Raw genomic sequence first — 55,532 nt, forward strand, 5'->3', positions numbered from 1 at the left:
CACATCGACTCGCACCACACGATCGAGGACACCGCCCTCGCCCTCGGCGCCGCCTTCAAGCAGGCCCTCGGCGACAAGGTGGGCATCTACCGCTTCGGCAACTGCACGGTCCCGCTGGACGAGTCCCTCGCCCAGGTCACCGTCGACCTCTCCGGCCGCCCGTACCTCGTGCACACCGAGCCCGAGAAGATGGCGCCGATGATCGGCGAGTACGACACCACCATGACCCGGCACATCCTGGAGTCCTTCGTGGCCCAGGCACAGATCGCGCTGCACGTGCACGTGCCCTACGGGCGCAACGCGCACCACATCGTGGAGTGCCAGTTCAAGGCGCTCGCCCGGGCCCTGCGTTACGCGTCCGAGCGCGACCCGCGCGCGGCCGGCATCCTCCCCTCCACGAAGGGCGCCCTGTGAACGGCATCTCGACCCTGCTGATCGTCGTCGGCCTCTTCCTCGCCGGCGGGATCTACTCCTTCGTCAAGCAGAAGATGCCCAAGGGTCTGATCGTCCTGCTGTCCATCGGCGCCGCGATGTGTCTGGCGGCCGGTGTGGTGAGGCTGGAGGTGTGGAATTGAGCGCCCCGCGGAAGAAGGTCGTCGTCTTCGACTACGGATTCGGCAACGTCCGGTCCGCCGAGCGTGCCCTCGCCCGCGCCGGGGCCGACGTGGAGATCACGCGTGACTACGACAAGGCCCTGAACGCCGACGGCCTGCTGGTGCCCGGCGTCGGCGCCTTCGCCTCCTGCATGACGGGCCTGCGCGAGGCGCGCGGCGACTGGATCGTCGACCGTCGGCTGTCCGGCGGCCGCCCGGTCATGGGCATCTGCGTCGGCATGCAGATCCTCTTCGCGCGCGGTATCGAGCACGGCGTGGAGAGCGAGGGCCTCGACGAGTGGCCCGGCTCGGTCGAGCCGCTCCAGGCCGAGATCGTGCCCCACATGGGCTGGAACACCGTCGAGGCGGCGCCCGGTTCGCAGCTGTTCGCAGGCCTGGACGCGGACGCCCGCTTCTACTTCGTGCACTCCTACGCCGTCCACGACTGGTCGCTGGAAACGCACAACCCCGCGATGACGGCCCCCAAGGTCACCTGGTCCACGCACGGCAAGCCGTTCGTCGCGGCCGTCGAGAACGGCGCCCTGTGGGCCACGCAGTTCCACCCCGAGAAGTCCGGCGACGCCGGAGCCCAGCTCCTCACCAACTGGATCGGAACACTGTGAGCAAGCTCGAACTCCTCCCCGCCGTCGACGTCCGCGACGGCCAGGCCGTCCGTCTGGTGCACGGCGAGTCCGGCACGGAGACCTCCTACGGCTCCCCGCTGGAAGCCGCCCTCGCCTGGCAGCGCTCCGGCGCCGAGTGGCTGCACCTGGTCGACCTGGACGCCGCGTTCGGCACGGGGAACAACCGCGAGCTGATCGCCGAGGTCGCCCGGGCCATGGACATCAAGGTGGAGCTGTCCGGCGGCATCCGCGACGACGACACCCTCGCCGCCGCCCTCGCCACCGGCTGCAAGCGCGTCAACCTCGGCACGGCCGCCCTGGAGACCCCGGAGTGGGTCGCCAAGGTCATCGCCGAGCACGGCGACAAGATCGCGGTGGGTCTCGACGTCCGCGGCACGACCCTGCGCGGCCGCGGCTGGACCCGCGACGGCGGCGACCTCTACGAGACGCTGGAGCGCCTCGACAAGGAGGGCTGCGCGCGGTACGTCGTCACCGACATCGCCAAGGACGGCACCCTCCAGGGCCCCAACCTGGAACTGCTGCGCAACGTGTGCGCCGCCACCGACCGCCCGGTCGTGGCCTCCGGCGGGGTCTCCTCGCTCGACGACCTGCGGGCCATCGCCGACCTCGTCCCGATCGGTGTCGAGGGGGCCATCGTCGGGAAGGCGCTGTACGCGAAGGCGTTCACCCTGGAAGAGGCCTTGGAGGCTGTGTCGTCATGACCGTGCGGCGTGTGCAGAGCGGAAGTCCCTGGGAAGAGTCCTTCGGTTTTGCACGCGCCGTCGCCGCGGGCGACCGCGTGCTGGTCGCGGGCACGACCGCGTTCAAGGGCGACGTGCTCTACGGGGAGGGCGACCCGTACGAGCAGGCCAAGGTCGCCTTCACCACCGCCCTGGAGGCGATCGCCGAGTTCGGGCTCACACCCGAGTCCGTGATCCGCACCCGGGTGTGCCTGGCACACGCCCGGGACGTCGACGCCGTGGGCCGGGCGCACAAGGAGATGTTCGACGCCGTACGCCCGGTCACGACCCTGCTGATCGTGCAGGGCTTCATGGACTCCCGGGTCCTGGTGTCGGTGGAAGTGGAAGCATTCAGAGGGACACCCTCACAGGAACACTAAGAGGAGCAGGATTCATGACCCTGGCGGTCCGAGTCATCCCCTGCCTGGACGTGGACAACGGCCGGGTCGTCAAGGGCGTCAACTTCCAGAACCTGCGCGACGCGGGCGACCCCGTCGAGATGGCCAAGGTGTACGACGCCGAGGGCGCCGACGAGCTGACGTTCCTGGACATCACCGCCTCGTCGGGCAACCGCGAGACCACGTACGACGTCGTGCGCCGCACGGCCGAGCAGGTGTTCATCCCCCTCACGGTCGGCGGCGGTGTCCGCACCGCCGAGGACGTGGACAAGCTGCTGCGGGCCGGCGCGGACAAGGTCGGCGTCAACACGGCCGCCATCGCCCGCCCGGAGCTGATCCGCGAGATCGCAGAGCGCTTCGGCCGCCAGGTCCTGGTCCTGTCGGTGGACGCCCGCCGCACCGAGTCGGGCTCCTTCGAGGTGACCACCCACGGCGGCCGTCGAGGCACCGGCATCGACGCCGTGGAGTGGGCGCACCGGGCCGCGGAACTCGGCGCGGGCGAGATCCTGCTCAACTCGATGGACGCGGACGGCACCAAGGACGGCTACGACCTGGAGATGATCCGGGCCGTCCGGGGGCACGTCACGGTCCCGGTCATCGCCTCGGGCGGCGCGGGCAGGCTGACCGACTTCCCCCCGGCCGTCGAGGCGGGCGCGGACGCGGTCCTGGCCGCGTCGGTGTTCCACTTCGGCGACCTGCGCATCGGCCAGGTCAAGGAGACGCTGCGGGAGGCGGGGCACGCGGTGCGGTGACGTCCCCGTCTGCTGAGAACCCCGGCCGCGCCTGCGGCCGGGGCCTTGTCAGATCCCGAGCTGCTTAGTCTCGTGCAGCTTCGCGATCGCGTTCTCGTCCCCGTCCAGGCCGACCTTGGCCGCGCTCTGGCGGCCGTAGCAGAACAGGACCAGTTCGGACGGCTCGCCGGTCACCGTGACCACCGGGGTGCCACGGTGGGCGACCGCCGTCTGACCGTCGGGGCGGCGCAGGACCAGGCCCGTCGGCACGCCGCGGCCCATCAGGCGGGCCGTGCGCTCCAGGCGGGACCACAGGGCGTCCTGGAAGACCGGGTCCAGGTCGCGGGGCGACCAGTCGGGCTGGGCGCGGCGGACGTCCTCGGTGTGGACGTAGAACTCGATGATGTTCGACGCCTCGTCGACCGGCTTGAGGGAGAAGGGCGAGAAGCGCGGCGGGCCGGTACGGATCAGCTGGATCAGCTCGTCGTACGGCTTGGCGGTGTACTCCGCCATCACCTTGTCCAGACGCGGCGCGAGCTGCTTGATCAGTATCCCGCCCGCGGCGTCCGGGCGGCGCTCGCGCACCACGACGTGCGCGGCGAGATCCCGGGTCGTCCAGCCCTCGCACAGGGTGGGCGCGTCCGGGCCCGCGGTCTCCAACAGGTCGGCGAGGAGAAGTCGTTCACGCTTGGCATGGGTCGACATGCGGTCCAGCCTACGGCCGACCCCCCGATCAGCCCAGCAGACGTGCCGTTCCCCGCCGGCAGGCGTTCCGCCCAGTGGACACTCCACCTGGCCTGTCAGTGGCGCGCGGCACAATGGTCGACATGACCAGTACGCCCGCCCGTCGCCCGGCCACCGCCCCGCACGGAGGCGCTTCGCGCCACGGTGCTCCCTCCAGTGGCCTCGCCCCGGAGATCGCCGCGCGCCTCAAGCGCAGTGCCGACGGCCTTCTGCCCGCCATCGCCCAGCAGTACGACACCGGCGAGGTGCTCATGCTCGGCTGGATGGACGACGAGGCGCTGCATCGCACCCTGACCACCGGCCGGTGCACCTACTGGTCGCGCAGCCGCCGGGAGTACTGGGTCAAGGGCGACACCTCCGGCCACTTCCAGTGGGTGAAGTCCGTCGCCCTGGACTGCGACGCGGACACCGTGCTCGTCAAGGTCGACCAGGTCGGTGCCGCCTGTCACACCGGCGCCCGCACCTGCTTCGACGAGGACGTGCTCCTCGAGGACGGCGGCTCCGCCCGCCCCGCCCCGGATCAGTAAGGTCAGCGGCCATGGACCTCGAGACCTTCCGCCAGCTCGCCACCGACCGGCGGGTCATCCCCCTCACCCGCAAACTCCTCGCCGACGGCGACACCCCGGTCGCGCTCTACCGCAAGCTCGCCGCCGAGCGCCCCGGCACCTTCCTCCTGGAGTCCGCGGAGAACGGCCGCTCCTGGTCCCGGTACTCCTTCGTGGGGGTGCGGTCGGCGGCCACGCTGACCGCACGCGACGGGCAGGCCCACTGGCTCGGCGCCCCGCCCGCCGGGGTTCCCACGGACGGCGACCCCCTCGCCGCCCTGCGCGCCACCATCGAGGCCCTGCACACCCCCCACCAGGACGGCATGCCGCCCTTCACCGGCGGCATGGTCGGCTACCTCGGCTACGACATCGTCCGCCGCCTGGAGAAGATCGGCCCCGGCGAGCGCGACGACCTGAAGCTGCCCGAGCTGACCATGCTCCTCACCAGCGACCTGGCCGTCATGGACCACTGGGAGGGCTCGGTCCTGCTGATCGCCAACGCGATCAACCACAACGACCTGGAGACGGGCGTCGAGGAGGCCCATGCCGACGCCGTGGCCCGCCTCGACGCCATGGAGGCCGATCTCTCCCGCCCGGTCGCCCAGCCCCCGGCCGCGCTCCCGCCCTCCGAGCTCCCCGAGTACACCGCGCTGTGGGGCGGCCCCGACTTCCAGGTGGCCGTCGAGGACATCAAGGAGCGCATCCGGGCGGGTGAGGCCTTCCAGGTGGTCCCCTCCCAGCGCTTCGAGACGCCGTGCACGGCGAGCGCGCTGGACGTCTACCGGGTGCTGCGGGCCACCAACCCGTCCCCCTACATGTACCTGTTCCGATTCGACGGCTTCGACGTCGTCGGCTCGTCCCCCGAGGCCTTGGTCAAGGTCGAGGACGGCCGGGCCATGGTCCACCCCATCGCCGGCACCCGCTGGCGCGGCGCCACCCCGCAGGAGGACCAGGCCCTCGCCGAGGAACTGCTCGCCGACCCCAAGGAACGCGCCGAGCACCTCATGCTCGTCGACCTCGGCCGCAACGACCTGGGGCGGGTCTGCGAGCCCGGCTCGGTCGAGGTCGTCGACTTCATGTCCGTCGAGCGGTACTCGCACGTGATGCACATCGTCTCGACGGTGACGGGCCGCGTCGCCCGGGGCCGCACCGCCTTCGACGTCCTCACCGCCTGCTTCCCGGCCGGCACCCTCTCCGGCGCCCCCAAGCCGCGCGCCATGCAGATCATCGACGAACTCGAACCGTCCCGGCGTGGCCTGTACGGCGGCTGCGTCGGCTACCTCGACTTCGCCGGCGACTCCGACACCGCCATCGCCATCCGCACGGCCCTCCTGCGCGACGGCACCGCGTACGTGCAGGCCGGGGCGGGCATCGTCGCCGACTCCGACCCGGTCGCCGAGGACACCGAGTGCCGCAACAAGGCGGCCGCGGTCCTGCGGGCCGTGCACACCGCGAACCGGCTCGGAAAGGCCTGAGATGAACCCCGGGTGACGGTTCGCCCGGGGTTCAGGCGATAGTGGGGTGCGTGACTGCTGTACCGCACCCCCGTTCCGAAGCCCCCGGATCCGCCCGGGCCGGCCGCCTGAGCCTCGCCGTCGCGCTGCTGAGCGGCGCGCTCGGCGCGGCCGTGGCGCTGCTCGCCACCCGGCAGCAATGGTCGCAGGGCACCGCGACGGTGGCCGGTGGCGCCTTCCCCCTGACCGCCAAGGGCAGCGACGTCACGGGTGTTCCCGCGGCGCTCGCCATAGTGGGCCTCGCGGCGCTCGTCGCCGTCTTCGCCGTCCGCCGCGCCGGCCGCTACGTCGTCGCCGGGCTGCTGGCGCTCTCCGGCGCCGGCATCGTCGTCGCGGCCCTGCTCGGCGCCTCCGACAGCTCCGCGCTCGACGAGCGGGCCGCCCAGGCCTCCGGCGACACCTCGGCCTCCGTCGACGCCCTCGGCCACACCGCGTGGCCGTACGTCGCGGTCGTCGGCGGCGTGCTGATCCTCCTGGCCGGACTGCTCGCCCTGCGCTACGGACGGCTGTGGCCCGCCATGTCCGGCCGCTACGAGCGCGGCACGCCCCAGCCGCGCCGCAAGGTCCCCGCCGTCGACCCCGACCGGCCCGAGGACCTGTGGAAGGCACTCGACCGTGGCGAGGACCCGACCGGGGCCTGAGCCCACACGGGGGACGGGAGGCACCCCCGCTCACCCCGCGGGCGCGCGTGCGCGACAATGGCCCCGAGCGTCCTGCTCAGACACGCACACAGCAACGAGGAGCAAGCAATGGCGGGCAGCAGCCACGGTCACACCCCGGCCGCCTGGACCGGTGTCATCATCGCCTTCATCGGTTTCTGCGTCGCGGGCGCGTTCATGGTGATGGACCAGCCGCTGGGCTTCTGGGCGGGCATGGTGGTCGTGCTGCTCGGCGGTGTCGTCGGCGGCATCATGCGGATGATGGGCCTGGGCCAGCCCAAGGAGGCCCAGCAGCCGCACCGCACCACGGGCGACCGCGAGCCGGCCGGCGCCGGGAGCTGACCCCCGCGGCACGATCCGCGGAGCACGTCCTCACGGAGGGGCGGCCGGCACACGGGTGCCGGAACCGCCCCTCACGCGTGTGCGGGGCACAATGCATACCGTGAACGCCGAGAGCCGAGGGGTGACGTCCAGCGTCCCGGGCCGGCTGGCCGTCCCCGCCGGGGTGCTCGCGGCCGTCGCCGTCGCCTTCGCCTACGTGGGCGCCGTGGACCCGAACGAACCCGGCCACTACCCCGCATGCCCGCTGCTGCGCTACACCGGCCTCTACTGCCCCGGCTGCGGCGGACTGCGCAGCGCGCACGCCTTCGTCCACGGGGACGTCCTGGCGGCGCTGCACGCCAACGCGCTCGCGACCGTCGGCTATCTGGCCTTCGCCGCGCTGTGGACCGTATGGGTGGTGCACGCGGCCCGGGGCCGCCCGCTGCGGATCGACCCCCGCCCCGGGCTGGTGTGGAGCCTCGGGGCGTTGCTGCTGGTCTTCACCGTTGTCCGGAACCTGCCCTTGGGTGGCTGGCTCCATCCTTGATCAACGGGCGAATGTCCAGGTAGTGGGACCGGCGTCAACCGGATGTGAGGCCTACGCCCGGCTGCGGATACCATCGCAGTGACCATCGGTTTTCGATCGGTCGCTGGAACTGTCAAGAGTCTGGAAGGGGGCCGCTCGCGTGAGTGTGCTCGACGAGATCATCGACGGAGTCCGTGCCGACCTCGCGGAGCGGCAGGCGCGCGTCAGCCTCGACGAGCTCAAGGAGCGCGCGGCGAAGGCTCCCGCGGCCAAGGACGGCGCGGCCGCACTGCGCGGCGACGGTGTCAAGGTCATCTGCGAGGTCAAGCGCTCCAGCCCGTCCAAGGGCGCGCTGGCCGCGATCGCCGACCCGGCCGGACTCGCCGCCGACTACGAGGCGGGCGGCGCGGCCGTCATCTCCGTCCTCACCGAGGAGCGCCGCTTCGGCGGTTCGCTCGCCGACCTCGAGGCGGTCCGCGCCCGGGTGGACATCCCCGTACTGCGCAAGGACTTCGTCGTCACGTCGTACCAGCTGTGGGAGGCCCGCGCCTACGGCGCCGACGTCGTGCTGCTGATCGTCGCCGCCCTGGACCAGCCCGCCCTGGAGTCCCTCATCGAGCGCGCCGAGTCCATCGGGCTCACACCGCTCGTCGAGGTCCACGACGAGGACGAGGTCGAGCGGGCGGTCGACGCCGGCGCCCGGGTGATCGGCGTCAACGCGCGCAACCTCAAGACCCTCGAGGTCGACCGCGGCACCTTCGAGCGGGTGGCGCCGGAGATCCCCGACCACATCATCAAGATCGCCGAGTCCGGCGTCCGCGGCCCGCACGACCTCATCGCCTACGCCAACGCCGGGGCCGACGCGGTCCTGGTCGGCGAGTCCCTCGTGACCGGCAAGGACCCGAGGACGGCGGTCTCGGACCTGGTGGCGGCCGGCGAGCACCCCGCGCTCCGGCACGGCCGGAGCTGATCACCCGCTAAGCTTGGCCCGATGACTTTCACCATGACGACCGTGGACCGGTACGCCCGCCTCGCGCGCGGCTGCCGCCCCCGCGGCTGCCGTGCCCCGGCCCGCCGGGTCCACGGCCGCCGTGTCCGGTACGTCATCGGTGACGAACCCGGACAGGTCAACGGCATGCGATGGCAGCGCGCCCCTCAGGGGCGCGGGGAACTGCGCGGGTAACCACACTCGGCCCGCGGCCAACGGACCATCCCCGCCCCCACGGCGATCAGTGCATCTCACACACACTCACCGTGAAGGTTTCCGCATGCCCAGCCAATTCTTCATCCCCGACCCCGAGGGGCACACGCCAAACCGCGAAGGCTACTTCGGGACATTCGGCGGCAAGTTCATCCCCGAGGCCCTCGTCGCAGCCGTCGACGAGGTGGCCGTCGAATACGACAAGGCCAAGCACGACCCGGAGTTCGCCAGGGAACTCGACGATCTCCTGGTCAACTACACCGGCCGCCCTTCCGCGCTCACGGAGGTACCCCGCTTCGCCGAGCACGCCGGAGGTGCCCGGGTCTTCCTCAAGCGCGAGGACCTGAACCACACCGGCTCCCACAAGATCAACAACGTCCTCGGCCAGGCCCTGCTCACCAAGCGCATGGGCAAGACCCGGGTCATCGCCGAGACCGGCGCCGGCCAGCACGGCGTGGCCACGGCCACCGCCTGTGCGCTCTTCGGTCTCGAATGCACGATCTACATGGGCGAGATCGACACCCGGCGCCAGGCCCTCAACGTCGCCCGCATGCGCATGCTCGGCGCCGAGGTCATCGCCGTGAAGTCCGGCAGCCGCACACTGAAGGACGCCATCAACGAGGCTTTCCGCGACTGGGTCGCCAACGTCGAGCACACGCACTACCTCTTCGGCACCGTCGCCGGACCGCACCCCTTCCCGGCGATGGTCCGCGACTTCCACCGGGTCATCGGCGTCGAGACCCGCCGCCAGCTCCTGGAACGCGCCGGGCGCCTCCCCGACGCGGCCGTCGCCTGCGTCGGGGGAGGCTCCAACGCCATCGGCCTCTTCCACGCCTTCATCCCGGACACCGGCGTACGCCTCATCGGCTGCGAACCGGCCGGGCACGGCGTCGAGACCGGCGAACACGCCGCGACCCTCACCGCCGGCGAGCCCGGCATCCTGCACGGCTCCCGCTCCTACGTCCTCCAGGACGACGAGGGCCAGATCACCGAGCCGTACTCGATCTCGGCCGGTCTGGACTACCCGGGCATCGGCCCGGAGCACTCGTACCTGAAGGACTCCGGCCGCGGCGAGTACCGCGCGGTCACCGACGACGCGGCGATGCAGGCCCTGCGCCTGCTGTCGCGCACCGAGGGCATCATCCCGGCCATCGAGAGCGCCCACGCGCTGGCCGGCGCCCTGGAGGTCGGCAAGGAGCTGGGCAAGGACGGGCTGATCGTGGTCAACCTCTCCGGCCGCGGTGACAAGGACATGGACACCGCCGCCCGCTACTTCGGCCTGTACGACACCGACGCCGAGGTCGCCGAGGACGCCTCCGGCACCGCAGAGATCGAGGGGGACGCCAAGTGAGCGGGAACATCCGGCTGTTGGGCGACACCCTCGCCGCGGCCAAGTCCGAGGGGCGCGCCGCGCTCATCGCCTACCTCCCGGCCGGGTTCCCGACCGTGGACGGCGGCATCGACGCGATCAAGGCCGTCATCGACGGCGGCGCCGACGTCGTCGAGGTGGGCCTGCCGCACAGCGACCCCGTCCTCGACGGCCCCGTCATCCAGACCGCCGACGACATCGCCCTGCGGGGCGGCGTGAAGATCGCCGACGTGATGCGCACGGTCCGCGAGGCCCACCGGGCCACCGGCAAGCCGATCCTCGTCATGACGTACTGGAACCCCATCGACCGCTACGGCGTCGAGCGGTTCACCGCCGAGCTCGCCGAGTCGGGCGGCGCCGGGTGCATCCTGCCCGACCTGCCCGTACAGGAGTCGGAGCTGTGGAGGGAGCACGCGGAGAAGCACGGTCTCGCCACCGTCTTCGTCGTGGCGCCCAGCAGCAAGGACGAACGGCTCGCCCAGATCACCGCGGCCGGCAGCGGATTCGTCTACGCCGCCTCCCTCATGGGCGTCACCGGCACCCGCGCCACCGTCAGCTCGCAGGCCCAGAACCTGGTGGAACGCACCCGGGCCACGGGAACGGACCTGCCGGTCTGCGTCGGGCTCGGCGTCTCCACGCCCGCCCAGGCCGCCGAGGTCGCGGGCTTCGCCGACGGCGTGATCGTCGGCTCCGCCTTCGTCAAGGCGATGCTGGACGCCCCGGACGACGAGGCCGGTGTCGAGGCCGTGCGCGCACTCGCGGGCGACCTCGCGAAGGGCGTGCGCGGACAGGCGTAGGAAAGCCGGAAGTCATACAGGTCCCTCGTACGGGTGGACCTGGGACCGGGGAGGCGCGGTGCGCCTCCCCGGTTCGTTTCCGGGGTGTGAGCGAGAAGAACCGTGAGGGAAAGCGCACCGCCCGGGAGAAGCTGGCGGTCGAGCGCGAGAAGCAGAAGTCCGCGGACAAGCGCCGGCGCACGCTGATCGTGGGCGGGGCCGTCGTCGCCGTCCTGGGACTCGCGGCGGTGATCGGCGTCATCGCGGCCAACGCCGGGAAGAACGACGACAGCGAGGCCTCCGGCCCGGTCGTGGCCCCCTCGGGAGCCCAGGGCAAGGACAGCCTCGCCATCCCGGTCGGCAAGGACAGCGCCAAGTCCACGCTCACGGTGTGGGAGGACTTCCGCTGTCCGGCCTGCAAATCCTTCGAGACGGCCTACCGTCCGGTGATCCACGAGCTGACGAACGCGGGACAGCTGAGGACCGAGTACCACCTGGTCACCCTCATCGACGGCAACATGCGCGGCACCGGCTCCCGCAACGCGGCCAATGCCGCGGCCTGCGCCCAGGACGCCGGGAAGTTCCCCGCGTACCACGACGTGCTCTTCGACAACCAGCCGTCGGAGGTCGACGACGCCTACGCGGACAACGCCAAGCTGATCGAGCTGGCCGGCAAGGTCGACGGCCTGGACACGCCCGCCTTCCGCACCTGCGTCGAGAAGGGCACACACAACGGCTGGGTCGCCAAGTCCCACCAGGCCTTCGACAAGGGCGGCTTCTCGGGCACGCCGACCGTGCTGTTCGACGGCAAGAACATCTACCAGGACCGGACGATGACCCCGGCCAAGCTGAAGCAGATGGTGCAGGAGGCGAACAAGGGGTAAGGGCTGTTCTCACGCCCCCGTTATGGACCCGTAGCCGGGCTGCCCACCGCGACCCCTGCGCGGCACGGTAGCGTCGACCTTGCCATGGAACTTGCCTTCATTCCCAGCCCGTCGCGCGGGGTGCTGTACGTCGGCCCCATTCCGCTGCGCGGCTACGCGTTCTGCATCATCATCGGCGTCTTCGTTGCCGTCTGGCTCGGCAACAAACGCTGGATCGCCCGGGGCGGGCGGGCCGGCACGGTGGCCGACATCGCTGTCTGGGCCGTGCCCTTCGGTCTGGTCGGCGGCCGCCTCTACCACGTGATCACGGACTACGAGCTGTACTTCAGCGAGGGCCGTGACTGGGTGGACGCCTTCAAGATCTGGGAGGGCGGCCTCGGCATCTGGGGCGCGATCGCGCTCGGCGCGCTGGGCGCGTGGATCGGCTGCCGCCGCCGCGGCATCCCGCTGCCCGCCTACGCCGACGCCGTCGCGCCGGGCATCGCCTTCGCCCAGGCGATCGGCCGCTGGGGCAACTGGTTCAACCAGGAGCTGTACGGCAAGCCCACCGACCTGCCGTGGGCCCTGGAGATCACCTCCTCCTCGGACGGCCGGGTGCCGGGCACATACCACCCGACGTTCCTGTACGAGTCGCTGTGGTGCATCGGCGTGGCGTTCCTGGTCATCTGGGCGGACCGCCGCTTCCGCCTCGGACACGGCCGGGCGTTCGCGCTGTACGTCGCCGCGTACTGCACCGGCCGGGCGTGGATCGAGTACATGCGGGTCGACGACGCCCACCACATCCTGGGCCTCCGGCTGAACGTCTGGACCGCGATCTTCGTGTTCCTGCTCGCGGTGACGTACCTCGTGGTGTCGTCGAAGAAGCGGCCCGGGCGGGAGGACGTCGTGGAGCCCGGAGCTTCGGCTTCCGGCGATGACGCCAACGGCGGCGGGACGTCCGAGGAGACGGTCAAGGACGACGAGGCCGCCGGCAGGGACGACCAGGTCGCGGACGAAGCCCAGGCGGACGCGGACCGGAACGAGGCCGGGTCGGGTAAGAAGACCTGACGGCCCGTCCTGTGTGACGGTTCGAGAGCGCCCGGGGAGGTCCCCGGGCGCTCTCGGCGTGTCAGCGGCGGCCGGCCAGGGACAGGGTCCGCCGGGCCGCCGTCACCACCGCCGCGTCGATGAAGCGGCCGTCCGGGAGGGCCAGCGCGCCCCGCTCCGCGGCGGCCGCCCTCAGCACCGTCTCCGCCCGCTCGATCTCCGCCTCCGTGGGCAGATAGGCGCGTTCGATCACCGGGAGCTGACGGGGGTGGATCGCGGCGCGCCCGAGGAAACCCAGGGCGCGGCCGTGGGCGCAGGAGGCGGCCAGCCCGTCCAGGTCGCGGATGTCCGGGTGGACGGACTGGGACGGTGGAGGCAGCCCTGCGGCCCGGGCTGCGACGACCACCCGGGAGCGGGGCCAGTCGAGACCCGTGTCGTCGCGTACGCCGAGGTCGGCCCGCAGGTCGGCCTCACCGAGCACGATGCCGCGCAGGTTCGGGTGCGCGCCGGCGATGGCGTACGCCTGTTCCACGGCGAGGGCCGTCTCCAGCAGGGCGTACAGGTCGGCGCGTGCGGCTCGGCGTGCGGCGTGGGTGACCTCGGCCGGTGAGGTGATCTTTGGGAGGCGGAGGCCGGAGAGCCCGGGTGCCGGGGCCAGGGCCGCGAGGTCCTGCTCGCCCCAGGGGCTGTCCGGCGTGTTGACGCGGACGTGGACCGGCACGGCCGGCGGGTTGCCGAGGAGCTCCGCGGTCGCGGCGCGGGCGTAGGCCTTGCGGTCGGGGGCGACCGCGTCCTCCAAGTCGATGACGACGACGTCGGCGCCGCAGGTGAGGGCCTTCGCCACCACGGCGGGACGGTCGCCCGGGGCGTACAGCCAGGTGAGCGGGAACGCCGTCACAGGGCGCCCTCCGCGCGCAGCGCGGTGATGTCGGCCGGCGTCAGACCCAGTTCGGTGAGGACCTCGTCGGTGTCCGCGCCGTGCGGGCGGCCGGCCCAGCGGATCGCGCCGGGTGTGGCGGAGAGCCGGAAGAGGACGTTCTGCATGCGCAGCGGCCCGAGTTCGGGGTCGTCGACGGTGGTGATGGTGTCCAGGGCCTGGTATTGAGGGTCCGCCATCACGTCCTGGACGTCCTGGACCGGGGCCACCGCCGCCTCCGCCTTCTCGAAGGCGGCCATGACGTCGGTGCGGGTGCGTGCGGCGATCCAGCCGCCGACCGCCTCGTCGAGGACATCGGCGTTCCGGGCGCGGTCGGCGCCCGAGGCGAACCAGGGCTCGTCGATCAGTTCCGGGCGGCCGACCAGGTGCATCACGCGTTCCGCGACCGACTGGGCGGAGGTGGAGACGGCGACCCAGGTGCCGTCCGCCGTCCGGTAGACGCCACGCGGGGCGTTGTTGGGGGAGCGGTTGCCGGTGCGGGGCTGGACGTGGCCGAGCTGGTCGTACCAGAGGGGCTGGGGGCCCAGCGCGGCCAGGATCGGTTCGATCAGGGCCAGGTCGACGACCTGGCCCTCGCCGGTGCGCTCGCGGGCGGCGAGCGCCGTCATGACGGCGTACGCCGTCGTCAGACCCGCGATGGAGTCGGCCAGGCCGAAGGGCGGGAGGGTGGGGGGCGCGTCCGGTTCGCCGGTGATCGCGGCGAAGCCGCTCATCGCCTCGGCGAGGGTGCCGAAGCCGGGGCGATGCGCGTAGGGGCCGAACTGGCCGAAGCCGGTGACGCGGGCCAGGACCAGCCGGGGGTTGACGGCCGACAGCTCCGGCCAGCCGAGGTCCCACTTCTCCAGGGTGCCGGGGCGGAAGTTCTCGATGACCACGTCGGCGGCCTCGGCCAGGCGCAGGAGTGTGGTGCGGCCGCCGGGCCTGGACAGGTCGAGCGTCATGGTGCGCTTGTTGCGGCCGAGCATCTTCCACCACAGGCCCACGCCGTCCTTCGACGGGCCGTGGCCACGGGAGGGGTCCGGCTTCCTCGGGTGCTCGATCTTGACGACCTCGGCGCCGAAGTCGCCGAGCAGGGTGGCGGCCATCGGGCCGGCGAAGAGGGTGGCCAGGTCGAGGACGCGCAGGCCGGTGAGGGGCGCGGTCGTGGGCGCGGTCATGGGCGGAGGCTCTCCCGGTGCGTGAGGTGGGCGAGGGTGTCGAAGCCGATGCCGTTGAGGTCGCCGACGGACGTCGACAGCCGGTTCTTCAGGGGCGCCGTCCAGTGGTCGGGGAGCGCCCCGGGGTGCCCGGCCAGCAGCCCGGCGATGCCGCCGGCCGTCGCGCCGCCTGAGTCGGTGTCCCAGCCGCCGCTCACGGCACGGCAGACGGAGTCGGCGAAGTCGCCGTTGCCGTGGGTGAGGGCGGCGGCGATCAGGGCGGTGTTCGGGACGGCGTGCACCCAGTGGTAGGTGTCGGCGTGGCGGGCGTGGAGTGCGTCGACGACCGTGTCGAAGTCCTCGTGCTCGTACGCCAGCCGGACGGCCTCGCGGACGGCGCGGGCCAGGCGGGAGCGTGGCGGGACGACGGTGAGGCCGGTCCGCAGGCAGGTGTGGACGTCGTGTGCGCCGGTGGCCGCCGCTGCGATGCAGGCCGCCGCGAACATGGCCGCGTAGACGCCGTTGGCGGTGTGGGTCAAGGTGGCGTCCCGGTGGGCCTGTTCGGCGGCTGCGGCCGGGTCGCCGGGGTTGGTCCAGCCGTGGACGTCGGCGCGGATCAGGGCGCCGATCCACTCCCGGAACGGGTTGCGGTGGCGGGCGGTGTGCGGGGGTTCGAGGCCGTCGAGCAGGTTGCGGTAGGCGATGCGCTCGGCGGTGAAGGTGCGGCCGGCGGGGAGTTCGTCGAGCCAGGTCCGGGCCACGTCCGTGGTGGTGAAGGCCCTGCCGTGGCGTTGGAGGAGGACGAGGTTGAGGAGGGGATAGTCGAGGTCGTCGTCCTCGGGCATGCCGTCGATGTTCTCGGCGAGGGAGGTGGTCGCCGAGCGGCGGTTCCAGGGGTACTGCCTCAGGAGCTCCTCGGGGACGCCCCGGGCGGTGAAGTAGCCGGTGAGGGGCCAGTTTCCGGCGGCCCGGGCAAGTCGGCGGATGGCGTCGAGGGGGAGCTTCTCGACGGGTTTGCCCAGGAGGCAGCCGGCGGCGCGGCCGAGCCAGGCGGCTTCGAGATGCTGCGGGGTCGTGGCCCGGGGGCCCAGGGGGTCGGGCCACTCGGGGCAGGCGGCCTTGATCCTTTCCAGGTCGGTCGGTTCGTCGTCCGCCAACGCGCTCGGCAGATCGGCCAGTTCGTCCAGGAGGTCCTTCGCCAGCCGGCGCAGGTAGCGGGAGGCCGGGGTGGGGGACGCGCCCGCGGCGGCCGGAGCCTGAGGGCCGCCTGCCGCTCGCCAGCGGGCCGCGACGTGCTTCGGCTCGCGTCCGTCCTGGGCCGCCTGGCGGAGTTCGTGGCCGATCAGGTCCTCCGGCTGGACCCAGGTCAGTCGGAGCATTCCAGGCCTCCGAGGGACGCGAAGGCCTGCTCGTGGGCGCGGCGGCGGGCCACGTCACGGGTGAAGATCTCGCGGGTCACGGCGGTGAGGGTGGCCGCCGGTTCCCACAGGTCCAGGCGGCTCGCCTCCGCGACCGTCTTGGCCCAGTCCTCCGGAACCGGTGAGCCCAGGGCGCCTGCCAGGGCGCCGGCCATCGTGGCGATGGAGTCGCAGTCGCGGCCGTAGTTCACCGCACCGAGGACCGCGTGGCGGTAGTCACCGCGCGCCACGAGCAACAGGCCCAGCGCGACCGGGAGTTCCTCGATCGAATGGAGACGGGACGGCCGGCGGGCGCCGAGCGAGGGGGCGCGGTAGTCCGGGCCCACCGTGTCGTAGGGGGCCACCGCCTCGCGCAGCGGTCGCAGTGCCGATTCGAAGTCGGTGTGGCGGGACGCCTCCTCGCAGACCCGCTCGATCGCGGTCCGGGTGCCGTCCTTCGCGAGGGAGAGGCAGGCCGCAACGACCGAGTCCGGGGTCGCGCCGGGGGTGCACGCCGCCGCCACCGCGGCGGCCAGGACGCCCGCCGCCTCACGGCCGTACGACGACTGGTGTGCGCCGGCGATGTCCAGGGCCTCGGCGTACGCCGCCCTCGGGCCGGCCGCGTTGACCAGGCCGACCGGGGCCATGTACATCGCCGCGCCGCAGTTGACGATGTTGCCGGTGCCGGCCTCGCGCGGGTCGGCGTGGCCGTAGTGGATCCGCGTCACCAGCCACTTCTCCGCCAGGAAGATCCGCTGGAGGGGCAGGGCCCTCGTCTCCAGCTCCGGGATCCAGCGCGGCTCGGTCATCAGGTCCGGGACCAGGTGGTCGGCGATCGCGTAGGCGTCGAGGTGGTCGCGGACCCGGGCGTAGACGCGGACCAGGGCGTGCGTCATCAAGGTGTCGTCGGTGACGTGGCCGTCGCCCTTGTGGTACGGGGCGAGGGGGCGGGCCGTGCGCCAGTCGTCGCCGTGCCAGGGGCCGACGATGCCGTGGACGCGGCCGCCGTGGCGCTGAAGGATCTGCTCGGGCGAGTAGCCCTCGACGGGGCCGCCGAGCGCGTCGCCGACCGCTGCTCCGACCAGCGCTCCGGTGATCCGCTCGTCCAGGGTGGCGTTTTGGTGTGGTTTGGGCTTCATGGCCGCATCATCCACCCGGGTGGGCCGGTTGGACGGCTTCCAGGAGTTCGGCGAGTTCCACGAGGTCCGTGCCGGTGAGGCGGGGGAGGGCGCAGCCGGAGAGGGTGCGGCAGGTGTCCCGCCAGGTGGCGGGGATCGACGCGCCGCCGCCCAGGGCACCGGTGAGGGCGCCCGCGAGGGCCGGGGCGGAGTCCGCGACGCGGGACAGGCAGGCCGCCGCGGGGACCGCCTCCGCGATGCGGCCGCGGGCGGCGGTGGCCAGGGCGAGGGCGACCGGGACGGTTTCGGCGGCGGCGATGCCGTAGCTGTAGACGTGGTCGACGATCTGGTGCTCCAGGGGCGGGACCAGGGCGAAGGCGCCGTCCGCGTCGGCGGCGAGCGTCACGGCGTGCCGGGCGTTGCGGCCGATCTCCGTCTCCTCGGGGAGTTCGGCCAGGGCCGCCGTGACGCAGGCGTCGACGTCCGCGCCGGCCAGTGCGAGGGCGAGCGCCGCCGCCATGGCGCGGGCGCCGTGGACGCCGTCGCCGTCCTGGGTGTAGCGGGCGTCGAACTCGGCGAGGTCGGCGGCGGAGCGGGGGTCACCGGGGTGGGCCACGGCCAGGACGCAGGCGCGTACGCAGGCGGCGTCGTCGAAGTAGTGCGGGTTGTCGTGGCCGGTGGCGGGCGGGCGCAGGCCCGTGGCGAGGTTGCCCAGGCCGGCGCGGACGGAGATGCGGGCGCGCAGGGGGAGGACGGCGGACTCGATCTCGGGGGCGCGGTCCGCTGCCGCGGCGACCTCGCTCGCGAGGGCGTTCCAGGTGAGGTCGATGGCGGCGCGGGTGCGGCGTTCGCGGCTGAGGTCGTTCAGGACGGTGTCGTCGCCGGCGCGCAGGAGGGCTTCCGCGGCGAAGGCCGCCCATTCCGCGTCGTCGGAGGGGCCGAGGCGGAGGGGCTCCGGAGGCTGGTTCAGGGCGATCGGGACGGGAAGGGTGGTGGTGGCGTTCTGTTCGGCGAAGGTGTCCAGTTCGCGGGTGAGGCGGCGGGTCCAGTCGGGCATGCGGGCGGCTCTGTGGCGGGCGGCGGGCCAGCCCGCGGCGTCACCGGCGGCCAGTCCGAGCAGGAGGCCTTCGGCTCTTCTCTTGGCCTCGGCTTCGCCTTCGGCTCTCTTGTCTCCCACCCGGGCACCATCAGTAACCGTCATCCCAAGGGGCCGGGTCTCCCGTGGGACGGTTTCGCCGTCGGCGACTTCCGCTTCGTACGTCGTCATGGGAGAACCTCCGCCGAGGTCAGCAGGTCCGCCACGTCCAGGACGTGGTAGCCCGCCATCGCCGGGAGGCATCTGCCGTGGACCGGGCCGATGGGGGTCGTCCAGGCCTGCGGGATCGCCGACACGCCCTGTGTCGCACCCGCCAGGGCCCCTGCCACCGCCGCCGTGGTGTCGGCGTCGCGGCCCATGTTCACCGCGGTCAGGACGGACTGCTCGAAGTCGCCGTCCGCCGCCGCGTACGCGCCGAAGGCCAGGGCGACCGCCTCGGGGGCCAGATCGGTCCAGGGGTAGCCGCCGATGACGACCGCGGAGCGGACCGCGCGTTCGCCGCGGTGGGCGACCGTCACCGCGCGGCGCAGGCTGCGGGCCGTCCAGGAGTCGTCGGGGACGACCGCGAGGGCCGCGGCCACGACCGCGGTCGACGGGGCGCCGGCCATCGCCGCCGCGACACCCGCCGCCACCGCCTGGCCGCCGTAGATGCCCTCGCCGTCATGGCTCACCGAGCCGTCGATCGCGACCAGCCGGGCCGCCTCCGCCGGGCGGCCGGCGGCGAACACCCCGAAGGGGGCCGCTCGCATGGCCAGACCGTCGCTCCAGGCGTGCCGGTGCTGGGCGGAGATCGGGGCGGCCAGGCCCCGGCGCAGGTTCTCCAGGGTGCCGCGTTCGCTGAAGCCGGCGCCCCGGAAGGGGCCCTCGTCGCGGTCGGCGATCCACTCGTGCCAGGCCGCCTCCACGTGGGCCGGCGTGAGCGCGGAGCCGTGCCGGGCCAGGAGGAGACCGGAGAAGATCGCGTACTCGGTGTCGTCGGTGCCCACCGGCTTCTCGACGACGTACCCGGTGATCCGGCCCCACCGGGCCCGGATCTCGGAGGGCTTCATGTTCTCGGCCGGGGCCCCGAGCGCGTCACCGACGGCCAGGCCCAGCAGAGCTCCGCGCGCCCGCGCGCGGAGCCCGGCGGCGTCCCCGGGCGCCGGGACGGAGGGGATGCAGGCGATCGGTGCCATACGGCATGTGTCCCACTGCGGTGACCGAGCCGAGCCTCATGAGCCTCAGCATCACCCGGTCGACATCTGCGCGCAGTGATGATCAAGTGAGCGCTCGACGGTAAAACCGCAGGTTAGCGCAGCCTTTCCTTGCTGGCGAGGGTGGAATTCAGGGCGTAGTTTGTGGGTTGTAAAACTCTGGAATCTGTCCAAAGAGCGGGGAGTGGGGATCTTCCATGGCCATCATCGACACCGAGGCGACGCTGCACGAGGCGCACCGGGACAATCACACCCACCGGGATGTGAACGGCGGCTGGCTGCGCCCCGCGGTGTTCGGAGCGATGGACGGCCTCGTCTCCAACCTCGCGCTGATGACGGGTGTCGCCGGCGGGTCGGCCGGTCAGCACACCGTCGTCCTCAGCGGACTCGCGGGCCTGGCCGCCGGTGCCTTCTCGATGGCCGCCGGCGAGTACACCTCCGTCGCCTCGCAGCGCGAGCTCGTCGAGGCCGAGCTGGACGTGGAGCGGCGGCAGCTGCGCAAGCATCCCAAGGACGAGGAAGCCGAGCTCGCGGCGCTCTACGAGTCGAGGGGCGTCGAGCCGCGGCTGGCTCGCGAGGTGGCCCGGCAGCTGTCGAAGGACCCCGAGCGGGCCCTGGAGATCCACGCCCGCGAGGAGCTGGGCATCGACCCCGGCGATCTGCCCTCGCCCACCGTGGCCGCGGTGTCGAGCTTCGGATCCTTCGCGCTGGGTGCGCTGATTCCCGTACTGCCCTACCTGCTGGGAGCGAGCAGCATGTGGCCGGCCGTGCTGCTGGCGCTGCTCGGGCTCTTCCTGTGCGGCGCGGTGGTGGCCAGGGTGACGGCACGCACCTGGTGGTACAGCGGGCTGCGGCAACTGCTCCTGGGAGGCGCGGCGGCCGGTGTGACGTACGCCCTGGGCACTTTGTTCGGAACGGCCGTAGGATAGCGCGGCTCGGATCTATGCGAGGGGCCGCATAAGTAGCCGTTACTCATGGGTTTCGGATGTGTGGCCACCGGGCATGAGCCGTAAGCGCTGCGGGCAACGACGCTCGCCGCGCGCCCCCAGCGGGCGGGTGAAGACGCCTGCCCCGCTCCCCGGGCCGACGGAAACCGATCTGACCCGGTCGTTCCGTGCGGCCCCTCCATGGCTTCCACTGCTGGTTCGGTACCCCCGCCGCGAACCCCGCAGTGTCCGCATGCTGGAACGGATTATCCCGCTTCCCGAGAACCGCTCCATCATGTAACCTGCACGAAATTTTGCGATCACGCGAGGGCCAACGTCGTCCCTCGGCACTTGCATATGCCAGATGACGACGACGGGAGAGCCGATGCGTACGCCGCGCCAGCCGTCCCAGCACTCCGCGAATGGCCAGAACTGGTCCTTCATGGATGCTCGCCCTGCTGCGCAGGGTATGTACGACCCCCGCAACGAGCACGACGCCTGTGGCGTCGGCTTCGTCGCCACCCTTACCGGCGAGGCGTCCCACACCCTGGTCGAGCAGGCCCTGACCGTCCTGCGCAACCTCGAACACCGCGGCGCCACCGGCTCGGAGCCCGACTCCGGAGACGGCGCCGGCATCCTGTCGCAGGTCCCGGACGCCTTCTTCCGCGACGTGGCCGGATTCGAACTGCCCGAGGCCGGTGCCTACGCCGTCGGTATCGCCTTCCTGCCGGAGGACTCCACCGCCGACGCCGTCTCGCAGATCGAGACAATCGCCTCCGACGAGAACCTCACCGTCCTCGGCTGGCGCGAGGTGCCGGTCGCACCCCAGCTGCTGGGTGCCACCGCCCGGTCGACCATGCCGGTCTTCCGCCAGATCTTCGTCAGCGACGCCGCCGCTTCGCCCGCCACGGGCATCGACCTCGACCGCAGGGCCTTCGTGCTGCGCAAGCGGGCCGAGCGCGAGGCCGGCGTGTACTTCCCGTCGCTGTCCGCGCGAACCATCGTCTACAAGGGCATGCTGACCACCGGCCAGCTCGAGCCCTTCTTCCCGGACCTGTCCGACCGCCGCTTCGCCTCCGCGATCGCGCTCGTGCACTCCCGCTTCTCGACGAACACCTTCCCGTCGTGGCCGCTGGCCCACCCGTACCGCTTCGTCGCGCACAACGGTGAGATCAACACCGTCAAGGGCAACCGCAACTGGATGGTCGCCCGCGAGTCGCAGCTCGTCTCGGACCTGTTCGGGTCCGACAAGGCCATCGAGCGGATCTTCCCGGTCTGCACGCCGGACGCCTCCGACTCCGCCTCCTTCGACGAGGTCCTCGAACTCCTGCACCTGGGCGGCCGTTCCCTGCCGCACTCCGTGCTGATGATGATCCCGGAGGCGTGGGAGAACCACGACTCCATGGACCCGGCCCGGCGCGCCTTCTACCAGTTCCACTCCACGATGATGGAGCCCTGGGACGGCCCGGCCTGCGTCACCTTCACCGACGGCACCCAGGTCGGCGCGGTCCTCGACCGCAACGGCCTGCGCCCCGGCCGCTACTGGGTCACCGACGACGGCCTCGTCGTCCTCGGCTCCGAGGTCGGCGTCCTCGACATCGACCCGGCCAAGGTCGTCCGCAAGGGCCGCCTCCAGCCCGGCCGCATGTTCCTCGTGGACACCGCCGAGCACCGCATCATCGAGGACGACGAGATCAAGGCCGAGCTCGCCGCCGAGAACCCCTACGCGGAGTGGGTCGAGGCCGGCGAGATCGAGCTGTCCGACCTGCCCGAGCGCGAGCACATCGTGCACACGCACGCCTCGGTCACCCGCCGCCAGCAGACCTTCGGCTACACCGAGGAGGAGCTGCGCGTCATCCTCGCGCCGATGGCCAAGGCCGGCGCCGAGCCGATCGGCTCGATGGGCACCGACTCGCCGATCGCCGCGCTGTCGGACCGCCCGCGTCTGCTCTTCGACTACTTCACCCAGCTGTTCGCGCAGGTCACCAACCCGCCGCTGGACGCCATCCGCGAGGAACTGGTCACCTCCCTGCGCTCCTCGCTGGGCCCCCAGGGCAACCTGCTGGAGCCGTCGGCCGCGTCCTGCCGCAGCGTCCTGCTGCCCTTCCCGGTGATCGACAACGACGAGCTGGCCAAGCTCATCCACATCAACGCCGACGGCGACATGCCCGGCTTCAAGGCCGCGACCCTGTCCGGCCTGTACCGGGTGCACGGCGGCGGTGACGCGCTGGCCGCGCGCATCGACGAGATCTGCGCCGAGGCCGACGCCGCCATCGACAACGGCGCCCGCCTGATCGTCCTGTCGGACCGCCACTCCGACGCCGAGCACGCGCCGATCCCGTCGCTGCTGCTCACCGCGGCCGTCCACCACCACCTCATCCGCACCAAGCAGCGCACCCAGGTGGGCCTGCTGGTCGAGGCCGGTGACGTCCGCGAGGTCCACCACGTCGCCCTGCTCATCGGCTACGGCGCCGCGGCCGTCAACCCGTACCTGGCGATGGAGTCCGTCGAGGACCTGGTCCGCGCCGGCACCTTCCTGCCCGGCATCGAGCCCGAGCAGGCCATCCGCAACCTCATCTACGCCCTCGGCAAGGGCGTGCTGAAGGTCATGTCCAAGATGGGCATCTCGACCGTCGCCTCCTACCGCGGCGCCCAGGTCTTCGAGGCCGTGGGCCTCCACGAGACCTTCGTCGCGAAGTACTTCAACGGCACGGCCACCAAGATCGGCGGCGTCGGCATCGACGTCGTCGCCAAGGAGGTCGCCGCCCGCCACGCCAAGGCCTACCCGGCCTCCGGCATCGCCCCCGCCCACCGGGCGCTGGACATAGGCGGCGAGTACCAGTGGCGCCGCGAGGGCGAGCCGCACCTGTTCGACCCGGAGACGGTCTTCCGCCTCCAGCACTCCACGCGCTCCGGCCGCTACGACATCTTCAAGAAGTACACCGAGCGTGTGAACGAGCAGTCCGAGCGGCTGATGACGCTGCGCGGCCTGTTCGGCTTCAAGTCGGACCGGCAGCCGATCTCCATCGACGAGGTCGAGCCGGTCTCCGAGATCGTCAAGCGGTTCTCGACGGGCGCCATGTCGTACGGCTCCATCTCCCAGGAGGCGCACGAGACGCTCGCCATCGCCATGAACCAGCTGGGCGGCAAGTCCAACACCGGTGAGGGCGGCGAGGACCCGGAGCGCCTGTACGACCCGGCCCGTCGGTCGTCCATCAAGCAGGTCGCCTCCGGCCGCTTCGGTGTGACCTCGGAGTACCTGGTCAACTCCGACGACATCCAAATCAAGATGGCCCAGGGCGCCAAGCCCGGCGAGGGCGGCCAGCTGCCCGGCCACAAGGTCTACCCGTGGGTCGCCAAGACCCGTCACTCGACGCCGGGCGTCGGCCTCATCTCGCCGCCCCCGCACCACGACATCTACTCCATCGAGGACCTGGCCCAGCTGATCCACGACCTGAAGAACGCGAACCCGCAGGCGCGGATTCACGTGAAGCTGGTCTCCGAGGTCGGTGTCGGCACGGTCGCCGCGGGTGTCTCCAAGGCGCACGCGGACGTCGTGCTCATCTCCGGCCACGACGGCGGCACCGGCGCCTCGCCGCTCACCTCGCTCAAGCACGCCGGCGGTCCCTGGGAGCTCGGTCTCGCCGAGACCCAGCAGACGCTGCTGCTCAACGGCCTGCGCGACCGCATCGTCGTGCAGACCGACGGCCAGCTGAAGACCGGCCGTGACGTGGTCATCGCCGCGCTGCTCGGCGCCGAGGAGTTCGGTTTCGCGACCGCGCCGCTCGTCGTCTCCGGCTGCGTCATGATGCGCGTCTGCCACCTGGACACCTGCCCGGTCGGCATCGCCACGCAGAACCCGGTCCTGCGCGAGCGGTACGCCGGCAAGGCCGAGTACGTCGTGAACTTCTTCCAGTACATCGCCCAGGAGGTCCGCGAGATCCTCGCCGAGCTGGGCTTCCGCTCCATCGAGGAGGCCGTCGGCCACGCCGAGACCCTCGACGTCACGCGGGCCGTCGACCACTGGAAGGCGCAGGGCCTGGACCTGGCACCGCTGTTCCACGTGCCCGAGCTGCCCGAGGGCGCGGTGCGCCACCAGGTCATCGCGCAGGACCACGGCCTGGAGAAGGCGCTCGACAACCAGCTCATCAAGCTGGCCGCCGACGCCCTGGCCGCGTCCGGCGCCACCGAGGCCCAGCCGGTCCGCGCCCAGGTGCAGATCCGCAACATCAACCGCACGGTCGGCACCATGCTCGGCCACGAGGTGACGAAGAAGTTCGGTGGCGCGGGCCTGCCCGACGACACCATCGACATCACCTTCACCGGCTCCGCCGGCCAGTCCTTCGGCGCCTTCGTGCCGCGCGGTGTCACGCTGCGCCTGGAGGGCGACGCCAACGACTACGTCGGCAAGGGCCTGTCCGGCGGCCGGATCGTCGTCCGCCCCGACCGCGCGGCCGACCACCTCGCCGAGTACAGCGTCATCGCCGGCAACACCATCGGCTACGGCGCCACCGGCGGCGAGATGTTCCTGCGCGGCAAGGTCGGCGAGCGCTTCTGCGTCCGCAACTCCGGCGCGACGGTCGTCTCCGAGGGCGTGGGCGACCACGGCTGCGAGTACATGACCGGCGGTCACGCGGTGGTCCTCGGCGAGACGGGCCGCAACTTCGCGGCCGGCATGTCCGGCGGCATCGCCTACGTGATCGACCTGGACCGCGACAACGTCAACGTCGGCAACCTCGACGCCGTCCAGGCGCTGGACGACACCGACAAGCAGTGGCTGCACGACGTGGTCCGCCGCCACCAGGAGGAGACGGGCTCCACCGTCGCCGAGAAGCTGCTGGCCGAGTGGGACACGAACGTCGAGCGCTTCAGCAAGATCATCCCCAGCACGTACAAGGCAGTGCTCGCCGCCAAGGACGCCGCCGAGCGAGCCGGTCTCTCCGAGACCGAGACCCACGAGAAGATGATGGAGGCGGCGATCAATGGCTGACCCGAAGGGCTTCCTCAACCACGGGCGCGAGCTCGCCAAGTCCCGCCCCGTCGAAGAGCGCGTCAAGGACTGGAACGAGGTCTACGTCCCCGGCTCCCTGCTGCCGATCATCAGCAAGCAGGCCAGCCGCTGCATGGACTGCGGCATCCCGTTCTGCCACAACGGCTGTCCGCTCGGGAACCTCATCCCCGAGTGGAACGACTACGCCTACCGCGAGGACTGGGCGGCCGCGCAGGAGCGCCTGCACGCCACCAACAACTTCCCGGAGTTCACGGGCCGCCTGTGCCCCGCTCCGTGCGAGTCGGCGTGCGTGCTCGGCATCAACCAGCCGCCGGTCACCATCAAGAACGTCGAGGTCTCGATCATCGACAAGGCGTGGGAGACCGGGGACGTCGCCCCGCAGATCCCCGAGCGCCTGTCCGGCAAGACGGTCGCGGTCATCGGCTCGGGCCCGGCCGGTCTCGCCGCCGCCCAGCAGCTGACCCGCGCCGGCCACACCGTCGCCGTCTACGAGCGCGCGGACCGCATCGGAGGTCTCCTCCGCTACGGCATCCCCGAGTTCAAGATGGAGAAGCGGCACATCAACCGCCGCATCGAGCAGATGCGCGCGGAGGGCACCCGCTTCCGCACGGGCATCGAGATCGGCCGCGACCTGAAGGCCACGGACCTGAAGAAGCGCTACGACGCGGTCGTCCTGGCCGTCGGCGCCACCGCGGCCCGCGACCTGCCGGTGCCGGGCCGTGAGCTCAAGGGCGTCTACCAGGCCATGGAGTACCTGCCGCTGGCCAACAAGGTCCAGGAGGGCGACTTCGTGGCGCCGCCCATCACGGCCGAGGGCAAGCACGTCGTGGTCATCGGCGGCGGCGACACCGGCGCGGACTGCGTGGGCACGGCGCACCGCCAGGGCGCGGCCTCCGTCACGCAGCTGGAGATCATGCCCCGCCCGGGCGACGAGCGGCACCCGACCAACCAGCCGTGGCCGACCTTCCCCATGCTGTACAAGGTCACCTCGGCCCACGAGGAGGGCGGCGAGCGGGTCTACTCGGTCTCCACGACCCACTTCGAGGGCGACGAGGACGGCAACGTCCAGTGGCTGCACCTCACCGAGGTGGAGTTCATCGACGGCAAGCTGACCCCGAAGCCGGGCACGGAGCGCAAGATCCCCGCCCAGCTGGTCACCCTCGCCATGGGCTTCACCGGTACCGACCGCGAGAACGGCCTGGTCGAGCAGTTCGGCCTGGAGCTCGACGAGCGCGGCAACATCGCCCGCGACGCCGACTTCCAGACCAACGTGCCGGGCGTGTTCGTCGCCGGTGACGCCGGCCGCGGCCAGTCGCTCATCGTCTGGGCGATCGCGGAGGGCCGCTCGGCGGCACGCGGCGTGGACCGTGCCCTCACGGGCACGAGCGAGCTGCCGGCGCCGATCCGCCCGACGGACCGGGCGCTGATGGTCTGACAGCGGCCCAAGAGACGTCCCGTACAAAGGCGTACGGGCGGGAATCTGGGGGGATCCCCCCCCAGACCCCCCGAGACGGCGCCTGCCCCCTTGTCCCCGACCGGACGAACGGGCAGGCGCCGCCGTTTTCCCTGCCGGGCACGACACCCCGTACGGGTCCTGATCACGGCACCTTGTACGTGTCCCCGTAGACGGCCCACTCCAGCGGTGTCTCGAGACGCAGGTTGCCCTCGTTCAGGAAACGGCGCTGGGCGGTGTCGATGCGGCTGGTGTCCGCGGCCGGGCGCCCGGTGGCCATCGCGGTGCGGCGGATGTCGAGGAAGACGTCCAGGTACGCCTTCTCACTGCCGCCCTCGGCCGGTGTGTCCGCCACGCGCAGCGCGCGTTCGCGCAGGCCGTAGAAACCCTCGGGGCCGGCGTCGGGGCCGTGGAAGACCAGAGCGTCGAAGTACACGAACTGGCCGAGCGTGCCCAGGCCGTCCAGCTTGGCGAGGCGGACCGCCGGGCCGAAGGAGACACGGTCACGGTGCTCGTCCTGGGCCCGGCGGAAGGCCGGGAGTTTCGCCTCCGCCTTCCAGGCCGCGGTGAAGCCGGGGTCCAGGCCCTCGTGGGAGTCCGTGCCGTCGACCTCGCGCAGAGCCGGCAGGTAGCGGGCGAGGCCGTTGTCCGGGTGGGCTTCGGTGTAGCGCTCGACAAGGGCGAGCAGGTCGTGGGTGCCGGTGCAGAAGCCGGCGATCCCGGCGGTGTAGCCCCGCCCGTCCTCCAGGTCCTCGATGGAGCCGTAGAGGGCGCGCCAGTTCAGCGTCGACTGCTGGGCGCTCGCCACGATCCGCTGCGCCAGTTCCTTCTTCTTCGGGGCGGCCAGGCCCGCGGGCAGCCCGGCGATCACCTCGTCGTCCGCCGCACGCTCCTTCTCGGCCCGGTCCTTGGCCTCTTCCCGGGCCGCCTGGGCGGCAGACACGGAGGGTTTCGCCGTGGGCTCGGCGGAGTCCGCGGGTACGAGGAAGTAGGCCAATGCCGTGGCGGCCACGGGAACGGCGAAGAAGAACGCCACACCGGCACGCTTCACTGGGATCACCCTGCCTGTCAGCTCCGTCACTTTCTCCGCCGTCCCGGCCGCCTGGAGCACCAGCGGCCCGACTACGCCCCCGCCCGCACCGGCGCGCGGCGCCGGTTCAGGGGCGCGTAAGCGTACGCCGCCGTCACGGCGGGTCCACCGGCGGGTCGCCGAGGCATACTTTCGGCATCCCACGTCCGGTGATTCAGGGGGACACGCATGGCCGCGATCAGTCAGCGCACGTTCGAGGAGACCGCTCCCGCACTGGTCGACCTCTACAAGAGCGCCGGGGTGTCCCTCGCGAAGCACGGCCTGGACGGGCTGCGGGCCGCGGTCTACCTCGTGGTCGACTACTCGGGCTCGATGAAGCCGTACTACCGCGACGGCAGTGTGCAGGCGCTGGCCGACCGGGTGCTCGGGCTGTCGGCGCATCTGGACGACGACGGCAGCGTGCCGGTCATGTTCTTCTCCACCGACGTCGACGCCGTCACCGACATCGCGCTCGCCGATCACCGGGGAAGGATCGAGCGGATCGTCGCCGGGCTCGGGCACATGGGGAAGACCAGCTACCACCTGGCGATGGACGCCGTCATCGACCACTACCTTGACAGCGGGTCGGCCGAGCCCGCCCTCGTGGTGTTCCAGACCGACGGCGGGCCCATCAACAAGCTCGCCGCGGAGCGGTACCTCTGCAAGGCGGCCAGGCTGCCGCTGTTCTGGCAGTTCATCGGCTTCGGCGACCCGGGCGGCAAGCAATTCGACTTCCTGCGCAGGCTGGACGAGCTGGCCGTGCCGGGCAAGCGGATCGTCGACAACGCCGGGTTCTTCCACGCGGGGGCGGATCCGCGGAAGGTGGCGGACACCGAGCTGTACGACCGGCTGGTGGGCGAGTTCCCGAAGTGGCTGGTGGCGGCGCGGGCGCAGGGGATCGTGAGGGACTCCGGCAGCCGCTGAGCCCTGCTCGTCCCCTTGGCCCAACCGTCCCCACGCCCCGTTTGCACGGCCGCGACGCCGTGCCACGCTGGGAAGGATCCGACGGGGAGGCGACGACGTATGGGCGACGACGGCGCACGACGGGTGTACGGGACGGATTCCGCCCGCAGGGGATCTCCCGCAGGCAGGGGCGAGAAGCTCGCCGACTGGGCGGACGGGCGGCTCGGGCTGTTCGCCCTGGCCAGGGCGAACATGCGCAAGGTCTTCCCGGACCACTGGTCCTTCATGCTGGGCGAGGTCACCCTCTACAGCTTCGTCGTGCTGATCCTCACCGGCGTCTACCTCACCCTGTTCTTCGAGCCGAGCATGCAGGAGGTCGTCTACAACGGCTCCTACACGGAGCTCAACGGCGTGCTCATGAGCAGGGCGTTCGAGTCCACGCTGGACATCAGTTTCGATGTGCGCGGCGGGCTGCTGATCCGGCAGATCCACCACTGGGCGGCGCTGGTCTTCATCACCGGCATGCTGGTGCACATGATGCGGGTGTTCTTCACGGGCGCCTTCCGCAAGCCGCGCGAGCTGAACTGGCTCTTCGGCTGGACCCTGCTGATGCTCGGCATCATCACGGGACTGACCGGCTACTCCCTCCCCGACGACCTGCTGTCCGGCACCGGCATCCGCTTCGCCCAGGGCGCGATCCTGTCCATCCCGATCGTCGGGACGTACCTGTCGTTCTTCCTGTTCGGCGGGGAGTTCCCGGGCGAGGACATCATCTCGCGGCTGTACCCCGTCCACATCCTGCTGCTGCCCGGGATCATGCTGGGTCTGGTGACCGCCCATCTGATCCTGGTCTTCTACCACAAGCACACCCAGTTCCCGGGCCCCGGCCGCCAGGAGCGGTCGGTCGTCGGGATGCCCTTCCTGCCGGTCTACCTGGCCAAGGCGGGCGGCTTCTTCTTCCTCGTCTTCGGCGTGCTGACCGTGATGGGCGCGATCGCCCAGATCAACCCCGTGTGGGCCTTCGGCCCCTACCGGCCCGACCTGGTCACCACCGGCGCCCAGCCCGACTGGTACCTCGGCTTCTCCGAAGGCCTCATCCGGGTCATGCCGGGGTGGGAGATCAACCTCTGGGGGCACACCCTCGTCCTCGGCGTGTTCATCCCGTTCTCGCTCTTCCCGCTGATCCTGCTCGCCCTCGGCGTCTACCCCTTCATCGAGGCGTGGATCACAGGCGACAAACGAGAGCACCACATCCTGGACCGGCCGCGCAACGCGCCCGTACGCACCGGTCTCGGCGTGGCCTGGCTGACCCTGTACGCGGTGCTGCTGATCGGCGGTGGCAACGACATCGTCGCCACCCATCTGCATCTGTCCATCAACGCGATCACCTGGTTCGTGCGGATCGGCGTCTTCGTGCTGCCGGTGGCCGCCTTCGTCGTCACGAAGAAGATCTGCATGGGCCTACAGCGCCGCGACCGCGCCAAGGTGCTGCACGGGCGGGAGACCGGCACCGTCAAGCGGCTCCCGACCGGCGAGTACATCGAGGTCCACGAGCCCCTCACCCAGGCCGAAATGTTCACACTCACCCAGCACGAGCAGAACCCGCCCTTCGAGGCCGGGCGCGAGGTCGACGCGCGGGGCGTCCGCCGCCGGGTGAAGCGGTCCGAGCGGCTGCGCGCCCGGCTCGCGAAGGCCATGTTCGGGCCCGACGCGCGCATCGAGAAACCGACGGCGCAGGAGTACCGGGAGATCACCAGCGGCGATCACCGGCACTGACGACCAGGGCCCGGCACGTCTCGGGGTCGCCCCAGGCCGTGCGCAGGGCCCGGGCCTTGGTCAGCCACAGCCCCAGGCCGTACTCCTCGGTGTAGCCGATCGCCCCGTGCAGGTGAAGCGCGGTGCGGGCGGTGGCGTACGCCGCCTCGCACGCGGCCGCCTTGGCGGCGGCGACCTCGGCCGGACGCATGCTCAGCGCGGCGCCGAAGAGCAGGGGACGCGCGAATTCCAGGGCCGTCTTCGCGTCGGCCAGCCGGTGCTTGACGGCCTGGAACGAGCCGACGGGCACGCCGAACTGGGTGCGCTGCTTGACGTATCCGACGGTTCTGTCGAGGAGTGCGAGGCCCACGCCGAGGGCTTGGGCGGCGGTGGCGAGGCGGGCCCAGGTGAGGGCCTGCTGCACGGGCAGACCGAGGAGATCCCCGCCGGGGGTGAGGGGGGTGAGGCGGCGTGCCGGGTCGAGGGAGGGGTGGACGGGGCCGTGGCCGGGGGAGAGGCGGATGCCGTCAGGGGCGCAGGCGAGCCGCAGGGCCGCCGCGTCGCCGTCCAGGGCGTACGCGCCCTCGGGGGCCACCGTCGCCATCGTCTGGCCGGACGCGAGGGCCGGCAGCAGTCGCTCGGCGACACCCGGGTCGGCTCCCGTGAGGAGCACCGCCGCCGTGACCGTCTCGACCAGCGGGCCGGGTACCGCGTGGCGGCCCAGTTCGACGAACGCCACGGCCAGTTCGACGGGGCGCGGTCCCAGGCCCTCGTGTGCCTCCGGCACCGCCAGCGCGAACACGCCCGCCCGGGCCGCACGGGACCACAGCGCCCGCCCGCTCGCGTGGTCGCCCCGGCTCCAGTCCCGGATCACCGCCGGTGTGTCCGCCGCCGTGAGCAGGGCGTCCAGCGACGCCGCGAAGGCACGATGCTCGGGATCGAGGAGGAAGCGCATCACAGCCGCCCCTCCGGCGAAGCGCCCGGCATCAGCGGCGTCCCTTCGGCAGGCCGAGCAGGCGCTCGGCGATGATGTCGCGCTGGATCTCGTTCGTGCCCGCGTACAGGGGCCCGGCGAGGGCGAAGACGTACCGCTCAGCCCAGTCGGTGTCCGCTCTCTCGCCCTCGGGACCGAGCAGGTCGAGGGCCGTCTCGTGCAGCGCGATGTCCAGTTCGGACCAGAAGACCTTGTTGAGGCTCGACTCGGGGCCGACGGCCTCGCCCTCCAGGAAGCGGGAGGCGGCCGCGTACGTGAAGAGCTGGTAGGCGCGGGCACCGGTCAGGGCGTCGGCCACCCGGCCCCGCATCGACACCGGGCTGCCCTGCTCCCGCCACAGCTCCTCCAGCCGACGCGCGGCGGCCAGGAAGCGGCCGGGGGAGCGGAGCATCAGCCCGCGTTCGTTGCCGGCCGTCGCCATCGCGATGGGCCAGCCCTGGCCCGGGGCACCGATCACGTCCTCGTCGGGCACGAAGACCTCGTCGAGGAACAGCTCCGCGAAGGCGGGTTTGCCGTCGAGGCGGCCGATCGGGCGGACCGTGACACCGGGGGCGCGCAGGCCGAACATCAGGTACGTCAGGCCCTGGTGGCGCTTGGCGGTGTCCGGGTCGCTGCGGAACAGGCCGAAGGCGCGGTCGGCGAACGCGGCCCGCGAGGACCAGGTCTTCTGGCCGGTCAGCAGCCATCCGCCGGCCGTGCGCACGGCCTTCGCCCGCAGGGACGCCAGGTCCGACCCGGCCTCGGGCTCCGACCAGGCCTGCGCCCAGACCACCTCGCCGCGGGCCATCGGGGGCAGGACCCGGGCCCGCTGCTCCTCGGTGCCGTGGTCGAGGAGGGTCGGGGCGAGCAACTGGATGCCGTTCTGGCCGACGCGGCCCGGGGCGCCCGCCGCCCAGTACTCCTCCTCGAACAGCAGCCACCGCACCAGCCCCGCGTCCCGCCCGCCGTAGCGCGACGGCCAGTTGACGACCGACCAGCGGTCCGCGGCCAGCTCCGCCTCCCAGGCGCGGTGCGCGGCGAAGCCCTCCTCGGTCTCCAGGGAGGGCAGCGGAACGCGCGGGACGTGCGTGCGCAGCCACTCCCGCGCCTCGGCGCGGAACCGCTCGTCCGCCGGGGAGAACACCAGGTCCACGACCGCTCCCTCCTTCCCTAACAAGTGTTTGGTAGGTTAGCGTGAGCCCATGACAGACGTCGAGAGTCCGTCGTACGTGCCGGGCCACGGCCTGCTGAAGGGGCGGACCGCCGTCGTCACGGCGGCGGCCGGCGCGGGGATCGGCGCGGCCACCGCGCGGCGCTTCCTCGAGGAGGGCGCGCGCGTGCTGATCAGCGACGCGCACGCACGACGGCTCAAGGAGCACGAGGCGCGGCTGGCCGGTGAGTTCGGCGCCACGTCGATCACCGCCGTGCCCTGCGACGTCACCGACGAGACGCAGGTGCGCATGCTCTTCGAGGCGGCCGCTGCGGAGCACGGCCGCCTCGACGTCGTGGTCAACAACGCCGGTCTCGGCGGCACGGCGGACCTCGTCGACATGACCGACGAGCAGTGGGCCCGCGTCCTGGACGTGACGCTCACCGGCACGTTCCGGTGCGTACGGGCCGCGCTGCGGCACATGAAGGGCACCGGCGGCGGGGTGATCGTCAACAACGCCTCCGTCGTCGCCTGGCGCGCCCAGGCCGGACAGGCCCACTACGCCGCCGCCAAAGCGGGCGTGATGGCGCTGACCCGGTGTGCGGCCATCGAGGCGGCCGGATACGGGGTGCGGGTCAACGCCGTGGCGCCCAGCCTCGCGATGCACCCCCACCTGGTGAAGGTGACCACGCCCGAGCTGCTCGCCGAGCTGACCGCCCGCGAGGCCTACGGACGCTGGGCCGAGCCCTGGGAGGTGGCCAACGTGATCGTCTTCCTGGCCTCCGGCTACTCCTCGTACATGACCGGAGAAGTGGTGCCCGTCAGCAGCAGGCACCCCTAGGACGACAATGGACCCGTGCCTCCTACGAAGAAGAATTCCCAGGTGACCGCCGCTGAGCCCATCGTGGGCGCCGCGGCTCGCGACCGTCGCGCCGAACTCCTCGGCACCGCCGCCGAGGTGTTCGCCGAGCAGGGCTACAACGCCACCACCGTCCGCAAGATCGCGGACCACGCGGGGATGCTCGCCGGCAGCCTCTACTACCACTTCGACTCCAAGGAGTCGATGCTGGAGGAGATCCTGCGCACCTTCCTCGACGAGCTGTGGGACGGTTACGACACCGTCCTGGCCGCCGGGCTCGGCCCGCGCGAGACGCTTCAGGCCCTGGTCACCGAGTCGTTCCGGGAGATCGACCGGCACCGTGCGGCCGTCGCGATCTACCAGAAGGAGAGCAGGCAGCTCGTGGCGCAGGAGCGGTTCGCGTTCCTCGCCGAGTCACAGCGCAGGTTCGAGAAGGCCTGGCTGTCCACACTGGAGCGCGGCGTCGCCGAGCGGGCCTTCCGGGCCGACCTCGACGTCCGGCTCACCTACCGGTTCGTGCGCGACACCGTGTGGGTCGCCGCCTCCTGGTACCGGCCGGGCGGACAGCACAGCCCGGACGAGATCGCCCGGCAGTACCTGTCGATGGTGCTGGACGGGATCGCCGTACGCCCATAGCCCCTATGCGCACAGGAGTCGTCATGGCCGAGGCCTACATCGTCGAAGCGGTCCGCACGCCCGTCGGGCGGCGCGGGGGAGGGCTGAGCGCGGTCCACCCCGCCGACCTCGGCGCGCATGTCCTCAGGGAGCTGATGAGCCGCTCGGGCGCCGACCCGGCCGCCGTGGAGGACGTCGTCCTCGGCTGTCTGGACGCGGTGGGGCCGCAGGCCGGGGACATCGCGCGGACCTGCTGGCTGGCGGCCGGACTGCCCGAGGAGGTGCCGGGCGTGACCGTCGACCGGCAGTGCGGCTCCTCGCAGCAGGCCGTGCACTTCGCCGCGCAGGCCGTGCTGTCCGGCACTCAGGACCTGGTGGTCGCCGGCGGGGTGCAGAACATGTCGATGATTCCCATCGCCTTCGCCACCCGGCAGGCCGCCGAACCGCTCGGGCTGACCCAGGGGCCGTTCGCGGGCAGCGCCGGCTGGCGGGCACGGTACGGGGACAAGCCCGTCAACCAGTTCGTGGGCGCCGAGATGATCGCCGCCAAGTGGGGGATCAGCCGACAGGACCAGGAGGAGTTCGCCCTGCGCTCCCATCGGCGGGCCGTGCGGGCGATCGACGAGGGCCGCTTCGGCCGCGAGAGCGTCCCGTACGGAGAGGTCACCGCCGACGAGGGGCCGCGCCGGGACACCTCGCTGGAGAAGATGGCCGGCCTCAAGCCGGTCCTCGACGGCGGAACCGTCACCGCCGCCTGCTCCTCCCAGGTCTCCGACGGGGCGGCGGCGATGCTGCTGGCCTCCGAGCGGGCCGTGCGCGACCACGGGCTCACCCCACGCGCACGCGTGCACCACCTCTCCGTGCGCGGCGAGGACCCGATCCGGATGCTCACCGCCCCCATCCCCGCCACCGCCCACGCCCTGAAGAAGACCGGTCTGACCATCGACGACATCGACCTCGTCGAGATCAACGAGGCCTTCGCCCCGGTCGTCCTGGCCTGGCTGAAGGAGACCGGCGCCGACCCGGACCGCGTCAACGTCAACGGCGGCGCGATCGCCCTGGGGCACCCCCTCGGCGCGACCGGCGTCAGACTCATGACGACCCTGCTGCACGAACTGGAGCGCAGCGGGGGCCGGTTCGGCCTGCAGACCATGTGCGAGGGCGGCGGCCAGGCCAATGTGACGGTCATCGAACGGCTGTGAGCCGCGTCAGCGCCTCGTCGGCCTCCCTCATGATCCGCTCCACCAGCTCCGCGCACGACGGCAGGTCGCCGATCACCCCCGCGACCTGCCCGGACGCCATCACCCCCAGGTCCGTACGGCCGTCCACCATCGCCGACTTCAGCAGCATCGGTGTGTTCGCGGCGAGCAGCACCTGGCTCCAGGACAGGTCCTTGCCGCGTTTGAGGGCCAGTCCGTCACGGACCAGCTGCCGCCAGGTCAGCCCGGACAGCCTGCGAAATCCGGCCGCCGCGCGCAGGGCCCGCGCGAGCGCCCCGGCCCGGCCGGCGTCCTCCAGGGCGGCCACCAGTTCCGTACGCAGCATGCGGTGCGGGAGCCCGTCGACCGCCCGGGTCACCGTCACGTCCTTCACGGCCGCCGCGAGATACCTCGCCTTCACCGCGTCCGGCACGGTCGAGTCCGAGGTCAGCAGGAACCGCGTGCCCATCGCCACGCCCGCCGCGCCGTAGGCCAGGGCCGCGGCCAGCCCGCGCCCGTCGAAGAAGCCGCCCGCCGCGACGACGGGTATCCGCACCGCGTCCACCACCTGCGGCAGCAGCACGGTCGTGGCCACCTCCCCGGTGTGCCCGCCGCCCTCCGCGCCCTGTACGAGCACCGCGTCCGCGCCCCACGCCGCGACCTTCTCGGCATGCCGCCGCGCCCCCACGGTCGGCATGACGACCACACCGGCCTCCTTGAGCTCGCCGACCAGCTCCCGGGAGGGGGCGAGGGCGAAGGAGGCGACCCGGACGCCCTCCTCGATCAGGATCCGGACGCGATCGCCCGCGTCGGACGCGTCGGCGCGCAGGTTCACCCCGAACGGCGCGTCGGTCCGGGCCTTCACCTCCCGCACGGCCTCGCGCAACCGCCCGGGTGTCATCGTGGCGGAGGCCAGGATGCCGAGGGCGCCCGCGTTCGCCGTGGCGGAGACCAGACGGGGGCCCGCCACCCAGCCCATCCCGGTCTGCACGACCGGATGACGCACGCCAGTGAGCCGGGTGAGCGCCGTCCCCCTCACGCGGCGACCTCGCCGGCCCGGACCCCGGCCGGGTCGACGACCTCGCGGATCAGGCGGAGTTCCTCACCGGTCGGCTCCCGGGTCACCGGCACCTCGTCCGGCACGGTCAGTTCGAAGCCCGTCGCCTCTTGCACCTGCTCCACCGTGACGCCGGGGTGCAGCGAGGCCAGCCGCATCGAGCGGTCGGGGGTGGCGAAGTCGAAGACGCCCAAGTTCGAGACGACCCGCGGGATCCGGTGGTGACGTGCGCCGGCCGCCCGGTCGTAGCCGACTCCGCAGACCATGTCGACCCGCTCGACGAAGACCCGCCGGGAGTGCCTCGGGATCCAGTAACTGGTCGGATTGTTCAGAGTGTTGCTCGGTGCGCCGCGCACCCCGAGCAACTGCCGCTTCGGCTGCTCCCAGTCGCCGATGCAGGCGATGTTCTGGTTGCCGAACCGGTCGATCTGACTCGCGCCCATCATCACGTGCCGCCGCCCCGCGGTGACCCAGGTCAGATGCTCGCGGTACGGCAGCCAGCCCTCGGGTGTCCCGTCCGGCCGGACGAGCATCGCCTCGCCGTCGGTCAGCAGCAGCTCCGGTGCGAAGGTGAGCCGGGCCAGCCGGGCGCCGATCGAGGGGATCAGCCCCATGGGGCTCGCCAGCACCTCGCCGTCGTTCCGCCAGGCCTCGGCGCACGCGATCACGCAGTACTCGGCGCGGGTGGGCCCGGTCATGTGTCCTCCCGCACGGCCGCCTGGTATGCCTGCTCGTCCCCGCCGAGGTACCCGGCCGCGAAATCGGGCCAGGGGGTGGTCGCGTACCGCTTCTGGAAGGCCTCGTCGCGGCCGTAGTCGGGCGCGCAGGACGTGAAGTGCGCCCCGCCGGGGGCCTCGACGACACCGGTGACCGTGTGCCGCTTGATCAGCAGGGTCTGCGGCGGGCCCTGCCTCGTCAGCTCGGCCGTGTCGACGATCCGCTCGCAGCTCACGTACGCCGTGTCGGCGGCCGCGCAGAACAGGTCGTCGAAGTACGGGTCCGGGCCCAGGTACTGCCCGTTGCCCGAGCGGTCCGCGCGGTTGATGTGCACCAGGGCCGCATCCAGCCGCAGGGCGGGCACGGCCACGAACGTCTCCCCGTCCTCGTACGGCGAAGTGACCGTCCGCAAGCCCGGATTGACCCGCATCACGTCCGAGCCGAACCCGGCCCGCAGCGGCAGGAACGGGAGCCGGTTCGCCGCCGCCCGCAGGCCCCACAGGAACATCGCCTCGTCGATCTCCGTCAGCGCGAAGGCACCCCGTTCACGAGCCGCCCGGTAGTGCGGCTCCAGGGGGATCGAGTCGAGGGTGACGAAGGCCGTCACCAGCCGCCGGATCCGCCCGGCCGCGGCCAGCATGCCCACGTCCGGGCCGCCGTACGACACGATGGTGAGGTCGGTGATCCCCGACCTGAGCAGCGCTCTCACCAGGGCCATCGGCTTACGGCGCGAGCCCCAGCCGCCGATGCCGAGGGTCATGCCACTGGACAGCCGGGACACGGCCTCGTCCGCCGACATCGTCTTGTCCCTCATCGCGCTCCCTCCCGCCCGAACCTCTCGCGCACCCGCGCGCCCACCCCGCTGAGACCCGCCTCGAAGGTGAAGCCCTGCTCGAAGCGGTAGCTGCGGCGCACATCCACGGGATCGATGCCGTTGAGCGCGGCCTTGGCCAGGCGGAGCAGCCGGCCGTCCTTCGCGGCGATCTCGCGGGCCAGTTCCAGGGCGGCGGAGCGCAGTGCGCCGCGCGGCACCACCCGCCACACCGACCCGTGCGCGTGCAGGTCGGCCGCGCTCGCCGTACGCGCCGTGTAGTACAGCGCCCGCATCAGGTGCTGGGGGACCAGCCGGGCCAGATGGGTGGCCGCGCCGAGGGCGCCGCGGTCCAGCTCGGGCAGCCCGAACACCGCGTCCTCGCTCGCCACGATCGCGTCCGCGTTACCCACCAGGCCGATGCCGCCGCCCAGGCAGAAGCCCTGCACCGCCGCCACGACCGGCACCTCGCACTCGTAGACCGCCGCGAACGCCTGCGCGCAGCCGCTGTTCACACCGAGCAGCGCGCTGTGCTCCCGGTCGTCCGCCTGAAGTTCCTTGATGTCCACACCCGCGTTGAACCCGCGCCCCTCGGCGGCCAGCACCACGCACCGGACCTCCGGGTCGCGTCCGGCCGCGCGCACCGCGTCGGCCAGGGCGAACCAGCCCGCCACCGGCAGGGCGTTCACCGGCGGGAAGTCGACCGTGACGACGGCGATGCCCTTTTCCCCGCACGAGGTGGAGACACCCATGGCCGCATCAGCTACCTTTCCACCAAACGTTTGTTAGGTGGAAAGGTAGCAGCGCATGGAGCTGGACGGGAAGGTCGCCGTCGTCACCGGCGGGACCCGGGGCGTCGGCGCCGGCATCGCGCGCGCCTTCGTACGGGCGGGCGCCGAGGTCGTGGTCTGCGCCCGCCGGCCACCGGACGTCCCGCTCCCCGGTGCCGAGTTCGTGCCGCTGGACGTCCGGGACACCGAGGCCGCCGGGCGCCTGTTCGCCGGCCTTCCCCGACTGGACGTGCTGGTCAACAACGCGGGCGGCGCACCCCACCGGCTGCTCACCGAGGCCGGACCGGAGCGGCACGCACGCGTGGTGGAGCTCAACCTGCTCGCGCCGCTGACGGTGTCCCTCGCCGCGTACGACCGGCTGCGGCACTCCAAAGGCTCGATCGTCATGATCGGCAGTGTCAGCGGCGGCCGCCCCTCGCCCGGCACCGCCGCCTACGGCGCCGCCAAGGCGGGCCTGGACAACCTCGCCCGCTCCATGGCCGTGGAATGGGCGCCCGACATCCGGGTCAACACCCTCGTCGTGGGCATGGTCCGCACCGAACGGTCCCACCTCCACTACGGCGACCGGGAGGGCATCGCCGCCGTCGCCCGCACGGTCCCGCTGGGCCGTCTCGCCGAACCGTCGGACGTGGGCCGCGCGGCGGTGTTCCTGGCGTCTGACGCCGCCGCGTACATCAGCGGAGCGAGCCTCGAGGTGCACGGGGGCGGGCAACGGCCGGCCTTCCTGGACGCGGCCGGTGCCGGGCGGGGGAGCGGCCACCCGCCCACCGCGGACGAGGAGAGCTGACATGAGCGGAATCTGCGCGGGCCGGGTCGTCGTCGTCACGGGCGCGGGGCGCGGGCTCGGCCGGTCCCACGCCCTCGCGTTCGCGGCCGAGGGGGCACGGCTGGTCGTCAACGACCTCGGGGTGGGCCTCGACGGCACCCCCGGCCCCGACGGTCCCGCCGCCCGGGTCGTGGAGGAGATCCGCGCGGCGGGCGGCGAGGCGGTGGCGCACGGCGGTGACATCGCCACGACCGAGGGCGCCGCCTCGCTGGTCCGTACGGCCCTGGAGACCTACGGCCGGCTCGACACCCTCGTCAACAACGCGGGCTTCCTGCGCGACCGGATGCTGGTCAACCTCGACGAGGAGGACTTCGACGCCGTCGTACGCGTCCACCTCAAAGGCCACTTCCTGCCCCTGCGGCACGCGGCCGCGCACTGGCGCCGCGAGGCCAAGGCGGGCCGCCGGCCCGAGGCCCGGATCGTCAACACCAGCAGCGGAGCCGGACTCCTGGGCTCGGTCGGACAGGGCAACTACAGCGCCGCCAAGGCCGGCATCATCGCCCTGACCCTCGTCGCGGCGGCCGAACTGCACCGCTACGGCGTCCAGGCCAACGCCATCGCCCCCGCCGCCCGCACGCGGATGACGGAACGCACCTTCGCGGACACCATGACGGCCCCCGGCTCAGGCTTCGACGCGATGGCCCCCGAAAACGTCTCACCCCTCGTCGTCTGGCTGGGCTCGGCGGCGAGCACCGGCGTGACGGGCCGGGTCTTCGAGGCGGAGGGCGGCCGGATCACGGTCATGGACGGATGGAGGGCGGGGCCGAGCGCGGACAAGGGCGGACGCTGGAGCCCGGCCGAGGCGGGGGAACAGACCCGCAAACTCCTGGCGGAGGCGTCCGAACCGGGGCCGGTGTACGGCACCTAGGGGGTGGTGTCCCGCAAAGTCGCGCCCTCGGCTCGGGAGGGCGGGCCCAGCCGGGTCACTCGCAGAGCTCGCTCGAACGACACGCCCCAGGGGACGTTCACGTGTCGCACTCCAGGACGCTCCGGCACAACGCGCACCGCGCCCGGACCCGCCCCCGCACCGGCACCCTGATCCGCTGATGACACGTCGGGCAGGGAAACGACACCCGCAACCGCCCGCCCCCGTCGGGCGAGAACGCGTACCGCACCCCCGGCTGCGGCGGACCCTCCGGGGCGTGCCGCCGGTCCCGGGCGTAGCGGCGCCGCCCCGCCCACCCCGCCGCCGTCAACGGCGGCTCCTGCCCGTCCCGGCGGGCCAGCTCCCTCCCCTTCACATACGCCGTGTACGCCTGCGCACTGGTGAACCACACCGACGGGTCCTCCCCGAAGACCAGCGCCCGCTTGGCCAGCACGTACCCGAACTCCTCCGGCGTGAGATACCCCAGCTTCTGCGACGACGCCCCGTCCTCCCGGTACGCGTCCAGCAGCAGCCACCCCGCACCCAGATACGTCGTCGCCGTGTCCGTCAGGATCTCGTTGTCCCGCACGCCCGGGAACGACAGGTCCAGCCGATGCAGATACACGTGCATCACCTCGTGCGCCAGGGCCGCCCCGATGTCCCGCCGATGCGCACGGAACCGGTCGTTCAACTCCACGAAGTACTCCGGCCCGGCCGCGAGCTCGACGTTCGCCGCGTGCCGCATCTCCCGGAAGCTCACGATCAGCCGGGCATCCGGCAGCCGGTAGTGCCGCACCAGCTCCCGCGCCACCCGCTGCGCCCCCAGATACAGGTCGTCGGTGTCGCAGAACGCCACATCGGCGGGGACCACGCTGGTCGCGAACGTCTGCACGGTGTCGTACGACAGCCGCCTGTACAGCGCCGTGACGGCGGCCCGCACCGTCTCCAGATGCGGGTAGCCGTGCTCGACCGGCCCGTCGTTCGCCACGCCTCACCCCCAAGACGCCCCGGAACCCGGTTCCACTGTACGAGGACGCGAGCGAGCGCGGACGGCCCGTGCCGCGGCGAAAAACGGCCGCCACCCCCGGCGGCTCCGGCACAATCCCGACCGTGACCAGCGAACAGCACACCATCGCCGCCTCGCTCCGGGTGGGCGGCCGGGACGACGACCTCGAGAAACGGCTCGACGAGGAGCTGACAGCCTTCAACACCGCCGCCGCCGACGGCGCCGTCACCGAGCCCCTCTCGGTCCGCGCCACCGACGCGACCGGCGCACTGGTCGGCGGGCTCACCGCCTGGACCTGGGGCACCCTGTGCTCCGTGGACATGCTCTGGGTGCGCGAGGACCAGCGGCACGCCGGCTGGGGCGGCCGGCTGATGCGTGCCGCGCAGACCGAGGCGGCCCGGCGCGGCTGCACCGACATGATCGTCTCCACGTACAGCTTCCAGGCACCCGGCTTCTACCCGAAGCTCGGCTTCCGGGAACGGGCCCGCATCCAGGGCGTACCCGGCGGCCACGAGGACGTCTACTTCCACAAGCGGCTCTCACCGCCGAAGAATGAGACGGCCGGCGGCCACCCGGTGTGATCCCCGTAGGCTGACGTCCCATGACCACCAGCAACACCGGTTCCCGCGACGTCGACCCCGCCGTCCGCGCAGAGCTCACCCGGCTGCGCGACAGCATCGACAACATCGACGCGGCCGTCGTCCACATGCTCGCCGAGCGCTTCAAGTGCACCCAGCAGGTCGGCCACCTCAAGGCACAGCACCAGCTGCCGCCCGCCGACCCGGCCCGCGAGGCCCGCCAGATCGCCCGGCTGCGCGCCCTCGCCGAGAACGCCAAGCTGGACCCGGCCTTCGCCGAGAAGTTCCTGAACTTCATCGTCGGCGAGGTCATCCGCCACCACGAGCGCATCGCGGAGCAGGCCCTCAACGGCACCACCACCGGCGGCAACTGACCTCCCGCGCGCCCGGGGGAGTGACACGGCGGCCCGCCAGGTGCATGCTGCGCCGTGCACAGCATGTCAACAGATGAGCACTACGGGTCAGTGTCCCGGACTACTCTGGTCCTCCACGAGGGAGGGGCGTCGGGCCATGCCGTCGGATACCAGAATCCTCATCGTCGACGACCACGAGGACACGCTGTACGCGCTGGAGAGCGCCCTGGCCCCGCTGGGCTACCGGCTCGACCGGGCCACCAGCGGCGACGAGGCACTCAAACAGGTGCTGCGCGGCCACGTCGGCCTGCTCCTGCTCGACGTGCGCATGCCCGGCGTCAGCGGGCTGGAGGTCGTGCGCTACATGCGACGCGTCGAGCAGACCCAGCACATCCCCGTGATCCTGCTCACCGGCTTCGGCGCCGACCACGAACTGACCACCACCGCCTTCCGGCTCGGCGTCGCCGACCTCGTCCTGAAGCCCGTGGACCCCTGGGCCCTGCGCACCAAGGTCCGCTACCTCTTCGACACCCACCGGCGCCATCTCGCCCTGGAACACGAAGTGAACCGCCTGCGCGCCCTCGCGCGGGAGCACACCGAGACCCCCGCACACCCCCCGCGCCCCGCCCTGCCCCATCCCGACGCGCGCGTGCCGACACAACGGCCCATGGGGGCGCACGCCGGGGAGCTCGAAAAGGACCGCACCTAGACCGGACATTGGGCACGTACCGATCCGCCCCTGTGCCATGCCGACGCCATCAGGCAGCATGTCTCGCATGTCCGTACTGACGCGCGACGAAGCGCAGACCCGAGCCGAGCTCCTCGACGTCCACCGCTACACCATCGAACTCGACCTGACCGGCGGAGACGAGACCTTCGACTCCCGCACCCTGATCAGGTTCGCTGCCCGCGTGGACGGGGACACCTTCGTCGAGCTCAAGCCCGCCGAGCTGCGCTCCGTCACCCTCGACGGACACCCCCTGGACCCGGAAACCCTGGACGGCAACCGGCTCGCCCTGCCCGACCTCACCGCCGGCGAGCACGAACTGCTCGTGGACGCGCGGATGCGATACTCCCGCACCGGCGAGGGCATGCACCGCTTCACCGACCCCACCGACGGCGAGACCTACGTCTACACCCAGCTGTTCATGGACGACGTCCAGCGGGTCTTCGCCGCCTTCGACCAGCCCGACCTGAAGGCCGTCTTCGAGCTGTCGGTCAAGGCCCCGCAGGACTGGACCGTCCTCGCCAACAGCATCACCGAACACGCCGACGGAGTATGGAAGACGGCCCCCACACCGCTCATCTCCACCTACCTCGTCGCCGTCGCCGCCGGCCCCTGGCACTCCGTACGCACCGAGCACCGCGGCCTGCCCTTCGGACTGCACTGCCGCCGCTCCCTCGCCCCCTACCTGGACGCCGACTGCGACGAACTCCTCGACATCACACGCGCCTGCTTCGACCGCTACCACGAGAAGTTCGACGAGCCCTACCCGTTCGACTCCTACGACCAGGCCTTCGTCCCCGAGTTCAACGCCGGCGCCATGGAGAACCCCGGCCTGGTCACCTTCCGCGACGAGTTCGTCTACCGCTCCGCCGTCACCGACACCGAACGCCAGACCCGCGCCATGGTCATCGCCCACGAGATGGCCCACATGTGGTTCGGCGACCTCGTCACCCTCAAGTGGTGGGACGACATCTGGCTGAACGAGTCCTTCGCCGAGTACATGGGCTACCAGACCCTCACCGAAGCCACCCGCTTCAGCGACACCTGGACCGACTTCGCCGTCACCCGCAAGTCCTGGGGCTACGACGCCGACCAGCGCCCCTCCACCCACCCCGTCGCCCCCGAGGCCGTCGACGACACCGCCTCCGCACTGCTCAACTTCGACGGCATCTCCTACGCCAAGGGCGCCGGCGCGCTGCGGCAGCTGGTCGCCTGGCTCGGCGAGAAGGACTTCCTCGCCGGCATCAACACCCACTTCGCCCGGCACAAGTTCGCCAACGCCACCCTCGCCGACTTCATCGACAACCTCGCCGGCGCCACCGACCGCGACGTCCACGCCTGGGCCGACGCCTGGCTGCGCACCACCGGCGTCGACACCCTCACCCCGCGGATCGCCCCCGGCGAGCACGGCACCTGCGCCCTCACCGTCGACCGCGCCGGCAGCCGCCCGCACCGCATCGCCGCCGGCCTCTACGACCGGGACCTCGGCGACGACGGCGGGCAACTCGTCCTGCGCGAACGCCTCCACCTGGACCTCCCGCAGACCGATCCCCACCCCATCGGCAAGCGGCCGGCCCTGCTCCTCCTCAACGACGCCGACCTCACCTACGCCAAGGTCCGCTTCGACCCCGAGTCCTTCGAGACCGTCCGCAAGGAGCTGTCCGGCCTGCCCGAACCGCTCACCCGCGCGGTCGTCTGGAACGCCCTGCGCGACGCCGTCCGCGACGGCGAACTCGCCCCCGGCGCCTACCTGGAGACCGCCAGGACCCACCTCCCGCTGGAGACGGACCTCGCCGTCGTCCAGGGCGTGCTCGCCTTCGCCTCCACGTACATCACCGACCGCTACCTCACGCCCGAGGAGCGGCCCGCCGCACTCGCCACCCTCTCCGAACTGTGCCGCGACCTCATCCGCCGCACCGAGGACGGCGACAACCCCGGCCTGCGCCTGATCGCCGTACGCCACCGCATCGACGTGGCCGCCCACCCCGACACCATCGCCGCGTGGCTCGCCGACGGCACCGTCCCCGGCGGCCCCGAACTCGACCCCGAACTGCGCTGGCGCGTGCTCGCCCGGCTCGCCGTCCTCGGCGCGACCGACGAGGCCGCCATCGCCACCGAACTGGAACGCGACCCGAGCGCCACCGGCCAGGAGGGCGCCGCCCGCTGCCGGGCCGCCCTGCCCGACCCGGAGGCCAAGGCCCGCGCCTGGCAGGCGATGTTCGGCTCGGACGACCTGTCCAACTACCTCTTCACCGCCACCGCCCGGGGCTTCTGGCAGCCCGAACAGGCCGACCTGGTACGCGCCTACGTCGAGCGCTACTACGCCGACGCGGTCGCCGTCGCCGACCGCCGCGGCCCCGCCATCGCCGACGCGGCCGGCCTCTGGGCCTTCCCCGCGCACGCCGTCGACGCCGACACCCTCCGCCTCGGCCGGGAATGCCTGCGCGACGCCGCCCCGATCCCCGCCCTACGCCGCAGGCTCGTCGACCAACTCGACGACCTGGCACGGGCGTTGCGGGTCCAGGGCGGTCAGGAGGACTAGAAGGACCGGCGACGTGGGGCACTCACGGGCGGCTGGTCCCTTGCGCCGACACGGCGGGCCGGCCGCCCTTCCCGGCCTCGGGTCACGACAGACGACCCGGCCCCGAGGAGCCCTCCATGATCGCAGTGACCGGTGCCACCGGAAACGTCGGCCACGCCCTGGCCGAACGCCTCGTCACCGCCGGCCCGTCCGCACGGGCACGGACCCGCGACCCGCGGCGGGCCCGTCTGCCCGCCGGCGCCGAGACGGTACGCCTCCGGCACGACGCCCGGGCCGGCCTGTTCGACGCCGTCACCACGCTGCTCCCGTACGTCCAGGCGGGCGGGCGAGCACACCCCCGGCCCGCCCGCGGCGACCCGCGCCGCCGGGGTGCGCCACGTCGTCCTGCCGTCCTCCGCGATCCCCGGGCCGGGCGCCGACGAGACCCACCCCATCCACGTCACGCACGCCACCACCGAACGGCACATCCGCGACAGCGGCCCGGCACGGACCTTCCCGCGGCCGGGCGCGTTCGCCACCAACGCCTTCCAACGGGCCCCGCAGATCCGCAGCGGCCACACCGTCCGCGTCTTCGCCGAGGTCCGCTCCGCGCCCACGAGGGCGCCATCGCCGCCGTCGCCGAACGCGCCCTCCTCGACGACGGCCACGCGGGCGCCGCCCACCGCCTCACCGGACCCGAGACGATCACGCCGGGCAGGTCACCGCGATCGGTGACGCCCTGAGCCGCGATCTGCGCTTCACCGAACCGGCACCCGAAGAGGCGGGCCCCGAACTCTTCCCGCACCTCCCACCGGGCACCCTCACGGCCCTGCTGAAGTCCTTCGCCGCCAGGGCCGCCACCGCCCCGGAGATCACCGACACCGTCCGGGAGGTCACCGGCAGGCCGGCCCGCCCCTTCGCCGCCCGGGCCGCGGACCACACGGCCGACTTCAAGGACCGAGCCCCCCGGGCACCGGCCCGACCGGATTTCCCTCACGGAGGTACCTCCACCCGGGTTGGGTCGTTGGTCTCTTCGGGCGCGCCGCCCCGCGCCCCGGAGGACAGCCCCATGAGCAACCCGCCCCTCGCCTCAGGCCCCCAAGGCCCCCGTGCCCTGCGGCCGATGCTCGACACCGTCCTACAGGCGCTGGCCACCGGTACCCGGGCGCGGGGCGGGCCGCTCCCGGCGGGCGGCCCGCAGGCGGTCACCGCCCGGCTCCGGCAGGCGGCCGGCGACGTCCTCCCCGACCAGGGCGACCCCCACGCCCTGCACACCCTGGTCCACGCCTTCGCCGAGACCGCCGCCGACCCGGCCCACCCCCGGTGCGCCGCCCACCTGCACTGCCCCCCGCTCGCCGTCGCCGCGGCCGCCGACCTCGCCGCCTCCGCCCTCAACCCGTCCCTGGACTCCTGGGACCAGGCACCCGGGGCATCGGAACTGGAGAGACTGGTCGCACAGGCACTGGCCCGGCAGATCCACGGAACCGGGCAGCCCACCGCCCCCGACTCCCTCATCACCACCGGCGGCACCGAATCCAACCAGCTCGCCCTGCTCCTCGCCCGAGAGACCCACGGCAAAACCGTCCGGCTCGTGTGCGGGGCCAACGCCCACCACTCCCTGCCACGCGCCGCCTGGCTGCTCGGGCTGCCCGACCCCGTCGTCGTACCCACCCCGCGCGGGACGCTCGACCCCTCCGCACTCGACGACGCCCTCACCGCACAGCCCGGCCCCGTGCTCGTCGCCGCCACCGCCGGCACCACCGACGCCGGATACATCGACCCGCTGCCCGAGATCGCCGCCCGCTGCGCCACCCACGGCGCCCGGCTGCACGTGGACGCCGCCTACGGCGGAGGCCTCCTCTTCAGCGACCGGCACCGCCCACGGCTCACCGGGCTCGACGCCGCCGACACCGTCACCCTCGACCTGCACAAACTCGGCTGGCAACCGGTCGCCGCGGGCCTCCTCGCCGTCCGGGACGCCCGCGACCTCGCCGCCCTGGGACAGCGCGCCGACTACCTCAACGCCGCCGACGACACCGAGGCCGGACTGCCCGACCTGCTCGGCCGGTCCCTGCGCACCACCCGCCGCCCCGACGTCCTCAAACTCGCCGTCACCCTCAAGACGCTGGGGCGCGACGGACTCGGCGCACTCGTCGACCAGGTCTGCGACCGCGCCCGCGAGTTCGCCGCACTCGTCGCCGAACACCCCGGCTTCGAACTGCACGCCCCACCCGTCATCAGCACGGTGCTGTTCCGGCCCGCGGACGCCACCGACACCACCGTGGCCGCCGTACGCCGCTCGCTGCTCACCACCGGCCGCGCCGTCCTCGGCCGGGCCCGCCTCGACGGCCGGCTCTGGCTCAAGACCACCCTCCTCAACCCCGCCACCGGTCCCGACGACCTGGCCGCCCTGCTGCACCTCGCGGCAGCGAGCCGAGCGACACTCGTGGAAGGACACACCCCCCGATGAACCCAGCGCCGACCCCCGGCCCCGACGCCCCGCCACACCCCGACCCCGACGCCCCCCGCGACCTCGTCGGTATTGGAGTCGGACCCGCCAACCTCTCCCTCGCCGCGCTCGCCCACCCCCTCGGCGGCCTCGACACCCTCTTCTACGAGCAGCGCCCCGCCTTCGGCTGGCACCCCGGCCTGCTCATCGAGGGCGCCACCATCCAGGTGCCGTTCCTCGCCGACCTGGTGTCCCTCGCCGACCCCACCAGCCCCTGGACCTTCCTCAACTACCTCAGGTCCCGCGAGCGGCTCTTCCCCTTCTACTTCGCCGAACGCTTCCACATCCAGCGCGCCGAGTACGACGCCTACTGCCGCTGGGTCTGCGAGAACCTCCCCGGGCTCCACTTCGGCCACCAGGTCGACGCCGTCCGCTGGAACCCCGAACGCGACGTCTTCGAGGTCGACTTCACCCAGCTCGACGCCGACGGAGAAGCCGAGGCCCTCGGCCGGACCTACACCCACAACGTCGTCCTCGGCATCGGCACCGAGCCCTACGTCCCCGACTCCCTCAAGCCCCTCGTCGAGGCCCCCGGCGTACCCGTCGTGCACGCCGCCGACTACCTCGACCACCGCGCCGCCCTCCTGGCCGCCGGACACGTCACGATCGTGGGCCTCGGACAGTCCGGCGCCGAGATCTTCCTCGACCTGCTGCGCAACCGGCCGGCCGGACACGAGAAGCTGCACTGGCTGGGCCGCACCGAGGCCTTCGCCCCCATGGAGTACTCCAAGCTCGGCCTGGAACACTTCACCCCCGACCACACCCGCTACTTCCACGCCCTGCCCGAGTCCACCCGCGACCGGCTCGTCGACGGCCAGTGGCAGCTGCACAAGGGCATCGACGCCGCCACCGTCGCCGCCATCCACGACGAGCTCTACCGCCGCACCCTGCACGGCGGCTGGCCCGACGCCGTCCTCACCCCCGGCGTCCGTGTCCGCACCGCCGGCCGCATCGCCACGACCCAGGTGGAACTGCACCTGGAACACGGCCGGCAGGACAGCCGCTCCCGCCTCACCACCGACGCCGTCGTCCTCGCCACCGGCTACCGCGAACGCCCCCTCGACCGGATCCTCGCCGGCCTCGACCCCTACATGCGCCGCGACAACCGGGAACGGCCGCGCGTCGACGAGGAGTACCGGCTCGTCCTCGACCCGTGCGTCACCGGCACGGTGTACGTCCAGAACGCCGAGACCCACACCCACGGCGTCGGCGCCCCCGACCTCGGCCTCGCCGCCTGGCGCAGCGCGATCATCCTCAACTCTCTGACGGGCGGGGAGGCCTACGCACTCCCCGCCCGCACCGCCTTCACCACCTTCGGCCTCACCCAGCGCAGGCACGTCCCACCGCCCCGCGAGGCACCGGCACTGACCCCGCTGGTCGACGACCGAAGGTGAGCGAGGACGCGGCTCAGAAGACCGGCGTGCCCTCGCGCGTGAGCTTCCAGTCCACCGCGGCGAACTCGGCCGGGTCGATCGACCCCGTCGCCTTCACCCAGGCGATCATGGTGTTGCGGATCTCCTCCGAGTTCGACCACAGCACCGGGGCGGCGGCGACATGCGGGAAGTTCCCGCCGCCGTTGGCCCGGTAGTTGTTCACCGCGAACACGAACGTCGCGTCGTCGGCGAGCGGCTGCCCCTCGAAGCGCACGTTCGTCACCCGCGACCCGGCCGGCTTCGCGATGTCGATCTCGTACGACAGGCCGCTCACCACGTCGTAGTTGTAGTCCGGAGTACCGTTCGCGTTCGTCAGCTTCGCCGCATCCACCGGCGCGCCGGGCGCGGTCTGCACGAAGTAGTTGGCCGAGAACTCCAGATACGCCTTCATCTGCGCACCCGTCATCAGCCGCGCCTCCAGCGTGTTCTCGAAGACGTACAGACCGGCCACGTCCCGGATCGTCACCTGCCCCGCCGGGATCCGCGCACTGCGCGAGAAGCACGCCGCCTGCGACAGCACCGGCAGCGCGGCGTGCTCCGTGCCCGCCAGCGCCTGCTTCACCGTGTCGGCCTGGATGTGGTTGATCAGATCGATGATCGGAACGTCCTTGTACGGCGCCTCGGCCGACGTCATCTCCGCCGCGTTGGTGCCGATGACCTGGTTGACGTACGCCACGACCTTCTCGTGCTCGTCCAGGAGCAGCTTCGTGATCTTCGGGTCCTCCTCCACCGTGTTGGAGTTGAGAACCTTCGCCCCCACCTTCTCGACCTTCCAGCAGCCCTTCTCCCAGACCAGCTCGAAGTCGAACAGCGTCAGCCGCTGCCCCCACTTCAGCGGCTCCGACAGCACGACCCGCTTGCCCGTCTCCTTGTTCGCGACGAAGTACTCGGGGATCTCCGTGTGCGCGTGCCCGACCAGGATCGCGTCGATCCCCGGCACCTGCTCGGCCACCAGAGCGGCCGCGTTCTCGATGTACGGCAGCTGGTCACCGTAGGACGACGTCCCCGACGAACCACTGTGCGCCGACACGATCACGACGTCCGCGCCCATCGACCGCAGCTTCGGCACCCACTTCGCCGCCTGCTCCTCCAGACCCGGGAACGTCATCTTCCCCTGCACGTTCGCCTTGTCCCAGATCGCGATGCCCGGGTTGGTCAGACCCAGCACGGCCACCTTCACGTCCCGCCCGTGCGGGGTGCGCAGCCGGTGCATGCTGTACGGCGCGAACGCCGGCCGCAGCGTCTTCGCGTCCAGCGCGTTGGCGCCCAGCAGCGGGAAACTGCACTGCTGCTCGAACTTCCGCAGCACCGGGATGCCGTAGTTGAACTCGTGGTTGCCGAGCGCCGCCGCGTCGTACTCCATCGCGTTCATCGCCTGCGCCATCGGGTGCACCGGGCCGCCCTCGGCCGTGATCGGGTCGACCTTGGCGTAGTAGTACGACAGCTGGGTGCCCTGGATGGTGTCGCCCGCGTCGATCAGCAGCGTGTTGCGGCGGCCCTTCTCCTCACGGACCCGGTTGACGAGGGTGGAGACCTTCGCGAGACCGACGTCGTTGTGGTCCCTGTCGTCGAACTCCTTGTCCGTGAAGTAGTCCCAGTTGAAGACGTTGCCGTGCAGGTCCGTCGTCCCCAGCACGGTGAACGCGTACCGCTTGGTGCCGTGCTTCGCCTCGGCCGCCTGCGCACCCGGCGCTCCGACCGCACCGGTCGCCAGCGCCACCCCCGCCCCGGTCACGGCGGACTTCTCCAGGAACTTCCGGCGGTTCAACGGCATGTCTGGCTCCTCGCGGAATCTGTGGAACGACGCGCGTAGATAACGCGCGTAGATTCTGACCCGCCCACGACCGGCCGCAACAGACCCGGCAGGTTGCGATCTGATGACTCGAACCCCGGAACCCAGGCCGCCAACCAGCCCAGACATGACAGAGTGGGACGTATGACCGCGGCCATCCCAGACGCCTCCCCGCCCGCCGTCCCCTACGGCACGCCCGAGGCCCCCCGTATCGCCGTCCGCGGCGAGGCCCGCCTCGAAGTCGACCCCGAGATCGCCCGCATCGGCATCACCGTCGCCGCCCGCGGCCGCGACCGCCGCTCCGCCCTGGACGACCTCACCCGCCGCAACGCCGGTGTCCTCGACCTCGTCAAGTCCTACGGCGACGCCGTCGAACGCCTGGAGACCGGCGCCTTCTCCATCACACCCGAACTCACCAAACACGGCCGCGGCGAACGCGTCCGCACCTACCACGGCAGCGTCCGCGTCACCGCCGAACTCACCGACTTCACCGCCCTCGGCGAACTCACCACCCGCCTCGCCGACCTCGACCTCACCCGCGTCGACGGCCCCTGGTGGGCCCTGCGCCCCGACTCACCCGCCCACCGCGAAGCCCGCAAGCAGGCCGTACACGAAGCCGTCCAGCGCGCCCGCGAGTACGCCGAAGCCCTCGGCACCTCCCTCTCCGCCCTGGTCGAACTGGCCGACATCGGCGCCGAGAGCGCCCCGCCGGCCTACCCCCAGGCGCCCGGCCGCATGCGCTCCGCCGCGTTCGCCGGCGCAGCCGAGGACACCCCCGCCCCCCTCGACCTCGAACCCCAGCGCCAACGCGTCCACGCCCAGATCAACGCCCGCTTCACCATGGTGCCGCCACAGCTGTAATCCCCGCCGTGCGATTATCCGAAAGTGCGACCGAATTTTGTCGGGGTGCTCATCGGAGCACCCCGACGCACAATTCAACACTTGTCAATAACGCTTCACGCAAAGTCTGTTGAGTAGTCACGCTCGACCAATTCTCTACCAGTCGGTAACTCATAGGCTCGTCTCATGCGCCGAGCGAAAATCGTCTGCACCCTTGGACCCGCCACCGACTCGTACGACCAGATCAAAGACCTGGTCGACGCCGGAATGGACGTAGCCCGCTTCAACCTCAGCCACGGCGGCCACGCCGAACACGAGGAGCGCTACCACCGGGTACGCAAAGCCGCCGACGAAACCGGCCGCAGCGTCGGCCTCCTCGCCGACCTTCAAGGACCGAAGATCAGACTCGGCCGCTTCACCGAAGGCCCCGTACTCCTCGAACGAGGCGACACCTTCACCATCACCGTCGAAGAAGGAGTCGAAGGCGACGGCCGCACCTGCGGCACCACCTACGCCGGCCTCGCCGACGACGTCACCACCGGCGAACGCATCCTCATCGACGACGGCAAGGTCTGCCTCGAAGTCACCGGCGTCGACGGCCCCCGCGTCCACACCACCGTCCTCGAAGGCGGCGTGATCTCCGACCACAAGGGCCTCAACCTCCCCGGCGTCGCCGTCTCCGTCCCCGCCCTCTCCAAAAAGGACGAGGACGACCTCCGCTGGGCCCTGCACACCGGCTTCGACGTCATCGCCCTCTCCTTCGTCCGCACCGGCCGCGACATCCAGGACGTCCATCGCATCATGGACGAAGAAGGCCGCCGCCTCCCCGTCATCGCCAAAGTCGAAAAACCCCAGGCCGTCGAGAACATCGACGACATCGTCGCCGCCTTCGACGGCATCATGGTCGCCCGCGGAGACCTCGGCGTCGAAATGCCACTCGAACAAGTCCCGATCGTCCAGAAGCGCGCCATCAAACTCGCCAAACGCAACGCCAAACCGGTCATCGTCGCCACCCAGATGCTCGACTCGATGATCGACAACGCCCGCCCGACGCGAGCGGAGGCCTCCGACGTCGCCAACGCGGTCATCGACGGCACCGACGCCGTCATGCTGTCCGGCGAGACCAGCGTCGGCAAACACCCCATCGAAACCGTCCGCACCATGGCCCGCATCGTCGAAGCAGCGGAAGAAGACATCCTCGCCAAGGGCCTCCCGCCCCTGACCGAACGCAACAAGCCCCGCACCCAGGGCGGAGCGGTCGCCCGGGCGGCGGCCGAGATGGGCGACTTCCTCGGCGCCCGCTTCCTCGTCGCCTTCACCCAGTCGGGCGACACCGCCCGCCGCCTCTCCCGTTACCGCTCCCCGATCCCCCTCCTCGCCTTCACCCCCGACCCGGCCACCCGCTCCCAGCTCAGCCTCACCTGGGGCGTCGAGACGTTCCTCGGCCCGAGCGTCGAATCCACCGACGCCATGGTCGACCAGGTCGACGAACTCCTCCTCCGCTACGGCCGCTGCCGCCAGGGCGACACGGTCGTCATCACGGCCGGCTCCCCGCCCGGGGTCTCGGGCTCGACGAACATGGTCCGGGTCCACCGCATCGGCGAGGACGACTGCCCGAAGTAGGGCGGTGTCAGTACTTGGGTCCTACGTGGGCGTCCATGAGGGCGACGGACGCTTTGCGGGCGACGGAGATGTTGAACGGGTTGCCGTTGCGGGTGCAGTGCGTCCACTCGACACCGAGCTTGTCCAGGGTGTCGGTGCAGAGCCGCCGGATGTCCTCGGAGACGTTGGTGAAGAAGTACCGGGGATACTCGTAACGCTTGTGCTCGCCGCCGACCATACGGGTCGTCCAGTTGGTGATCCGGCAGCCGTCGGAGTGGATGAGCCCGCGGATGAATTCCCAGGGGTGGGCATCGACAATGGCTTGTTGCCAGGGCTCGAGAGCGATGCGGCGTTCGTGCTTCTTGCCGGGGCCGTGCTGGGGGAAGAGGACCGGCCAACTCCGGGAATAGCTGGTGACCGCGACGCAGCCCTGTTTTTGTGCCACGTAGACGCCTACGCCGGGGCGCACCTTCCCGATGGCCTCGCGGCACTGTTCGATGAGCCCGGGCCAGGCGTCCGCGCAAGCGATCCTGAGGTAGTGGCCGCCGCGTGGGTGAGCGCTGATGCAGCCGTCGCCGAGGTAGAGGCCCAGTAGGTAGGCGTACGCGGACTCGTCGGCGGGCGGCCCGGGGTCTGGATGCGTCACACGGGGTCGCGGCTCGAGGTGGTAATGCCAGGAGCGGAGTGCGGCTCGCGAGATGCCCGTTTCCCGGCTCACCGAATTCAGGCTGCGGCCCTGGGCCACCAGTGCGAGTGCTCGCTTGCGTGTGCTGACGTCGTACATGAGGCCACTGTGGGAGTGCGTTCATGGCGACACGCAACGAAAAGCGGATGTTCACGAGAACGTGGACATCCGCTTCGGGGAGGGCCCTTAGAAAGTAAGGAAAAGTGCCCCGGGTGGGACTCGAACCCACACTGAATACCTTTTGAGGGTATCGTCTCTGCCGATTGGACTACCGGAGCTCCTGCGAATCGAAGATTTACCCCGACCCGCTGCCCGTCCACCATACCGCAGCTAGGTACGCTCTTGGGAGCAGTACCGGCCTGCCCCTACCAAGGAGCCCACGTGAGTGCCCCCGAGTCGCCCCAGCCTGTTGATGTGCCTGATGACGACGACAAGTCGCACGTGCCTCCGATGACGACGCGGGTCGTCATCGCCGAGGACGAGGCGCTGATCCGGCTCGATCTCAAGGAGATGCTGGAGGAGGAGGGGTACACCGTCGTCGGTGAGGCCGGTGACGGTGAGCAGGCGGTGGAGCTGGCCCGTGAGCACCGGCCGGATCTTGTGATCCTGGACGTGAAGATGCCGAAGCTGGACGGTATCTCCGCGGCGGAGAGGATCGCTGAGGAGAGCATCGCGCCGGTGCTGATGCTGACCGCGTTCTCGCAGCGCGATCTGGTGGAGCGGGCCCGGGACGCGGGTGCGATGGCGTATCTGGTGAAGCCGTTCAGCAAGACCGATGTCGTGCCGGCGATCGAGATGGCCGTTTCGCGGTTCACGGAGTTGAAGGAGCTGGAGAAGGAGGTCGCGGACCTCACGCTCCGGCTGGAGACGCGCAAGCTGGTGGACCGGGCGAAGTCGATTCTGCAGACGGAGTACGGGCTGTCGGAGCCGGCTGCTTTCCGGTGGATCCAGAAGACGTCGATGGATCGTCGGATGTCGA

54 protein-coding genes and 1 tRNA gene (2 of these 55 running past the window's edge) are annotated in these 55,532 nt (G+C 71.8%); 36 read left to right on the plus strand and 19 right to left on the minus strand.

Annotated elements, in window-relative coordinates:
- The 6 genes in view from hisB to hisF are tightly spaced (at most 14 nt apart) and all read left to right on the plus strand, a layout consistent with a single transcriptional unit that may run on beyond the window.
- A protein-coding gene (gene hisB / locus ACIQHQ_RS05015) for an imidazoleglycerol-phosphate dehydratase HisB (protein WP_059416503.1) crosses the window boundary here: on the plus strand, nucleotides 1-414 show its 3' portion. The gene continues 180 nt to the left of window position 1, outside the view; only the last 414 of its 594 coding nucleotides appear in the window; its start codon lies off the left edge, out of view; it ends in the stop codon at nucleotides 412-414.
- Nucleotides 411-575, plus strand: a complete 165-nt coding sequence (locus tag ACIQHQ_RS05020; protein WP_184982776.1) for a hypothetical protein — start codon at nucleotides 411-413, stop codon at nucleotides 573-575. Before hisB ends, ACIQHQ_RS05020 begins: the two co-directional genes overlap by 4 nt.
- On the plus strand, nucleotides 572-1,216 hold the full coding sequence (hisH, locus tag ACIQHQ_RS05025; protein WP_402610151.1) for an imidazole glycerol phosphate synthase subunit HisH: 645 nt from the start codon (nucleotides 572-574) through the stop codon (nucleotides 1,214-1,216). The genes ACIQHQ_RS05020 and hisH overlap by 4 nt, the downstream gene beginning before the upstream one ends.
- Nucleotides 1,213-1,938, plus strand: a complete 726-nt coding sequence (priA, locus tag ACIQHQ_RS05030; protein WP_402610153.1) for a bifunctional 1-(5-phosphoribosyl)-5-((5-phosphoribosylamino)methylideneamino)imidazole-4-carboxamide isomerase/phosphoribosylanthranilate isomerase PriA — start codon at nucleotides 1,213-1,215, stop codon at nucleotides 1,936-1,938. Before hisH ends, priA begins: the two co-directional genes overlap by 4 nt.
- Complete coding sequence (locus ACIQHQ_RS05035; RefSeq protein ID WP_390989999.1) at nucleotides 1,935-2,336, plus strand: Rid family hydrolase; 402 nt, start codon at nucleotides 1,935-1,937, stop codon at nucleotides 2,334-2,336. The genes priA and ACIQHQ_RS05035 overlap by 4 nt, the downstream gene beginning before the upstream one ends.
- A 14-nt stretch (nucleotides 2,337-2,350) precedes the next feature.
- On the plus strand, nucleotides 2,351-3,106 hold the full coding sequence (gene hisF / locus ACIQHQ_RS05040; RefSeq protein ID WP_402610155.1) for an imidazole glycerol phosphate synthase subunit HisF: 756 nt from the start codon (nucleotides 2,351-2,353) through the stop codon (nucleotides 3,104-3,106).
- A gap of 48 nt (nucleotides 3,107-3,154) precedes the next feature.
- Here the strand turns inward: hisF and ACIQHQ_RS05045 are convergent, their stop codons facing one another.
- The gene (locus ACIQHQ_RS05045; RefSeq protein WP_402610158.1) at nucleotides 3,155-3,790 is read right to left on the minus strand and encodes a TIGR03085 family metal-binding protein; all 636 of its coding nucleotides are present in this window, start codon (nucleotides 3,788-3,790) and stop codon (nucleotides 3,155-3,157) included.
- A gap of 122 nt (nucleotides 3,791-3,912) precedes the next feature.
- On the opposite strand from ACIQHQ_RS05045, the gene hisI reads away from it, so the two are divergent.
- The 11 genes from hisI (at nucleotide 3,913) to lgt (ending at nucleotide 12,671) form a co-directional block, all read left to right on the plus strand.
- A complete protein-coding gene (gene hisI, locus ACIQHQ_RS05050) occupies nucleotides 3,913-4,356 on the plus strand; it encodes a phosphoribosyl-AMP cyclohydrolase (protein ID WP_402610160.1) in 444 nt (147 codons plus the stop codon).
- 11 nt (nucleotides 4,357-4,367) lie between these two features.
- Nucleotides 4,368-5,849 (plus strand): anthranilate synthase component I, encoded by a 1,482-nt coding sequence (locus tag ACIQHQ_RS05055; RefSeq protein WP_402610162.1) that lies wholly within the window; start codon nucleotides 4,368-4,370, stop codon nucleotides 5,847-5,849.
- Nucleotides 5,850-5,890: 41 nt separating this feature from the next.
- Entirely contained in the window at nucleotides 5,891-6,529 is a 639-nt protein-coding gene (locus ACIQHQ_RS05060; protein ID WP_402610164.1) for a TIGR02234 family membrane protein, read from the plus strand.
- A gap of 108 nt (nucleotides 6,530-6,637) precedes the next feature.
- Nucleotides 6,638-6,889, plus strand: coding sequence for an HGxxPAAW family protein (locus ACIQHQ_RS05065; protein WP_390989984.1), 252 nt, complete (start codon nucleotides 6,638-6,640; stop codon nucleotides 6,887-6,889).
- A 91-nt stretch (nucleotides 6,890-6,980) separates the two neighbouring features.
- On the plus strand, nucleotides 6,981-7,415 hold the full coding sequence (locus ACIQHQ_RS05070; RefSeq protein WP_402610166.1) for a DUF2752 domain-containing protein: 435 nt from the start codon (nucleotides 6,981-6,983) through the stop codon (nucleotides 7,413-7,415).
- 139 nt (nucleotides 7,416-7,554) lie between these two features.
- Nucleotides 7,555-8,364 (plus strand): indole-3-glycerol phosphate synthase TrpC, encoded by an 810-nt coding sequence (trpC, locus tag ACIQHQ_RS05075; protein WP_234849230.1) that lies wholly within the window; start codon nucleotides 7,555-7,557, stop codon nucleotides 8,362-8,364.
- A 21-nt stretch (nucleotides 8,365-8,385) separates the two neighbouring features.
- Nucleotides 8,386-8,577 (plus strand): tryptophan biosynthesis modulator TrpM, encoded by a 192-nt coding sequence (trpM, locus tag ACIQHQ_RS05080; RefSeq protein WP_402610169.1) that lies wholly within the window; start codon nucleotides 8,386-8,388, stop codon nucleotides 8,575-8,577.
- An 85-nt stretch (nucleotides 8,578-8,662) separates the two neighbouring features.
- The gene (gene trpB, locus ACIQHQ_RS05085; RefSeq protein ID WP_402610171.1) at nucleotides 8,663-9,946 is read left to right on the plus strand and encodes a tryptophan synthase subunit beta; all 1,284 of its coding nucleotides are present in this window, start codon (nucleotides 8,663-8,665) and stop codon (nucleotides 9,944-9,946) included.
- The gene (trpA, locus tag ACIQHQ_RS05090) at nucleotides 9,943-10,761 is read left to right on the plus strand and encodes a tryptophan synthase subunit alpha (RefSeq protein WP_402610173.1); all 819 of its coding nucleotides are present in this window, start codon (nucleotides 9,943-9,945) and stop codon (nucleotides 10,759-10,761) included. Before trpB ends, trpA begins: the two co-directional genes overlap by 4 nt.
- 86 nt (nucleotides 10,762-10,847) lie before the next feature.
- Nucleotides 10,848-11,624, plus strand: coding sequence for a thioredoxin domain-containing protein (locus ACIQHQ_RS05095; RefSeq protein ID WP_402610175.1), 777 nt, complete (start codon nucleotides 10,848-10,850; stop codon nucleotides 11,622-11,624).
- A gap of 84 nt (nucleotides 11,625-11,708) precedes the next feature.
- Nucleotides 11,709-12,671, plus strand: coding sequence for a prolipoprotein diacylglyceryl transferase (gene lgt, locus ACIQHQ_RS05100; protein WP_402610177.1), 963 nt, complete (start codon nucleotides 11,709-11,711; stop codon nucleotides 12,669-12,671).
- A gap of 61 nt (nucleotides 12,672-12,732) precedes the next feature.
- On the opposite strand, the gene ACIQHQ_RS05105 is transcribed toward lgt, so the two are convergent.
- From ACIQHQ_RS05105 to ACIQHQ_RS05130, 6 genes are read right to left on the minus strand one after another with little or no spacing between them, the layout of a single operon-like run.
- Entirely contained in the window at nucleotides 12,733-13,548 is an 816-nt protein-coding gene (locus ACIQHQ_RS05105; protein ID WP_402610180.1) for an HpcH/HpaI aldolase/citrate lyase family protein, read from the minus strand.
- Nucleotides 13,545-14,744 carry a CaiB/BaiF CoA transferase family protein gene (locus ACIQHQ_RS05110; RefSeq protein ID WP_402610182.1) on the minus strand — a complete coding sequence of 400 codons (1,200 nt, stop codon included), beginning with the start codon at nucleotides 14,742-14,744 and terminating at the stop codon, nucleotides 13,545-13,547. The genes ACIQHQ_RS05105 and ACIQHQ_RS05110 overlap by 4 nt, the downstream gene beginning before the upstream one ends.
- Complete coding sequence (locus ACIQHQ_RS05115) at nucleotides 14,741-16,102, minus strand: ADP-ribosylglycohydrolase family protein (RefSeq protein ID WP_402610184.1); 1,362 nt, start codon at nucleotides 16,100-16,102, stop codon at nucleotides 14,741-14,743. The genes ACIQHQ_RS05110 and ACIQHQ_RS05115 overlap by 4 nt, the downstream gene beginning before the upstream one ends.
- Nucleotides 16,090-17,259 (minus strand): ADP-ribosylglycohydrolase family protein, encoded by a 1,170-nt coding sequence (locus ACIQHQ_RS05120; protein WP_402610186.1) that lies wholly within the window; start codon nucleotides 17,257-17,259, stop codon nucleotides 16,090-16,092. Before ACIQHQ_RS05120 ends, ACIQHQ_RS05115 begins: the two co-directional genes overlap by 13 nt.
- A gap of 7 nt (nucleotides 17,260-17,266) precedes the next feature.
- Entirely contained in the window at nucleotides 17,267-18,505 is a 1,239-nt protein-coding gene (locus ACIQHQ_RS05125) for an ADP-ribosylglycohydrolase family protein (RefSeq protein WP_402610188.1), read from the minus strand.
- Entirely contained in the window at nucleotides 18,502-19,509 is a 1,008-nt protein-coding gene (locus ACIQHQ_RS05130) for an ADP-ribosylglycohydrolase family protein (protein WP_402610190.1), read from the minus strand. The genes ACIQHQ_RS05125 and ACIQHQ_RS05130 overlap by 4 nt, the downstream gene beginning before the upstream one ends.
- Before the next feature lie 215 nt (nucleotides 19,510-19,724).
- Between ACIQHQ_RS05130 and ACIQHQ_RS05135 the strand changes: the two genes are divergently transcribed.
- The 3 genes from ACIQHQ_RS05135 (at nucleotide 19,725) to ACIQHQ_RS05145 (ending at nucleotide 26,899) form a co-directional block, all read left to right on the plus strand.
- Nucleotides 19,725-20,456 (plus strand): VIT1/CCC1 transporter family protein, encoded by a 732-nt coding sequence (locus ACIQHQ_RS05135; protein ID WP_402610192.1) that lies wholly within the window; start codon nucleotides 19,725-19,727, stop codon nucleotides 20,454-20,456.
- Nucleotides 20,457-20,838: 382 nt separating this feature from the next.
- A complete protein-coding gene (gene gltB, locus ACIQHQ_RS05140) occupies nucleotides 20,839-25,443 on the plus strand; it encodes a glutamate synthase large subunit (protein WP_402610625.1) in 4,605 nt (1,534 codons plus the stop codon).
- A complete protein-coding gene (locus ACIQHQ_RS05145; RefSeq protein ID WP_402610194.1) occupies nucleotides 25,436-26,899 on the plus strand; it encodes a glutamate synthase subunit beta in 1,464 nt (487 codons plus the stop codon). Before gltB ends, ACIQHQ_RS05145 begins: the two co-directional genes overlap by 8 nt.
- 163 nt (nucleotides 26,900-27,062) lie before the next feature.
- On the opposite strand, the gene ACIQHQ_RS05150 is transcribed toward ACIQHQ_RS05145, so the two are convergent.
- Nucleotides 27,063-27,968, minus strand: a complete 906-nt coding sequence (locus ACIQHQ_RS05150) for a chitosanase (RefSeq protein WP_402610196.1) — start codon at nucleotides 27,966-27,968, stop codon at nucleotides 27,063-27,065.
- 207 nt (nucleotides 27,969-28,175) lie between these two features.
- Here ACIQHQ_RS05150 and ACIQHQ_RS05155 point away from each other — a divergent pair, with 207 nt between their 5' ends.
- Both ACIQHQ_RS05155 and ACIQHQ_RS05160 read left to right on the plus strand, forming a co-directional pair.
- Nucleotides 28,176-28,910 carry a vWA domain-containing protein gene (locus tag ACIQHQ_RS05155; RefSeq protein WP_402610198.1) on the plus strand — a complete coding sequence of 245 codons (735 nt, stop codon included), beginning with the start codon at nucleotides 28,176-28,178 and terminating at the stop codon, nucleotides 28,908-28,910.
- 99 nt (nucleotides 28,911-29,009) lie between these two features.
- Entirely contained in the window at nucleotides 29,010-30,665 is a 1,656-nt protein-coding gene (locus tag ACIQHQ_RS05160; protein ID WP_402610199.1) for a cytochrome bc complex cytochrome b subunit, read from the plus strand.
- Here ACIQHQ_RS05160 and ACIQHQ_RS05165 read toward each other — a convergent pair.
- Nucleotides 30,640-31,599 (minus strand): acyl-CoA dehydrogenase family protein, encoded by a 960-nt coding sequence (locus ACIQHQ_RS05165; RefSeq protein ID WP_402610201.1) that lies wholly within the window; start codon nucleotides 31,597-31,599, stop codon nucleotides 30,640-30,642. The genes ACIQHQ_RS05160 and ACIQHQ_RS05165 overlap by 26 nt on opposite strands.
- Before the next feature lie 31 nt (nucleotides 31,600-31,630).
- Nucleotides 31,631-32,770, minus strand: a complete 1,140-nt coding sequence (locus ACIQHQ_RS05170) for an acyl-CoA dehydrogenase family protein (protein WP_402610203.1) — start codon at nucleotides 32,768-32,770, stop codon at nucleotides 31,631-31,633.
- Between the two features lie 49 nt (nucleotides 32,771-32,819).
- Here ACIQHQ_RS05170 and ACIQHQ_RS05175 point away from each other — a divergent pair, with 49 nt between their 5' ends.
- Genes ACIQHQ_RS05175 through ACIQHQ_RS05185 form a run of 3 tightly spaced genes read left to right on the plus strand, consistent with a single transcriptional unit; the run spans nucleotide 32,820 to nucleotide 35,443 of the window.
- On the plus strand, nucleotides 32,820-33,608 hold the full coding sequence (locus tag ACIQHQ_RS05175; RefSeq protein WP_402610205.1) for an SDR family oxidoreductase: 789 nt from the start codon (nucleotides 32,820-32,822) through the stop codon (nucleotides 33,606-33,608).
- A 15-nt stretch (nucleotides 33,609-33,623) separates the two neighbouring features.
- On the plus strand, nucleotides 33,624-34,262 hold the full coding sequence (locus tag ACIQHQ_RS05180) for a TetR/AcrR family transcriptional regulator (RefSeq protein ID WP_402610207.1): 639 nt from the start codon (nucleotides 33,624-33,626) through the stop codon (nucleotides 34,260-34,262).
- A gap of 23 nt (nucleotides 34,263-34,285) precedes the next feature.
- On the plus strand, nucleotides 34,286-35,443 hold the full coding sequence (locus tag ACIQHQ_RS05185) for an acetyl-CoA C-acetyltransferase (protein ID WP_402610209.1): 1,158 nt from the start codon (nucleotides 34,286-34,288) through the stop codon (nucleotides 35,441-35,443).
- Here the strand turns inward: ACIQHQ_RS05185 and ACIQHQ_RS05190 are convergent.
- From ACIQHQ_RS05190 to ACIQHQ_RS05205, 4 genes are read right to left on the minus strand one after another with little or no spacing between them, the layout of a single operon-like run.
- On the minus strand, nucleotides 35,427-36,479 hold the full coding sequence (locus tag ACIQHQ_RS05190) for an NAD(P)H-dependent flavin oxidoreductase (protein WP_402610211.1): 1,053 nt from the start codon (nucleotides 36,477-36,479) through the stop codon (nucleotides 35,427-35,429). The two genes, ACIQHQ_RS05185 and ACIQHQ_RS05190, sit on opposite strands and share 17 nt — an antisense overlap.
- Nucleotides 36,476-37,195, minus strand: coding sequence for a CoA-transferase subunit beta (locus ACIQHQ_RS05195; protein WP_402610213.1), 720 nt, complete (start codon nucleotides 37,193-37,195; stop codon nucleotides 36,476-36,478). The genes ACIQHQ_RS05190 and ACIQHQ_RS05195 overlap by 4 nt, the downstream gene beginning before the upstream one ends.
- Complete coding sequence (locus tag ACIQHQ_RS05200) at nucleotides 37,192-38,028, minus strand: CoA transferase subunit A (RefSeq protein ID WP_402610215.1); 837 nt, start codon at nucleotides 38,026-38,028, stop codon at nucleotides 37,192-37,194. Before ACIQHQ_RS05200 ends, ACIQHQ_RS05195 begins: the two co-directional genes overlap by 4 nt.
- Nucleotides 38,025-38,777, minus strand: a complete 753-nt coding sequence (locus tag ACIQHQ_RS05205) for an enoyl-CoA hydratase family protein (RefSeq protein WP_402610216.1) — start codon at nucleotides 38,775-38,777, stop codon at nucleotides 38,025-38,027. Before ACIQHQ_RS05205 ends, ACIQHQ_RS05200 begins: the two co-directional genes overlap by 4 nt.
- Before the next feature lie 55 nt (nucleotides 38,778-38,832).
- Between ACIQHQ_RS05205 and ACIQHQ_RS05210 the strand changes: the two genes are divergently transcribed.
- Complete coding sequence (locus tag ACIQHQ_RS05210; RefSeq protein ID WP_402610218.1) at nucleotides 38,833-39,603, plus strand: SDR family oxidoreductase; 771 nt, start codon at nucleotides 38,833-38,835, stop codon at nucleotides 39,601-39,603.
- Nucleotide 39,604: 1 nt separating this feature from the next.
- The gene (locus ACIQHQ_RS05215) at nucleotides 39,605-40,510 is read left to right on the plus strand and encodes an SDR family oxidoreductase (RefSeq protein WP_402610220.1); all 906 of its coding nucleotides are present in this window, start codon (nucleotides 39,605-39,607) and stop codon (nucleotides 40,508-40,510) included.
- 97 nt (nucleotides 40,511-40,607) lie between these two features.
- On the opposite strand, the gene ACIQHQ_RS05220 is transcribed toward ACIQHQ_RS05215, so the two are convergent.
- Entirely contained in the window at nucleotides 40,608-41,495 is an 888-nt protein-coding gene (locus ACIQHQ_RS05220; protein WP_402610222.1) for a hypothetical protein, read from the minus strand.
- 122 nt (nucleotides 41,496-41,617) lie between these two features.
- Here ACIQHQ_RS05220 and ACIQHQ_RS05225 point away from each other — a divergent pair, with 122 nt between their 5' ends.
- From ACIQHQ_RS05225 to pepN, 4 genes are all read left to right on the plus strand, one after another.
- On the plus strand, nucleotides 41,618-42,094 hold the full coding sequence (locus ACIQHQ_RS05225; RefSeq protein WP_402610224.1) for a GNAT family N-acetyltransferase: 477 nt from the start codon (nucleotides 41,618-41,620) through the stop codon (nucleotides 42,092-42,094).
- Nucleotides 42,095-42,114: 20 nt separating this feature from the next.
- Nucleotides 42,115-42,465 carry a chorismate mutase gene (locus ACIQHQ_RS05230; protein WP_402610226.1) on the plus strand — a complete coding sequence of 117 codons (351 nt, stop codon included), beginning with the start codon at nucleotides 42,115-42,117 and terminating at the stop codon, nucleotides 42,463-42,465.
- Between the two features lie 136 nt (nucleotides 42,466-42,601).
- Nucleotides 42,602-43,153 carry a two-component system response regulator gene (locus tag ACIQHQ_RS05235; protein ID WP_402610228.1) on the plus strand — a complete coding sequence of 184 codons (552 nt, stop codon included), beginning with the start codon at nucleotides 42,602-42,604 and terminating at the stop codon, nucleotides 43,151-43,153.
- Nucleotides 43,154-43,220: 67 nt separating this feature from the next.
- Nucleotides 43,221-45,713, plus strand: coding sequence for an aminopeptidase N (gene pepN, locus ACIQHQ_RS05240; RefSeq protein ID WP_402610229.1), 2,493 nt, complete (start codon nucleotides 43,221-43,223; stop codon nucleotides 45,711-45,713).
- Here pepN and ACIQHQ_RS05245 read toward each other — a convergent pair.
- Nucleotides 45,710-46,375, minus strand: a complete 666-nt coding sequence (locus tag ACIQHQ_RS05245) for a hypothetical protein (protein ID WP_402610231.1) — start codon at nucleotides 46,373-46,375, stop codon at nucleotides 45,710-45,712. The two genes, pepN and ACIQHQ_RS05245, sit on opposite strands and share 4 nt — an antisense overlap.
- 386 nt (nucleotides 46,376-46,761) lie before the next feature.
- Between ACIQHQ_RS05245 and ACIQHQ_RS05250 the strand changes: the two genes are divergently transcribed.
- Together ACIQHQ_RS05250 and ACIQHQ_RS05255 are read left to right on the plus strand one after the other, a co-directional pair.
- The gene (locus tag ACIQHQ_RS05250) at nucleotides 46,762-48,162 is read left to right on the plus strand and encodes a pyridoxal phosphate-dependent decarboxylase family protein (protein ID WP_402610234.1); all 1,401 of its coding nucleotides are present in this window, start codon (nucleotides 46,762-46,764) and stop codon (nucleotides 48,160-48,162) included.
- Complete coding sequence (locus tag ACIQHQ_RS05255) at nucleotides 48,159-49,595, plus strand: lysine N(6)-hydroxylase/L-ornithine N(5)-oxygenase family protein (RefSeq protein WP_402610236.1); 1,437 nt, start codon at nucleotides 48,159-48,161, stop codon at nucleotides 49,593-49,595. The genes ACIQHQ_RS05250 and ACIQHQ_RS05255 overlap by 4 nt, the downstream gene beginning before the upstream one ends.
- 13 nt (nucleotides 49,596-49,608) lie before the next feature.
- Here ACIQHQ_RS05255 and ACIQHQ_RS05260 read toward each other — a convergent pair whose 3' ends face one another.
- Nucleotides 49,609-51,408 carry a bifunctional metallophosphatase/5'-nucleotidase gene (locus ACIQHQ_RS05260; RefSeq protein WP_402610238.1) on the minus strand — a complete coding sequence of 600 codons (1,800 nt, stop codon included), beginning with the start codon at nucleotides 51,406-51,408 and terminating at the stop codon, nucleotides 49,609-49,611.
- A gap of 162 nt (nucleotides 51,409-51,570) precedes the next feature.
- Here ACIQHQ_RS05260 and ACIQHQ_RS05265 point away from each other — a divergent pair, with 162 nt between their 5' ends.
- Together ACIQHQ_RS05265 and pyk are read left to right on the plus strand one after the other, a co-directional pair.
- Nucleotides 51,571-52,287, plus strand: a complete 717-nt coding sequence (locus ACIQHQ_RS05265; protein ID WP_402610240.1) for an SIMPL domain-containing protein — start codon at nucleotides 51,571-51,573, stop codon at nucleotides 52,285-52,287.
- Between the two features lie 165 nt (nucleotides 52,288-52,452).
- A complete protein-coding gene (gene pyk / locus ACIQHQ_RS05270) occupies nucleotides 52,453-53,889 on the plus strand; it encodes a pyruvate kinase (RefSeq protein WP_402610242.1) in 1,437 nt (478 codons plus the stop codon).
- Nucleotides 53,890-53,896: 7 nt separating this feature from the next.
- On the opposite strand, the gene ACIQHQ_RS05275 is transcribed toward pyk, so the two are convergent.
- On the minus strand, nucleotides 53,897-54,652 hold the full coding sequence (locus tag ACIQHQ_RS05275) for a transcriptional regulator (RefSeq protein ID WP_402610244.1): 756 nt from the start codon (nucleotides 54,650-54,652) through the stop codon (nucleotides 53,897-53,899).
- 105 nt (nucleotides 54,653-54,757) lie between these two features.
- Nucleotides 54,758-54,831 (minus strand) — tRNA-Leu (locus ACIQHQ_RS05280).
- A gap of 103 nt (nucleotides 54,832-54,934) precedes the next feature.
- On the opposite strand from ACIQHQ_RS05280, the gene ACIQHQ_RS05285 reads away from it, so the two are divergent.
- Nucleotides 54,935-55,532, plus strand: partial view of an ANTAR domain-containing response regulator gene (locus tag ACIQHQ_RS05285; RefSeq protein WP_402610246.1) — the 5' portion only. The gene runs 62 nt beyond the window's last position; 598 of the gene's 660 nt are visible here — the first part of the coding sequence; it begins with the start codon at nucleotides 54,935-54,937; its stop codon lies off the right edge, out of view.

The organism is Streptomyces sp. NPDC092370 (genome assembly GCF_044755265.1).
Lineage (GTDB): Bacteria > Actinomycetota > Actinomycetes > Streptomycetales > Streptomycetaceae > Streptomyces.

Bases quoted from the DNA above. Each gene is read 5' to 3' on its own strand.
- ACIQHQ_RS05235 (WP_402610228.1), top strand. From the start codon at position 42,602: ATGCCGTCGGATACCAGAATCCTCATCGTCGACGACCACGAGGACACG.
- ACIQHQ_RS05135 (WP_402610192.1), top strand. From the start codon at position 19,725: ATGGCCATCATCGACACCGAGGCGACGCTGCACGAGGCGCACCGGGAC.
- gltB (WP_402610625.1), top strand. From the start codon at position 20,839: ATGCGTACGCCGCGCCAGCCGTCCCAGCACTCCGCGAATGGCCAGAAC.
- trpM (WP_402610169.1), top strand. From the start codon at position 8,386: ATGACTTTCACCATGACGACCGTGGACCGGTACGCCCGCCTCGCGCGC.
- ACIQHQ_RS05185 (WP_402610209.1), top strand. From the start codon at position 34,286: ATGGCCGAGGCCTACATCGTCGAAGCGGTCCGCACGCCCGTCGGGCGG.
- ACIQHQ_RS05045 (WP_402610158.1), bottom strand. From the start codon at position 3,790: ATGTCGACCCATGCCAAGCGTGAACGACTTCTCCTCGCCGACCTGTTG.
- ACIQHQ_RS05130 (WP_402610190.1), bottom strand. From the start codon at position 19,509: ATGGCACCGATCGCCTGCATCCCCTCCGTCCCGGCGCCCGGGGACGCC.
- ACIQHQ_RS05070 (WP_402610166.1), top strand. From the start codon at position 6,981: ATGCATACCGTGAACGCCGAGAGCCGAGGGGTGACGTCCAGCGTCCCG.
- hisI (WP_402610160.1), top strand. From the start codon at position 3,913: ATGACCAGTACGCCCGCCCGTCGCCCGGCCACCGCCCCGCACGGAGGC.
- ACIQHQ_RS05055 (WP_402610162.1), top strand. From the start codon at position 4,368: ATGGACCTCGAGACCTTCCGCCAGCTCGCCACCGACCGGCGGGTCATC.
- ACIQHQ_RS05205 (WP_402610216.1), bottom strand. From the start codon at position 38,777: ATGGGTGTCTCCACCTCGTGCGGGGAAAAGGGCATCGCCGTCGTCACG.
- hisF (WP_402610155.1), top strand. From the start codon at position 2,351: ATGACCCTGGCGGTCCGAGTCATCCCCTGCCTGGACGTGGACAACGGC.
- pepN (WP_402610229.1), top strand. From the start codon at position 43,221: ATGTCCGTACTGACGCGCGACGAAGCGCAGACCCGAGCCGAGCTCCTC.
- ACIQHQ_RS05155 (WP_402610198.1), top strand. From the start codon at position 28,176: ATGGCCGCGATCAGTCAGCGCACGTTCGAGGAGACCGCTCCCGCACTG.
- ACIQHQ_RS05255 (WP_402610236.1), top strand. From the start codon at position 48,159: ATGAACCCAGCGCCGACCCCCGGCCCCGACGCCCCGCCACACCCCGAC.
- ACIQHQ_RS05120 (WP_402610186.1), bottom strand. From the start codon at position 17,259: ATGAAGCCCAAACCACACCAAAACGCCACCCTGGACGAGCGGATCACC.
- ACIQHQ_RS05195 (WP_402610213.1), bottom strand. From the start codon at position 37,195: ATGACCGGGCCCACCCGCGCCGAGTACTGCGTGATCGCGTGCGCCGAG.
- lgt (WP_402610177.1), top strand. From the start codon at position 11,709: ATGGAACTTGCCTTCATTCCCAGCCCGTCGCGCGGGGTGCTGTACGTC.
- ACIQHQ_RS05275 (WP_402610244.1), bottom strand. From the start codon at position 54,652: ATGTACGACGTCAGCACACGCAAGCGAGCACTCGCACTGGTGGCCCAG.
- ACIQHQ_RS05125 (WP_402610188.1), bottom strand. From the start codon at position 18,505: ATGACGACGTACGAAGCGGAAGTCGCCGACGGCGAAACCGTCCCACGG.
- pyk (WP_402610242.1), top strand. From the start codon at position 52,453: ATGCGCCGAGCGAAAATCGTCTGCACCCTTGGACCCGCCACCGACTCG.
- ACIQHQ_RS05160 (WP_402610199.1), top strand. From the start codon at position 29,010: ATGGGCGACGACGGCGCACGACGGGTGTACGGGACGGATTCCGCCCGC.
- ACIQHQ_RS05265 (WP_402610240.1), top strand. From the start codon at position 51,571: ATGACCGCGGCCATCCCAGACGCCTCCCCGCCCGCCGTCCCCTACGGC.
- ACIQHQ_RS05250 (WP_402610234.1), top strand. From the start codon at position 46,762: ATGAGCAACCCGCCCCTCGCCTCAGGCCCCCAAGGCCCCCGTGCCCTG.
- ACIQHQ_RS05200 (WP_402610215.1), bottom strand. From the start codon at position 38,028: ATGAGGGACAAGACGATGTCGGCGGACGAGGCCGTGTCCCGGCTGTCC.
- ACIQHQ_RS05035 (WP_390989999.1), top strand. From the start codon at position 1,935: ATGACCGTGCGGCGTGTGCAGAGCGGAAGTCCCTGGGAAGAGTCCTTC.
- ACIQHQ_RS05260 (WP_402610238.1), bottom strand. From the start codon at position 51,408: ATGCCGTTGAACCGCCGGAAGTTCCTGGAGAAGTCCGCCGTGACCGGG.
- ACIQHQ_RS05165 (WP_402610201.1), bottom strand. From the start codon at position 31,599: ATGCGCTTCCTCCTCGATCCCGAGCATCGTGCCTTCGCGGCGTCGCTG.
- trpB (WP_402610171.1), top strand. From the start codon at position 8,663: ATGCCCAGCCAATTCTTCATCCCCGACCCCGAGGGGCACACGCCAAAC.
- ACIQHQ_RS05065 (WP_390989984.1), top strand. From the start codon at position 6,638: ATGGCGGGCAGCAGCCACGGTCACACCCCGGCCGCCTGGACCGGTGTC.
- ACIQHQ_RS05230 (WP_402610226.1), top strand. From the start codon at position 42,115: ATGACCACCAGCAACACCGGTTCCCGCGACGTCGACCCCGCCGTCCGC.
- ACIQHQ_RS05210 (WP_402610218.1), top strand. From the start codon at position 38,833: ATGGAGCTGGACGGGAAGGTCGCCGTCGTCACCGGCGGGACCCGGGGC.
- ACIQHQ_RS05175 (WP_402610205.1), top strand. From the start codon at position 32,820: ATGACAGACGTCGAGAGTCCGTCGTACGTGCCGGGCCACGGCCTGCTG.
- ACIQHQ_RS05110 (WP_402610182.1), bottom strand. From the start codon at position 14,744: ATGACCGCGCCCACGACCGCGCCCCTCACCGGCCTGCGCGTCCTCGAC.
- ACIQHQ_RS05145 (WP_402610194.1), top strand. From the start codon at position 25,436: ATGGCTGACCCGAAGGGCTTCCTCAACCACGGGCGCGAGCTCGCCAAG.
- ACIQHQ_RS05215 (WP_402610220.1), top strand. From the start codon at position 39,605: ATGAGCGGAATCTGCGCGGGCCGGGTCGTCGTCGTCACGGGCGCGGGG.
- ACIQHQ_RS05115 (WP_402610184.1), bottom strand. From the start codon at position 16,102: ATGCTCCGACTGACCTGGGTCCAGCCGGAGGACCTGATCGGCCACGAA.